A 57,448-nucleotide genomic window follows, 5' to 3' on the forward strand; every position below is an offset into this window, starting at 1 on the left:
GACGCGGCCTGGATCAACAAACCCGCCGCTCAGGAAGAAGCGCCGAAACTAGCCGCCTAAACTCACGCTGGCCTCATTCACCTTGACAAATTCCGTGCCGCCAGGACTGATCTCTGCGTCTCGTATCGCATGGGATAAAAGACACAGAGGTTTCGAGACACTCGATGGGCGCCCTCTCCGCCAAACGCATTGAAGGCAAGCGCACGGGGTGACGGGTGCGCTCCGCGCCGTGGCGTGATTTCTTCCGGGATGGGCGTGCGATGGAACCAAGATCGGCGTGCGGACATTATTAGGTATGACGGCAGCCCGGGGGATCAACGAGTACGAGGTCTGGGCTCGCGCCGTCGACGGGGATGCGGGGGCGTTCGGGGAGCTGTTTGATAAACACCGCGACCGAGTGTTCGGCCACGCCCTGCGCTCGCTCGCGTCACGCCACGATGCTGAGGATGCCACGGCAATCGTGTTCCTCGAGTTGTGGCGCCATCGACGTAGGGTACGCGTGGTGAATGGCTCGGTTATCGGCTGGTTGCTGGTGACCACAAACAACGTCTGCCGCAACCAGGCCCGTTCGGCGAGGCGCTACCGCCTGGCCCTGGCGAAACTCTCGCCAGAAGCGGCGAGCCCAGACCTGTCCGACGACCTGTCGCTCGAAATGGACCGCGCCCGAAATGCGCCGGGCGTGCGGGAGGTCTTCAATCAGCTGAGTGCGCGGGATCAGAACATCCTTACGCTCTGCGTGCTGGAGGACCTGACCACCGCAGAGGCAGCCCTGGCTCTGCGCATCCCTATCGGAACGGTGAAGTCTCGGTTGCACCGAGCAAAGAAGAGAATGGCCGAGTTGATGATGCAGTCCGCACCAGACGCGAGAGAACAGTGGAGTCTGTCATGAGCCAGGACCGAACAGGCCGACCTGATCGACCTTCAGAGTTTGACCCGCGCCGGAGCGATGAGATCCGACGCCTTCTCACCGGCCAGGTGGCGGCGACAGCCAGGCCTCGTAGGGCCCGACTTTCGCGCACAGCGTTCTCGCTCGCTGCTACGGCGGCGCTCCTCTTCGCCGGCGGCATCGGTGCCGGCACAGCGGTGGCCTACGACCAACTTTCCGTGAGCGTGGATGCACAGAACGCAGCCCAATCCGATAGCCCCGCATCCGCAGAGGCTTTGAGCGGCTTCAGCGCCTCTGCCATCGACCTTGTGCCGATTCTTATTGTGGATGGTGAGGTCGGCTACGCACATCGGGACGCCCTCGAATCGGCCAACACGCTTGCGGAGTCCCACCTGTCGGGATCCGCCAGCGCCGATTCCGAAGCATCCACCACTCTTGTGCCGATTTATCTCGCGGATGGTGTCACCTTGGTGGGCTCTTTCGACCCTGCCGCACTGATCTATCCGTAGCCTCTCTGCCGGCGGCGTCCATACTTCTGATCGGAAGCCCAGTTGGCCGTTCCGTTGCCCAAGACACGCGGTAATAACCCACGCGGGACACCCAGATTAAGTCGGATTGAAACCCATTGATGCGCTGCGGACATTTCTAGGTGAAAGCAGCAACCCACTGATCAGAGTGCGGCAGATCGAGGCGACGCCACTCGCCACGTCGGCGCGGAGCATGCCCACATCACCACAAAGGGGAGAAGAGTGAAAAAGATCGCGTCCTGTTTCATCGGTCTTGGACTGACGGCTCTGGCATTGTCCGGGTGCGCGGCAGCTTCCGCTGAGGGCGTTGAGCCCACCACAGCCTCGCCTGCCGACTCGCTCACGCCCGCCGAAGTCGGAATTACAGCCGTACCGAACGAAGAATTCTCGTCGGCTGTGGGTCCGGTCTTGGAGTCGTTTCCAAACGACTACGCCATCTTCTACTTCGACAGCGAACACAAACCCGTCATCGGTTTCACTAGTGATGCGGTACCCGCGGTTCTAGATGCGGTCAACTCGACAGGGCAGCCGGCGCGGATCATCGAGGACGCCGGGTTCACTGATACTGAATACAACGCGACAGCCGAACAGCTTGTCGCTGACCTGCAAGCGACGTGGCCCAAAGAAGTTCCATTCCCGATGGTCGGTGCGCGACCAGACTTTGGTGCCGGCGTGATTGGTGTCACCCGAATTGTCGATGAGGGCAGCTCGGATGCGACCCGGTTGATCGAAGAGTCGACCAGGTTGATCGAAGAGGCAGATGTCGGGTCACCGTTCTCGATTCAGATCGATAAGAACGTACTCGGGCCAGGCAAAGCCGGCCACGGCGGTTGACCGCTAGGGATCGTCCAGCAGACCTGGGACTCTTGCGCTCTGGCAGCGTTCTGTGACGCTTTTTGGCGCATCGAACTGATTGCGCGCGCCGGTCCAGAGCGGCGTCAGCGCCTTTCATACCATGGCTTACGAGGCACTTGGGATACGCGACGCTTGCACTGCGCGCCACACTCGGTCCCAAAAGGGCACATCACGCCAAAAGGCGAGTAGGTCTGTGGGAGGCTGGCTCCCATGGGGACCTTAAGCCAGCGACAGACAACCACTTGCAACCCCGGAGCGGTCCTCACGAACCGACAAATCCGCAACGCCAACCGACTCATCGAAGCCGGAGAACCAACGGCGCAGGTCGCACGCGACTTCGGTATGTCCCGCGCCACGTTCTAACGCCGTGCCCGCGCCCTGGGGTTGATGCAAGATCAATCCGGTGACGAGACCTCGGTAAGTGACGGTGCTCGGTAACGAGTACAGAGCGCGGAGGTGGAGTCGACGCAACGAGGAGCAATCCGCTCCTACCCGACGGGGAATGGAACGGAGTCGTCGCAACAGTTTCATGGACTGCCGCGGGATGAACTCCCGGAAGTGGCATGCCGTTTGTCCGAACTAGATGGCAGAAGTCCGAAGTAGCGTGTCACGTGACAAATGTGCCCCCAGGCAGATTCGAACTGCCGCCCCTGCCTCCGGAGGGCAGTGCTCTATCCCCTGAGCTATGGGGGCCCAGGAACCTCTAGGTTAGCATCCCTGGGCCGACGTCTTTGCGCCGATTGGTGCGCCGGCTGCTGGGCGGGTGACGAACAGGCGCAGCTGGACAGAGCGGTTAGAACGGGGGAGGCTCTTCGCCGCTGCGTCGAGACGCGGAGGCCGACCGCTTGGCTGGGGCCGGCAGCTGTGGTTCCGGTGGCGTCGGTGGCGTGGCCGCCGAGTTGCTGGGGCCGAGTGGCTGGCTGTCGTAGGTCGTGGGGTCGTAAGTGGTGGGGTCGTAGCTGGTGGGGTCGGTGTGGGTGGGCGCTGAGGTGTAGGTCTTGCCGGCGGGGGTGGTCCAGGTGAGGGCGCCGCCGGGGCCTTGGCGGGTGCTGAAGCTGGATTGGTGTTTGAGGCGGTGGCAGGCCTTGCAGAGGTGGACGAGGTTGTCGACGTCGGTGGGGCCGCCGGTTCACCAGGGTCGGGTGTGGTCGATTTCGCTGAGGGTGGCTCGCCGGTTGCAGCCGATGCCCTGGCAGGTGTGGTCGCGGGCGTCGAGGTAGCGGCGCATGTCGGCGGGTGGGTTGTAGGTGTTGCGGCCCATGCTCAGGCGACAGCCGGTTTCGGGGTGGGTGAGGATGCGGGACCAGCTGGTTGCCGTGCCCGCGATCCGGCGGGCCGTCTCGGGGTCGATGGGGCCGTAGCCGTCGAGGATGGCGGGTTCGTCGCTTCTCCCCAGCAGGGTCAGGGCCGGCACCGTGATGCTGACCGTGCCGCGGATGCCGTGGCCGAGGCCACTGGGCCCGACACCGTCCAGGAGCAGGTCGCGGTACGCGTCCGCGCGGCGCTGGTCCTTGCTGCGGCAGGGGACGGCCGCATCGATGACGGGGGAGTCGGAGCCGGGCGCCGGGGCGGCGTCAGCGTCGAGGTCGAGTTTGAGGTCGAGGTCGGTGGCGAAGTGGCTGAGCCGGTCATAGATCGCTTGGGCGTCTTCGGCTTTGAGGTAGGCGTTCAACCACGCCATCCCGTCGGCGTCCGGGCTGAGCACCACCCGGCGCTTGACGAAGCCGGTGTCGGCACGGTCCGGCAACGGCACCGGGTGCATCCGCTCCAGGATCCGGCCGGCGACGCGGACGAACTGGGTCGAGGTCAGTTTCTCCGCCGCGGGCAGGACTTTGGCTTCGAACGCACCCAGGATCTCTTCGGGGACGCCGTCGGTGAGGGTGAGCATCTTCACCGCGTGACCCCAGGTGATGGTGCCGCGGCTCAGGGCCTGGTGGAAGCCGGGCAGTTGGCCGGTGAGGCGGGCGGCGTCGAAGATCATCATGCCCGCCGTGGTGGCCGTCAGCCGCAACGCCCCGGCCGCCTCGGCGGCCATACTGCGGCGGGCGAACTCCTCGTCATCCCAAGCCGGACCGTGCGCGCCGGTATCGGGGTCGTTCCGGCCGGACTCGACAGGGTCCCCGCCCAGCCCCTTGATGATGCGCCGCTGGTGGCCGAGCCGGTCCAGCTCGGTCAGCAGCCGGCTGCGCTCGGCGTAACCGGCCGCGATGACTTTCTCGTTCTCGATCAGCGGGTCGATGACCGCGCTGATCGCCGCCGCGACAGGATCCACCGCGGGGTCCGCAGGGTCATCGGGGGTGTGATCGGGAGTGGCAGCTGAGGTGGCCATAGGGACAGTGAAGCACCCAGCACCAACACACCCCGGCCCAGAAACCAAGCTGTGGAGAGGTCGCAAAAGTCCGCCCTGTGGAGGAGGGGCGAACGACCGAACAGCCCTACAAGTTACCGAGAACCGTGCTCATGACGCGCTCGGCGTCGCCGGGCTCGATCATGGCGGGGGAGGAGACGGCCACCCAGTACCCACCGGTGAAGACCTGAGCGGTCCCGGTACCGGCACTGAAGTAGCCCTCCACGTCGGGAGCGCTGCCGTAGGTCGGCACGACCTCGCCGCCGGCCAGGGCCGCATCCTTCAAGGTATTGGCGAGCGCCTCGTTCGGCATCGCAACTGATACCTCGATGACCTCGCCGCTGGAATTGTTGATCCAGCCGCAGGCGATGCCGTTATAGGTGGTCGCGGTCACGGCCGTGTCACTCGACGCTGAATAGCCCGGGTCGACACTCACATTGGGGTTGAGCTCGTAGACGTCGTCCGCCGTGAGGACCTGGTCGCAGCTCTTGTCCACGGCGGTGCCTTCGGCTGCGGGCGCAGGGGTGGCCGTCGCCGTGGGTTCCGCCGTGGCGGTGGGCTCCGACGTGGCCGTGCTGGTCGGCTTTGCCGTGGCTGACGCGGTGGGCTCCGTGTCGCCCGCCGGTGCGCATCCGGCCAGGGCGATCAGAGCGAGCGAAGCGCCGGTGAGGGCGAGTGCGGCGCGCAGTCGGCGGCCGGTGGCGAAGGAGGACGAGCTGGAGTGGGTCACTCGTTGACCTTACCAACCGGGACGGCGGGTAAGCTTGTTCGCCGTGACCCCTGCCGAACTCTCCCAGTCCCTGCTCGACCTCGTCAACTCCCTGGTCGAGCGCCGACGAGGCGAAGGGGCGGAGATCGCAGATCTCGGTCTGGTCGCAGCCGACATGTCGCTGGAGCGCCCGCGCAACCGCGACCACGGCGACTGGGCCTCGAGCGTCTCGATGAAGATCGCCAAGCCGCTGGGCACCAACCCGCGCGCCGTGGCCGCCGAACTCGCCGCCGGCCTCGAAGCCATGCCAGAGGTCGCCTCCGTGGAGATCGCCGGGCCCGGCTTCATCAACATCCGCCTCGAGGCATCCGCCGCCGGCGCCCTCGCGCAGACCATCGTCAACGCCGGCCCGGTCTACGGCACCGGCCACCTGTACGACGGCATCAAGATCAACCTCGAGTTCGTCTCGGCCAACCCCACCGGCCCCATCCACATGGGTGGCGTGCGCTGGGCAGCCGTCGGCGACAGCCTCGCCCGCGTGCTGATCGCCGAGGGTGCGGATGTGACGCGCGAGTATTACTTCAACGACCACGGCTCGCAGATCGACAGGTTCGCCCGCAGCGTGTTGGCCGCATACCTGGGTGAGCCCACCCCCGAAGACGGCTACGGCGGAGCGTACATCGGTGACATCGCCGACAAGGTCGTCGAGATCTACGAGGGTGACATCGCCGTCCTGCCCCGCGATGAACAGCAGGAGATCTTCCGCTCCATCGGCGTGGACCTCATGTTCACCGAGATCAAGGAGAAGCTGCACGGCTTCGGGGTCGACTTCGACGTGTTCTTCCACGAAGACTCCCTGCACGAATCCGGCGCCGTCAACCGCGCCATCGAGCGCCTGCGCGAACTCGGCCACATCTTCGAGGAGGATGGCGCCATCTGGCTGCGCACCACCACCTTCGGCGACGACCGCGACCGTGTCATCATCCGCTCGAACGGTGAACCGGCCTACATCTCCGGCGACCTGGGCTACTACCTCGACAAGCGCGAGCGCGGCTTCGACCAGAACCTGATCATGCTCGGCGCCGACCACCACGGCTACATCGGCCGCATGATGGCCATGGTCGAGGCGTTCGGCGACGTGCCCGGCGTGAACCTGCAGATCCTCATCGGCCAGATGGTCAACCTGCTCAAGGGCGGCGAGCCCGTGCGGATGTCCAAGCGCAACGGCACCATCGTCACCCTCGACGACCTCGTCGACGCGGTGGGCGTGGACGCCGGCCGTTACTCGCTGGTGCGCTCCTCGAGCGACTCCCAGCTGGACATCGACCTGGACCTGCTCGGCAAGCGCACCAACGAGAACCCGGTCTTCTACGTGCAGTACGCGCACGCCCGCACCTGCTCCGTCGGCCGCAATGCCGCCGATTCCGGCGTGGACCGCAGTGCGTTCGCCCCCGAACTGCTCACCCACGACAGCGAGTCCGCGCTTCTCGGTGTGCTGCAGGAGTACCCGCGCGTGGTGGCCCAGGCCGCCGAACTGCGCGAGCCCCACCGCGTGGCCCGCTACATCGAAGAGGTCGCCGGCTACTACCACCGCTGGTACGACAACTGCCGGGTCATCCCGCTCGGCGACGAGCCGGTCACCGATCTGCACCGCACCCGGCTGTGGCTGAATGACGCCACCGGCCAGGTCATCCGCAACGGCCTGGGTCTGCTCGGCGTCTCGGCGCCGGAGCGCATGTAGGTCGGAGCGCTCCTTCGTGACGAGCTCGACACTGCCCAAACGCCGCCGGCCCGCTCGCCGGCTGCTGGTGACGTTGGTGGTGTTGCTTGCGCTGGTGGGCATCTTCTTCGCCGCCGACGCGGGCCTCCGCGGCTATGCGCAAGACCGCATCGCCAGCGAGATCGATGCCGGCCTGCCCGCCGGTGTCGCCGGCGATGTCGAGGCGGCGATCGGCGGCACCTCGGTGATCGTGCAGTACCTCACCGGCAGTTTCGAACGTGTGGTGCTCACCGCGCCGACCCTGACCGTCAACGACGTGCCGGCATCCGTCTCGATCGTCGCCACCGGCGTGCCCACCGACACGACCCAGCCCATCGACCATGTCAACGGCACCATCGACCTCGACCAGGCCGCCCTCAACACTTTGCTGCAGTCCGCACTGGCCGAAGCGGATGCCGCCCCTGCCGCGCGCAACGCGGAACTCGAGCTCGGTACCGACCAGGTCACCTACACCGGCGAGCTGAGCGTGTTCGGCCTGGCCGTCGGCTACCAGGCCACCGCGACCCCCAGCGTCACGGACGACTCACTCGTGCTCACCCCGACCGACGCGCGGGTGACCTCCGGTGCCGGTGGCCTGGACGTGAGCGGACTGCTGGACCTGGTGCTCGGCAACGAGCCGATCAGCGTGTGCCTGGCCGGTTACCTGCCGCAGGGCGTCACACTCAGCGATGTGCAGACCACAGCGGAGCGCGCACGCATTACGCTGGAGTCGAGCACATTGACGCTCACCGAACAGTCGCTCACCACCCTGGGCAGCTGTTCCACCGCTTGATTCGGCGCGCGCAACTCGCAGTCGCTAGAATTCCGGTAGATTCCCGCGCCTCTTTCGGCGCGTCTCTTCGCTGGCTTCAGGGACCAATCCGGGTTCGCTCGCCACTTCGTGAGACACCCACTTGACTCCTGTGAGGTTTTCACCCGTGGCCCATAATCCACTCGCCCCCGAGTGGCTCAGCTCTCCAGCTGATGCCAACACGCTCGCCGACGGCCTCTGGCCCTCCTCCGCGCACCGCTCCGACGCCGGCGCGATCACGATCGGCGGCGTCAGCGCCCCCGAGCTGGCGGCCGAATTCGGCACCCCGCTGTACGTGATCGACGAGACGGATGCCCGCACCCGCGCCGCGGAGCTGCGCGCCGCGTTCGACACCGAGTTCGCCCGCATCGGCACCACCGTCAAGGTGTACTACGCCGCCAAGGCGTTTCTCTCTACCGAGGTCGCCCGCTGGATGGTGGACGCCGGCCTGAACATCGACGTCTGCAGCGGCGGCGAACTCGCCGTTGCCCTGGCCGCCGGTGTTGAACCCGGCCGGATCGGCTTCCACGGCAACAACAAGTCGCACGCCGAGATCGACGACGCCACCCGCCTGGGTGTGGGCACCATCATCATCGACAGCCCGGTCGAGATAAACAGGGTCGCCGCGGCCGCCGCCCGGCACGGGGTCGTGCAGAACGTGCGCCTCCGCGTGAACAGCGGCGTGCACGCGCACACCCACGAATTCCTGGCCACCTCGCACGAAGACCAGAAGTTCGGTGTGGTCTTCGAGGACGCCCCGGCCCTGGTCGCGGCGATCCGCGCCGAACCGAGCCTGAACTTCCTCGGCCTGCACTGCCACATCGGCTCACAGATCTTCGGCGTCGACGGCTTCGCCGAGTCGGCGTCGCGCCTGCTCAGCCTGCACGCCGAGCTGCTGACCGACGGCCCGGTCCCCGAGCTCAACCTCGGCGGCGGCTTCGGCATCGCCTACACGAGCACCGACGATCCCAGCCCGATCGCCGACCTGGCCGCCGGTCTGGCCGACATCGTCGCCGCCGAATGCGCGCGCCGCGGCATCGCGGTGCCGGTGATCGCCATCGAACCGGGCCGGGTCGTCATCGGACCGGCCGGCGTGACCCTCTACGAGGTGGGTACCACCAAGCCCGTGCGCATCGGCGAGAACACCCGGCTCTACGTGAGCATCGACGGCGGCATGAGCGACAACGCCCGCCCCGCGCTCTACGGCGCCGAGTTCTCGGTGCGGCTCGCCGACCGGGTGTCGGATGCCGAGCCCGCGCTGGTACGCATCGCCGGCAAGCACTGCGAAAGCGGCGACATCGTCGTCGACGCCGACTACCTGCCCGGGGATGTGGCGCCGGGAGATCTGGTGATGGTGCCCGCGACCGGAGCGTACTGCTGGTCGTTGGCCAGCAACTACAACTATCTGGGGCGGCCGGCCGTTGTGGCCGTCGTAGACGGAAAGGCCAGGGTCATCGTGCGCGGGGAGACGATTGACGACTTACTGGCGCGGGACGCAGGTCTAGCGAGGTCGACTCACAAGGTCACGACACGCTCGACCAACGGAACTGGGGCGACAAGCTCGACCAATCAAATGAAGGAAACTACCCGATGATCGAATACCGCAATCTGCGTGTCGCCCTGCTCGGCGGTGGTTCGGTCGGTGCCCAGGTGGCCCGCCTGCTGCTCGAGCACCGCGACGAGCTCGCCAACCGGGTGGGCGCGAGCCTCGAACTCGTCGGCATCCTGGTGCGCGATCTCGACGCCCCACGCACCGTCGACCTGCCCCGTGAGCTGTTCACCACCGACGCGGACTCGCTGATCCTCGGCGCCGACATCGTCATCGAGCTGATGGGCGGCATCGAGCCCGCCCGCGGCTACATCCTCACGGCGATCAACTCCGGCGCCGACGTCGTCACCGCCAACAAGGCGTTGCTCGCCCAGCACGGTGCCGAGCTGTTCGAAGCCGCCGACCAGGTGGGTGCCCAGCTCAACTATGAAGCCGCCGTCGCCGGCGCCATCCCCATCGTGCGGCCGCTGCGAGACAGCCTCGCCGGTGACACCGTCAACCGGATTCTCGGCATCGTGAACGGCACCACCAACTTCATCCTCGACCGGATGGATGTGGCCGGCGACAGCCTCGAAGAAGCCCTGGCCACCGCGACCGAACTCGGCTACGCCGAAGCCGACCCCACCGCCGACATCGAAGGTTACGACGCCGCGCAGAAGGCTGCCCTGCTGGCCAGCCTGGCGTTCCACACCAACGTGCCCCTCGAGAAGGTCTACCGGGAGGGCATCACCCGGGTCACCCCGCAGCAGATGGAGTCGGCACGGAAGGCCGGCTACGTCGTGAAGCTGCTCGCGATCTGCGAACGCCTCACCGACCCGGAGACCGGCGAACAGGGTGTCTCTGCCCGCGTCTACCCGGCCATGGTGCACCGCGGCCACCCGCTCGCTTCCGTGCACGGCGCGAACAACGCCGTCTTCGTCGAGGCCGAGGCCGCCGGCCCGCTGATGTTCTACGGCGCCGGGGCCGGGGGAGTGCAGACCGCATCTGCCGTGCTCGGCGACCTCGTCTCCGTCGCCCGCCGCCACGTGATGGGCGGCCCGGGCTACGCGGCCTCCAGCCACGCCGACCTGCCGGTGCTCGACATCGGCAAGGTCACCACCCGATACGCCGTCACCCTCGAGGTGACGGATGAGCCCGGCGTGCTCGCCACGATCGCCGGAGTGTTCAGCAAAAACCACGTCTCGCTCGCGCAAGTCGAACAGTCGATGACGCTCGAGCAGCCCGGAACCGCCAGTCACGAGCCCGTGTCGGGCACAGCTACCCTAGTCATTGGAACGCACGAGGCCACGGAGGCTGCGCTTGCCGCGACCGTGAACGACCTTGCCGCGAACAGTGTCGTCACCAATGTCGCATCCGTTTTGAGAGTTGAAGGAGTCTGATGTCCAGCGAACGAGAGACCGGTCAGCACCAAATGGTCAAGACCCCGTCCCGTCAGTGGCGCGGTGTGCTGCGCGAGTACGCCGACAGGCTGAACGTCAGCGACGCCACCCCGATCATCACGCTCGGCGAAGGCGGCACCCCGCTGATCCCCGCCGCCGCGCTCTCCGCGCGCACCGGCGCCAAGGTCTGGGTCAAGTACGAGGGCATGAACCCCACCGGGTCGTTCAAGGACCGCGGCATGACGATGGCCATCTCCAAGGCCGTCGAAGACGGCGCCAAGGCCGTCATCTGCGCCTCCACCGGCAACACCTCGGCGTCGGCCGCCGCCTACGCCACCCACGCCGGCATCAAGGCTGTCGTGCTGGTGCCGGAGGGCAAGATCGCCATGGGCAAGCTCAGCCAGGCCATCGCGCACAACGCGCAGCTGCTGCAGGTGCAGGGCAACTTCGACGACTGCCTCGACATCGCCCGCGACCTCGCCAAGAACTACCCCGTGCACCTGGTCAACTCGGTCAACCCCGACCGCATCGAGGGCCAGAAGACTGCCGCGTTCGAGGTCGTCGAGGTCCTCGAAGACGCCCCGGACATCCACATCGTCCCGGTCGGCAACGCCGGCAACTACACCGCCTACTTCCGCGGCTACAGCGAAGAACTCGCTCGCGGCGCCACCACCAAACTGCCCCGGATGTTCGGATTCCAGGCCGCGGGCAGCGCCCCGATCGTGCTCGGTCACCGCGTGGAGCACCCGGAGACCATCGCCAGCGCCATCCGCATCGGCAACCCGGCCTCGTGGGACCTCGCCCTGAACGCCCGCGAGGTCAGCGACGGCTACTTCGGCGCGATCAGCGACGAGAAGATCCTCGAGGCGTACCGCATCCTCTCCGCCGAGGTGGGCATCTTCGTGGAGCCGGCCTCCGCGATCAGCGTCGCCGGCCTGCTCGAACGTGCCGACGCCGGCCAGATCCCCCAGGGCGCCACCGTGGTCCTCACCGTCACCGGCCACGGCCTGAAGGACCCGCAGTGGGCACTTCGCACCGCGGACGGCAGCGACGTGAAGCCCACGATCGTTCCCGTCGACACCGTCGCCATCGCCGAGCTGCTGGGTCTGGGCCAGAAATGACCACGGCGCTCCCCGTCGTGGGACGCAATGCGCTGGCGGGCCGTTCGGTCGTCGTGAAGGTTCCGGCCACCACCGCGAACCTCGGCCCTGGCTTCGACACCCTCGGCCTGGCCCTGGCGCACTACGACCACCTGCAGGTCGAGGTGACCGACGAGTCCGGCGTGTTCGTCGAGGTGCACGGCGTCGGCGCCGGGGAGGTGCCCACCGACGAGTCCAACCTCGTGGTGCGCGCCATCGCACACACCTTCGCCGCCTACGGGATCCCGTTGCCGGGGCTCAAGTTGGTCGCCGAGAACGTGATCCCGCACGGGCGTGGCATGGGGTCATCCGGTGCCGCCATCGTTTCGGGCATCATGGCCGCCAAGGGCCTGCTCGAGGGCATCGTGGAGATCGACTCAGACGCGCTGCTCGTGCTGGCCACCGAGATGGAGGGGCACCCGGACAACGTGGCGCCCGCCCTGTTCGGCGGCCTGACCATCGCCTGGATGACGCCGGAGGGCCCCAAGCACAAGAAGCTGATGGTGCATCGCGGCGTCTCGCCGATGGTCTTCGTGCCCGTGCACGCCATGTCCACCGCTCTGGCCCGCAGCCTGCAGCCGGAGTCGGTGCCGCACGAGGACGCCGTCTTCAACCTGTCGCGTTCGGCGCTGCTTATCGCCGCGCTCATTCAGAGCCCGGAGCTGCTGCTCGCCGCAACCGAGGACAAGCTGCACCAGAGCTATCGGGCCGCGGCGATGCCGGAGACCAACCGTCTGATCACCCTGTTGCGCGAGCACGGTTTCGCGGCCGTCGTCTCCGGCGCCGGCCCGTCGATCCTGGTCCTGGCCAGCGACCCCGGCCAGCGCCTGGTGGCCGCCGACCTGGTGGCCCGGACGAGCGAGACGCCCTGGGAGACGTTGATGCTGGCCGTCGACTTCAAGGGTGCCACGGTCATCCGCACCGACGCCTAGCCTTCGGCCGAGACCAGAGCCCCTTCCCGCCTGGCGGGAAGGGGCTCTTCTCGCGTGTCGGCGCACGCGCTCTGCCGACCGAACCTGCTAGAGTGGTTGCGCACCCGATAGAAACCGCCACCGCGGATCTGTTCTCTGGTGTATTCCCTGTAACTCACTGCTATCGCGTTTTTGTGCGTGGCTGTGTGTGTTCACTCCAATCCGCCACTGTGTGGGACTGGATCACCCGCAGCCCACCGGCGCTGCAACATCTTCTCTGGCCAATTCGTAAGAGCCAGGGGGAAGGATAAAACTTCGTGACCAACGTCAATCTCCACGCCAACGGTGTGGACATCTCACGCCTGACCACCCTTCGCGTCGCCGAGCTTCAGGCTCTGGCGGGCGAACTGGGTATCCAGGGCGCATCCAAACTTCGTAAAGGAGAGCTCGTGGACGCAATCACCGCGAACCAGTCCCACACGACCGAGTCGGCTGCAGCCACCGACGCCGTCATCGACACCGCCGTCACTGACGCACCCGCGCAGGCTGCCCCGGTAGAGGCCGCCGCTGTCGTCACCGACGCCCCCGCCGAAACCGCGCCCAAGAAGCGGGTCTCCCGCCGGGTGAGCACCGCCACGTCGGCTCCCGCCGTCGCCCACGTCAACGCCGACGGAGACCTGGGCCTCGGCCTGATCGTCCCGGAGACCGCGAAGACCCGCAAGACCACGGCCCCCACCACGTACGCCGGAGCCACCGACAACATCGTCGCCGACGCACCCGTCGTGGAGAAGCCGGTCCGCCAGGCCCGCAAGCGCGCCAGCACCGCCACCATCACCGAGGCCGCCATCGCCGAGGCCGTCGCAACCGCGAACGCCGCCGAGGCCGCTGCTCCGGTTGTAGAGACCGCCGCCGCCGCCCCGGCCGCAGAGCCCGCCACCGAGACGCAGGCCGGTTCCGGCCGCAACCGTCGCGGCAACGGTCGCAACGAGAACCGCAACGAATCGCGCAACGGCGGACGCAATGGCGGCAACAACCGCAACAACAACAGCGCCGCCACCGCCCGCAACGCCTTCGATGCACGCAGCATGATCGACGCCCAGAACGCCGAAGACGGCTACGAGGCTCCTGAAGAACTCGAAGCCGCACCGGCCGCGACCGACTCGGCCGACTCCGCCGAGAGCACCGAGTCGCGCATCCAGCGTCCGGAGGGCGTCGTGCGCGTTGAACGCTCCGAGCGTGGCGGACGCCAGCGCAACCAGCGCGGTGCACGCGCCGAGCAGACCGAGCAGGCCGAGCCGACCGAGCAGGTTGAACCGGCCGAGCAGGCCGAACCGACCGAGCAGTCCGACAGCAGCTCCACCGAGCAGTCCGACGAGCAGGCCGAGCAGCCCCGCCAGGGACGCAGCCGCAACCGCAGCCGCGGCGGCGACCGCAACCAGCAGGGCGACCGCAACCAGGGCGACCGTGGCCAGGCTGACCGTGCCCAGGCTGACCGTGCCCCGCAGGCGTCGGATGACCGTGGCGCCGAGCGTGGCGACGACCGCCAGCAGAACCAGCGCCAGGCCGGCAACCGCGGCCAGGACCGGCAGCAGCAGGATCGCCAGCAGCAGGACCGCCAGGGCGACCGTCAGCAGAGCGATCGCGCCCAGCAGGAACGTCAGGGCCAGGACCGTAGCCAGGGCCTGGACCGCAACTCCGGCCCGGAGGACGAGCTGAACGGTCGCAACAACCGCAGCCGTTTCCGTGACCGCAAGCGTCGCGGCGCCACCGCCAACGACGACTTCGAGCCCGAACTGACCGACGATGACGTGCTCATCCCGGTCGCCGGCATCCTCGACGTGCTCGACAACTACGCCTTCGTGCGCACCTCCGGCTACCTGCCGGGTGCCAGCGACGTCTACGTCTCGCTCGGCCAGGTCAAGAAGTACAACCTGCGCAAGGGTGACGCCGTCGTCGGCTCGATCCGTCAGCCGCACGAGGGTGACCAGAACGGTCGCCAGAAGTACAACGCGATCGTCAAGGTCGACTCCATCAACGGCCTGACCGTCGAGGAAGCCGCCAGCCGCGTCGAGTTCCAGAAGCTCACCCCGCTATACCCGCAGGAGCGTCTGCGCCTCGAGACCGAGCCGGGCAAGCTGACCCAGCGCATCATCGACCTCGTCGCCCCGATCGGTAAGGGCCAGCGCGGCCTGATCGTCGCGCCGCCCAAGGCCGGCAAGACCATCGTCATGCAGCAGATCGCCAACGCCATCGCCACGAACAACCCCGAGGTCCACCTCATGGTCGTCCTGGTCGACGAGCGCCCCGAAGAGGTCACCGACATGCAGCGCACGGTGAAGGGTGAGGTCATCGCCTCCACCTTCGACCGTCCCGCCGAGGACCACACCACGGTCGCCGAACTGGCCATCGAGCGCGCCAAGCGTCTCGTCGAGCTGGGCCACGACGTCGTCGTGCTGCTCGACTCGATCACCCGTCTGGGCCGTGCCTACAACCTGACCGCCCCGCCGAGCGGCCGGATCCTCTCCGGCGGTGTCGACGCATCCGCGCTGTACCCGCCCAAGCGTTTCTTCGGCGCTGCCCGCAACATCGAGAACGGTGGCTCGCTCACCATCCTCGCCTCCGCACTGGTGGAGACTGGGTCCAAGATGGACGAGGTCATCTTCGAGGAGTTCAAGGGCACCGGCAACATGGAGCTGCGCCTGTCGCGCCACCTGGCCGACAAGCGGATCTTCCCGGCCGTCGACGTCAACGCATCCGGCACCCGCCGCGAAGAAATGCTGATGAGCGCCGATGAGGTCAAGATCACCTGGAAGCTGCGCCGTGCGCTGGCCGGACTCGAGCAGCAGCAGGCTCTCGAGGTCATCCTGGGCCGGCTGAAGGAGACCTCGTCCAACGTCGAGTTCCTGATGCAGGTTCAGAAGTCGATGCCGACCCCGAACGGGTCAGACAAGGATCACTGATGTTCGAGTCTGTCCTGACTCTGCAGGCTGAGCACGACGAACTGCAGTCCCAGTTGGCGGACCCGGAATTGCACGCGAATCCGGCCCGTTCCAAAAAGGTCAACCGTCGTTACGCCGAACTCAGCCGCATCATCGCGGCGTGGAACGAGTGGAAAGAGATTGGCGACAATCTCGAGGCCGCTCGGGAACTCGCCGACGAGGATGAATCGTTCGCCGACGAGATCCCCGGTCTCACCGACCAGCTGGAGGAGGCAGCCGAAAAGCTGCGCCGCCTGCTGATCCCGCGTGACCCGCTGGATGCCCGCGACGTGATCATGGAGATCAAGATGGGGGAGGGCGGTGCGGAATCCGCACTGTTCGCCGCCGATCTCCTGCGCATGTACCTGCACTACGCGGAGTCCAAGCGTTGGAAAACCGAGATCATCGAGCAGACCACCAGCGACCTCGGCGGAATCAAGGACATCCAGTTGGCCATCAAGGGCAACTCGGCCGACCCCGCCGAGGGTGTTTGGGCGCACCTGAAGTACGAGGGTGGTGTGCACCGCGTTCAGCGGGTGCCGGCCACCGAGTCGCAGGGACGCATCCACACCTCGGCGGCGGGCGTTCTCGTCTTCCCCGAGGTCGATGAGCCCGAAGAGGTCGAGCTGCACCCCAACGACCTCAAGATCGACGTCTATCGTTCCAGCGGCCCCGGCGGCCAGTCGGTGAACACCACCGACTCCGCCGTGCGCATCACCCACCTTCCCACCGGGATCGTAGTGGCCATGCAGAACGAGAAGAGCCAGCTGCAGAACAAGGAAGCGGGTATGCGGGTCCTCCGCGCCCGCGTCCTCGCCCGGCAGCAGGAAGAGATCGACGAGGCCGCCTCTCTGGTGCGCAAGGGCCAGATCCGCACCATGGACCGGTCAGAGCGCATCCGCACGTACAACTTCCCGGAGAACCGCATCGCGGATCACCGCACCGGGTACAAGGCTTACAACCTGGACACCGTGATGAACGGCGCCCTGGATGCCGTCATCGACTCGTGCATCACCGCGGACGAGGCCACCCGCCTCGCCGAGATCGGCGACCACGACTAGCACCTGCTTCGCCAGAAAGGGCGCCCCGGCTTCGGCCGGGGCGCCCTTTTTTGTGGCCCGCCGCCCTCGGAAAGCGGTGCGGTCGGGGAGCGCTAGGATCTCAATCATGCCTGGGCCGACCTTTGTCACTACCGACCCGGGTTCAGCCGCTGCCGCCGCCATGTTGTGGGCCTACTACGACGACATCGTCGGCCGTTATTGGGGGCGGCTCGCGCTGCCCGCTGAGGTCGAGTCCGCGATGGCGGATGAGCCGAGCCACGACCTGCAGGGCGACACCGGTCTGCTCGTGCTCGGGATGCTGGACCGCGTTCCGGTCGCGTGCGGCGGTGTGCGGTTCGTCGGCGCCGGCATCGGCGAGCTGACTCGCGTCTACGTGACGGCACAGGCGCGGGGGACCGGCACCGGGGCCGCGCTCCTCGATCATCTGAGCGAGCTGGCGGTGGATGCCGGCCTCACCCAACTTCGGCTCACGGTGCGCACAGACCTCATCGAGGCCCGTCGCCTGTATGCCAGAGCCGGCTTCGCGGAGGTCGCCCCGTTCAACACCGAACCCTACGCCGAGCACTGGTTCGCGAAAGACCTGCGCTGACCGCTGCCTAGGTGAGCAGGTCGGCGTGGTGGATGGCCGCGACGTCCGGGTGCGCGCGCATCCGGCTCTTCAACGAGTTCTCGCCGTAGGTGGTGAAGATCGGGTTCTCCGGGTCCACGGTGATGCCGGGGGCGTGCAGTTCCTCCGGCAGGGTGAGCACCGGGATGGTGGCATCCAGAGCCGGGCTGTAGAAGAACGGGATCGAGATGCGGTCGTCGCCGATCAGCGGCGAGATCACCCTGTGCACCGTCGCTTTGAGGTAGCCGTCGGTTGCGACCTCGAGCAGTTCGCCGATGTTCACCACGAAGGCGCCGTCGAGCGGGGGAGCGTCGATCCACTCGCCGTCCTTCTCCACCTGCAGTCCGCCCTTGCCCGGCTCGACGAACAGCAGCGTCAGCACGCCGGAGTCCTTGTGGGCGCCGACGCCCTGCCGCGGGGTGGGGTCTGACTTGCCCGGGTAGCGCACGATCTTGATCAGCGTCGACGGCTTCACCGCGAACGCCTCGTCGAAGACGTGCTCGTCGGCTCCGAGGGAGAGGGCCCAGGCCTGCATCAGGCGCAGCGCCACGGCGTTGAGCTCCTCACGCCAGGAGGTCATGACCTCTTCCAGCGCGGGCAGGTTCACGGGCCACTGGTTGGGGCCCTCCAGGCGGAGGTAGTCGGCGCTGTCCGGGGTGAGCTCCAGGGCGGGGCGTTCCGGTCCGATGTCGATCTGCTCGCGCCAGTCCACCTTGCCCTGGGTGAGTTCGCCGCCCACCCGGGTGTAGCCGCGGAAGTGGGGGCTCTGCAGGTTCTCGATGGCCATCTTGTCGTCCTCGGGCAGGTTGAAGAATGCCCGTGAGGTGGTCATCACCCGCTCGATGAGATCGGCCGGCACACCATGCCCGGTGAGGTAGAAGAACCCGTACTCGTGGGTGACTTCGCGCAACTGGGCGCGGAACGCCTCGGCTTCCTGCGCTCCTGCGTCGAGGCGGGACAAGTCAAGGATCGGGAGCTTCGGTGCGGCGGCTGAGGTTGTCATGACAACTATTCTGCCAACAACCAAACGAATTCAGGCCGGTGTTACACCGGATTGCCGAGGTCGAAGATTCTGCGGGTGAACGTCCGCGGAGACGCCCGTGATCGCAGAAACCTGCGATGGGCCGGGTTCAGTTGCCGGATTTAAGCAGGCCGCGCGCTGCCTTGATTTCCTCGGCGGAGCCGTGCTGCGCGCGCGCGGGGATTCCGAGCAGTATCGACCGGGCCGGGGCGTCCTTGGTGACGACGGCGTTGGCACCCACGGTGCTCCATTCGCCCAGCGTGATGGGGCCGAGGATCTTGGCGCCTGCGCCCACGGTGACCCCGTCGTGCAGATGGGGGTGCCGCCGGGCGCCGACAATAACCCCGTGCCGGCTCTTCCCGCCCAGGGTGACCCCGTGGTACAGCATCACGTCGTCCCCGACCACGGCGGTCTCACCGATCACGACGCCCATGCCGTGGTCGATGAACAGGCGCCGGCCGATGGTCGCCCCGGGGTGGATTTCCACGCCCGTGAGGAACCTGGTGAACTGCGACAACAGCCGGGCCGGCAGGCGCAGGCCTGCCAGCCACAGCCGGTGTGTGATCCGGTAGGCCCACACGGCGTGCACGCCGCTGTACGCGAGCACGACCTCTGCCTTGCTGTGCGCGGCAGGGTCGTGCCTCTGCGCCATCGCGATATCCTCGCGAACGCGTGCGAACACTCCCATGCCGGGCACCTGTCTGTAGTCGATCGAGCAGCGGATGGTGCCTAGTCGACGAGGTCTTCGTACAGGACTGTGCTGATGTACCGCTCGCCGAAACCGGGCACGATCACGACGATGGTCTTGCCGGCGTTCTCGGGCAGCTTGGCCTGCTCGAGAGCGGCCCACACCGCGGCGCCTCCCGAGATTCCGGCGAGGATGCCCTCTTCGGTGGCCAGGGCGCGGGCCGTGGCGACGGAGTCGGCGAGGGTCACATCGGTGACCTCGTCGTAGACGTGGGTGTCGAGGACGCTCGGCACGAAGTTGGCGCCGATGCCCTGGATCTTGTGCGGGCCGGGGGCACCGCCGGTGAGGATGGGGGAGTCCTTGGGCTCGACACCGATCACGCGGACGGACGGCTTCCGCTCCTTGAGCAGCTGGCCGGCGCCGGTGATGGTGCCGCCGGTTCCGATGCCCGCCACGAGCAGGTCCACGGCGCCGTCGGTGTCGTCCCAGATCTCCACCCCGGTGGTGGCCTTGTGGATGGCCGGGTTCGCCGGGTTGTCGAACTGGCGGGCCCAAATGGCGCCAGGGGTGGCCGCGACGATTTCCTTGGCCTTCTCCACCGCGCCGCGCATGCCCTCTGAGCCGGGCGTGAGCACAAGCTCGGCGCCGTAGGCGCGCAGCAGGATCTTGCGCTCCTTGCTCATGGTCTCCGGCATGGCCAGGATGACCGAATAGCCGCGGGCGGCGCCGACCATGGCCAGGGCGATGCCGGTGTTGCCGCTGGTGCCCTCCACGATGGTGCCGCCGGGCTTGAGCTCACCGGAGGCTTCGGCGGCGTCGACGATGGCGATGCCGATGCGGTCCTTGACGCTGCTGGACGGGTTGTAGAACTCGAGCTTCGCGAGCACCGTCGCGGTGGAGGTGCCGGGCAGACGGTTGAGCTTCACCAGCGGGGTGCCGCCGACAGTTTCGGTAATGTCTGAGTAAATCCGTGCGGACATCGGTAGACCTTTCCTGGGGCTCTCCTGGAGCCGACTGGTGCGGATGCTCCGCAGGTGGGTGGTGCCGTAACGAAATCCGTGCTCTGGCGCGCCTCGTTCAGCCTAGAGCCCCGACGATACCCAGTGGGTGCCCCGGAGTTGCGTAAGATTCCAGTTTGTGACGCCTTCCCCTAGCAACTCCGGCTCCCTGTCCGATATTCCAACGACGATCGAGCGGATGCGGGCGTTCGCCACCGCTGCCTTGACCGGAGCGGGAATCGAAGGCGCCGAGATCGACGCCGACCTGTTGATCGGGCACGTCCTCGGCCAGAGCCGCGGGCAGGTTCAGGCCGGCGCCTTCATGGGCACCGCCCTCAGCGACACCGACGCCGCGGCCATCGTCGCTCTCGTCCAGCGCCGGGAGAAGCGCGAACCCCTGCAGCACATCACCGGCCGCGCGCCGTTCCGCGGCCTGGAACTCAATGTGGGACCCGGCGTTTTTGTGCCACGCCCTGAAACAGAGGGGGTCGCCCAACTGGCCATCGACGCCCTGCGTTCGATGGCAGACCCCGAGCCGATCGGGGTGGACTTGGGCACCGGCAGCGGCGCCATCGCCCTGGCCCTGGCCACCGAGGTGCCGCACGCCCGCGTCTACGCCTGCGAGAACTCGGCCGACGCGTTCCCGTGGACCAGCCGCAACTTCACCGAGGTGGCAGCCGAGAACGCCACCCTGGTCTTCGCCGACCTCGCCGGCGCCTTCACCGAGTTGAACGGCACCGTCGCTGTGGTGGTGTCCAACCCGCCCTACATCCCGGCCGACGCCATCCCCCGCGACCCGGAGGTGCGCCTGTTCGACCCGGCCCACGCCCTCTTCGGCGGGCCGGATGGCCTCGACATCGTGCGACTGGTGTCCCAGACGGGCCTGCGTCTGCTGCGGCCGGGCGGAGCGCTCATCATCGAGCACGGCGAGCTGCAGGGCGCCGAAATCCGCGCCCTCCTCGATGGCGACGGTTGGCGGGCCACCGCCACCCACCGCGACCTCACCACCCGAGACCGCAGCACCACGGCCCTGCGCCCGTGAGCGTGCACACGACGGGCGAACTCGCGCTCCTCGGTCAGGAGCAACTCGCGGGCTGGCTAGTCTCTAGCACCGCCGATTACGTCAACGACCTGGAGGCAGGCGGGCTCAGCCGGGCTGCGGCCGAGAACAAGGCCAACGAATCCACCCGGCGCGAATTCCCGGGTGGAGTGCCCGCAGCCGGTCAGCACGTCTACGCGATCACGGTGGTGGGCGAGCAGGTCGGCGTGATCTGGCTCTCTGCGGGGCCGGAGGATGACCCCACCAACTGGTGGATCCTGGACCTCGTGGTCTTCGAGGAGTTTCGGGGCCGTGGACACGGCCGCCCGGCGATGCAGCTGGCCGAGACCGAAGCCGCCAGGCACGGTGCGGCCAAGCTCACCCTGAACGTCTTCGCGCGCAATGCCACGGCCCGGTCCCTCTACGCATCCCTGGCCTACGCGCCCACGAAGATCGTGATGGAAAAACACCTCCCTGCCCCCGCGAACTGAGCGAAAAGCCCCCAAAACGCGCCAAAACCGGGGCTTAACTCATGGTTCGCTGGCCCCGAGCCCGGGCCCTCACAGGCTGGCTGCACTAGAATCGTGCCCGATGACACGTATTTATGACTGCTCGGTCGATGAGGAACGCTCGACGGGCATGAGACTGGCACGCTCGGCGATCGGCCGCGGTGCGCTCGTCGTCATCCCCACCGACACCGTCTACGGCCTCGCCGCGGACGCATTCAACCCCGAGGCCGTGCAGAAACTGCTCGACGCCAAGGGCCGGGGCCGCCAGTCGCCCCCGCCGGTGCTCATCCCGGGCATTCCCACCCTCGACGCCCTCGCCCAGGACGTGCCGGAGCCCGTGCGCGCCCTGGTCGCGGAGTTCTGGCCCGGCGGTCTCACCGTGGTGCTCACCGCGCAGTCCTCCCTGGTCTGGGACCTGGGTGAGACCCAGGGCACCGTCGCCCTGCGGATGCCCCGCAACCAGGTGGCCCTGGACCTGCTGGCCGAGACCGGCCCACTCGCCGTCTCGAGCGCCAACACCAGCGGCCTGCCCTCGGCCATCGACGTCATCGGCGCAGAAGAGATGCTCGGCATCAGTGTCGCCGTCTACCTCGACGGGGGAGTCGCGGGACTGGACTACGAGCCGATCGGCGACCGCGCCGGCGACACCTCCTCCACCATCGTGGATGCCACCGGCTTCGCCACCAACGGCGGCAAGTTGGTCATCGTGCGGAACGGTGTGATCTCCCGAGCCGCGATCGAGGCCGTCATCGGCGACGCTCTCGCCCCAGTGGACGTGTAATGACCCTTTTCTTCCTGTTGGCTGTGGTGTCGGCGGTCGTGACCTTCGTCATGTCGATCGTGGTGCTCAAACTCACCCACAAGTACCGGCTGTACCCCAAGATCCGTGAACGTGATGTGCACACCCGGCCCACCCCGCGGCTGGGCGGCATCGCCATGTTCCTGGGCATCCTGGTCGCCTTCGGGGTGTCCTACCTGGTGGCCTCCCAGTTCGCGCCGCTGCGGTTGATCTTCGCCGACCCGCACCAGATCATGGCCATCCTCGGCGCGGCCCTGCTCATCGTGCTGCTCGGTGTCGCCGACGACATCTGGGACCTCGACTGGATGACCAAGCTGCTGGGTCAGTTCATCGCCGCCGGCTTGGTGGCCTGGCAGGGCGTGCAGGTCTTCTCCCTGCCGATCGGCGGACTCACCGTCGGATCCTCCTGGATGTCGATCGTGATCACGGTCATGGCCATCGTCATCGTGATGAACATGATCAACTTCATCGACGGACTCGACGGGCTGGTCGCCGGGGTCGCGCTCATCGCCAACGGTGTGTTCTTCATCTACAGCTACCTGCTGGTGCGCGACACCTCGCCCACCAACTACTTCAACCTCGCCTCCCTGATCGCTGCGATCCTGGTCGGCGCCTGCGTGGGGTTCCTGCCGGTGAACTGGCGCCCCGCCAAGATGTTCATGGGCGACGCCGGCGCCCTCCTCGTCGGACTGCTGATGGCCACCTCGGCCATCGCGATCACCGGCCAGGTCGACCCAACGGCCGTCAACCGGTCCCAGCTGTTCCCGGCCTTCATCCCGCTGATCCTGCCGGTGGCGATCCTCATCATCCCGCTGCTCGACTTCGGCCTGGCGGTGTTCAGGCGGGTTCGCGCCGGGAAGTCGCCGTTCAGCGCCGACCGCAAGCACCTGCACCACCGGCTCCTGGACATGGGGCACTCGCACTTGCACGCCGTGCTGATCTTCTACGCCTGGACCGCCGCCGCATCGGTGGGCTGCCTGCTCTACTACCTGCTCCCGGTGTTCTTCGGTCTGCCCACCTGGTGGGCCACCGTCTTCCTGGTGAGCGCCCTGGTTATCTGCACGGTTGTCACCCTCGCCCCGCTGAGCCGCCGCAAGGCCATCGAGGCCGCCAGCCAGCTCGCCCCGGCGACCGGCGCCATCGGCGTCCCCACCATTGCCCGGCTTGATCCCCTCGACGAAGCGTCTGACGCCAAGGAGCCCGTATGACCCCCGCACTCGATTCCCCCGACTCCGCAGGCGCGCCAGCCACACCGACCAGGACGACGCCGGTGGATGCCAAGAAAATCCTCACCGAGGTCCTCAAGTACACCGGCCTACTGGCCATCGCGATCGCCGTGATCGGCGGCAGCCTCGGCTACCTGTTCGCCGGAACTGAGGGCCTCATCAGCGCCCTCATCGGCACCGCGTTGGCTGTTCTGTTCGCGTCCATCACCGCCGCCAGCATCATCGGGGCGATGAGATTCGACATCGCGGCGTTCTTCGGAATCGTCATGGGTGCCTGGCTGCTGAAGATCGTCGTCTTCATCGTCATCCTGGCCCTGCTGCGCGATGCCCCCTTCGTGCAGACGATGGTGCTCTTCCTCACGGTGATCGCCGGGGCCGTCGGCACCATGCTCATCGACGTGATCGTGGTCTTCAAATCACGTCTGGGCTACGCGAGCAATGTCACGCTTCCGAGCGCACCGGATGAGACCGCGCACTGACCGCGCACCGGTCACGTCGATTAGTCCCCAAGAGCGATTGTTGGTAAAGTGAAAACACTCTCAGGTGGCAGTGTGCGCCCCCGAGCCGTAGACCGAATTCCCCCACTGTCGCCTATGTGCGTCCGCACAGAAACAGGAGATAGCGCTGTTGTCTAACGCTGCGTACTTGCTGATTCCCATGGCATCCGAGGAGGGCGAATTCCACGCTCCGGGGATTGGCGAATTCCTGGGCCTCCCCGCGCTGTTCTTCGCAGACACGCCCTTCGAGATCAACCGGATCATCCTGGTTCGACTGCTGGCCATCGCGCTCATGCTGTTCCTGTTCTGGTTCGCACTGCGCAAGCCCACCCGGGTTCCGGGTCGCAACCAGAGCATCGCGGAACTCGCCCTCGGCTTCGTCCAGGTGCAGATCGCAGACCAGATCCTGGGCAAGGACATGGGCCGGCGTTACCTGCCCCTCCTGGCCGGGCTGTTCTTCGGCATCCTGGCGATGAACATCACCGGTGTGGTGCCGTTCATGAACATCTCGGGAACATCGATCATCGCGATGCCGTTGCTGCTCGGCCTGGTCGCCTACGTCGTGTTCATCTACGCCGGCATCAAGGCGTTGGGCCCGGGCAAGTTCTTCAAGAACTCGCTCTTCCCCGCCGGTGTGCCGTGGCCGATCTACATCCTGCTCGCGCCGATCGAGTTCATCAACATCTTCATCGTCCGGCCGCTCTCGCTGGCCCTGCGACTCCTACTCAATATGATGGTCGGGCACCTGCTGCTCGTGCTGTGCTTCAGTGCCACGAACTTCTTCTTCTTCACCGCCGGTGGATGGGTCGGACTCTTCGGCGTTGGAACACTCGCGTTCGGGTTCATCTTCACCTTTGTTGAATTCGCCGTCTACATCCTCCAGGCGTACATCTTCACCCTTCTGACCGCCGTGTACGTGCAACAAGCCGTGGCTGAAGAGCACTGACACAACTGAACTGGCTACGTCGACCGACGTCGTTTTTCGATTGAAAGGAAACACCTAGTGGAACCCACCATCCTCGCCGAGATCACCGGCAACATCGCGACCGTCGGTTACGGCCTTGCCGCGATCGGCCCGGGCATCGGCATCGGTATCGTCGCCGGAAAGACCGTTGAAGCCATGGCTCGCCAGCCCGAGCTCGCCGGCCGTCTCCAGGTCACCATGTTCCTCGGCATCGCGTTCACCGAGCTCCTCGCGTTCATCGGTGTTGCCGTATTCTTCATCTTCGTCTAGGGATTACCACAATGCCTGAGCTTGTTCTCGCAGCAGAAGCGGAAACCAACCCGTTTCTTCCTGCCATCTACGACATCACCTGGTCGCTTGTCGTCCTCCTGGTTGTCATGGTCTTCTTTGTACGCTTCGCGATCCCGCGTTTCCGTCAGATCCTTGACGACCGTGCGGAGGCCATCGAAGGGAACATCGCCAAGGCAGACGACGCCCAGCGCAAGGCCGAAGCTGCTCTCGAGCAGTACACCGCCCAGCTGGCCGTTGCCCGCGTCGAAGCCGGCCAGATCCGCGAGCAGGCACGCGCCGACGGTCAGCGCATTCTCGCCGAGCTGCGGGAACAGGCCACGTCAGAGGCCAACCGCATCACGGCAACCGCGAAGGCACAGATTGAGGCCGAGCGTCAGTCCGCTGTCCAGTCGCTGCGCAGTGAAGTCGGATCCCTCGCCATCGACCTCGCCTCCGGCGTGATCGGGGAGAGCCTGAACGACGATGCGCGTGCAAGCGCCATGGTCGAGCGGTTCCTCGTTGACATCGAAGCCACCGAGAACACGGCCCCTTCGGCCGGAAAGAACTAAGACACATGGGAAGCGCCACCAGAGAAGCCTTGGCCACGTCGCGGGCGGCACTCGCCGCCCACGCCGAGTGGGCTGATCTGGCGACGGGTGAGAACCTGTTCGACGCCGGCCGGGTCATCGGTGAGTCGTCTCAGCTTCTCGCCGCTCTCGGCGATTCGTCTGCGGAGGAGTCGCACAAGATCGCGCTCGTTCGTGCGGTCTTCGGTGCCACCGTCACGCCCGCCGCTCTCGAATTGCTGCTGAGCGTGGCTGTCGGCCGCTGGTCGAGCCACCAGGATCTGCTGGCCGCGCTCGAAGAGCTGGCGTTGCGGGTGACGGCGGATTCGGCCGAGCCGAACGTGTCGATCCGATCCGAACTGTTCCAGTTCGGTGCGGCGGTGTCCTCGGATGCCGAACTCGAGTTGGCCCTGACCAGCAAGCTGGGTAAGTCCTCAGCCAAGGTCGGACTCATCCAGGCGCTCCTCGCCGACAAGGTGTCGCCCCAGACCCTCGTCATCGTTCGCCACCTGGTGCAGCAGCCTCGCGGCCGCCGTATCGGCGAGCTTCTCACGGATGCGGCCACCATCGTCGCCGATCAGGCCGACAGCATCCTTGCGACGGTCACCGTGGCGGCAGCGCTGCAGCAGGGGCAGTTGGACCGCCTCGCCGCGACGCTCTCGGCCCGGTACGGACGCAACGTCGCCCTCAACCAGGTCATCGACGCATCCGTCATCGGTGGCCTCAAGGTACAGATCGGCGATGACGTCATTGACGGCAGCGTCTCCACCCGTCTCAAGGACTTGAGACTGCAGCTTGCTGGCTAACCTTCGGGTTGCCAGAACACACATATCTCGAGACGGTAACGTGTCGAAAAGACAAAGCCTGTACTGCTGTACAGAAAAGGGAAGATGATGGCAGAACTAACGATCAGCCCCGATGAGATCCGTGACGCTCTCCAGGACTTCGTCAAGTCCTATGAGCCGAACAAGGCCGCAACGACCGAGGTCGGCTACGTCACCACCGCGGGCGATGGCATCGCCCACGTGCAGGGTCTCCCCGGCGTGATGGCCAACGAGCTCATCAAGTTCGCGGACGGCACCCTCGGCCTCGCGCTGAACCTCGACGAAGACGAGATCGGTGTCGTCGTCCTCGGCGAGTTCGCCGGCATCGTCGAAGGCATGGAGGTGTACCGCACCGGCGAGGTCCTCTCCGTTCCCGTTGGCGACGGTTACCTCGGCCGTGTCGTCGACCCGCTCGGCGCCCCGATCGACGGTCTCGGTGAGATCGCCACGGACGGTCGCCGCGCCCTCGAGCTGCAGGCTCCCGGCGTCATGCACCGCAAGAGCGTGCACGAGCCGATGCAGACCGGCATCAAGGCGATCGACGCGATGATCCCGATCGGCCGTGGCCAGCGCCAGCTGATCATCGGTGACCGCCAGACCGGCAAGACCGCCATCGCGGTGGACACCATCATCAACCAGAAGGCCAACTGGGAGTCCGGCGACTCGAACAAGCAGGTTCGCTGCATCTACGTCGCCATCGGCCAGAAGGGCTCCACCATCGCTTCGGTGAAGGGTGCGCTCGAGGATGCCGGAGCGATGGAGTACACGACCATCGTCGCCGCTCCCGCGTCCGACCCGGCCGGCTTCAAGTACCTCGCGCCGTACACCGGCTCGGCCATCGGCCAGCACTGGATGTACGCCGGCAAGCACGTTCTCATCATCTTCGACGACCTGTCCAAGCAGGCCGAGGCCTACCGTGCGGTGTCGCTGCTGCTGCGTCGTCCGCCGGGACGCGAAGCGTACCCCGGCGACGTGTTCTACCTGCACTCCCGTCTGCTCGAGCGTTGCGCCAAGCTCTCCGACGAGCTCGGTGCCGGATCGATGACCGGCCTGCCGATCATCGAGACCAAGGCCAACGACGTTGCCGCCTACATCCCGACCAACGTGATCTCGATCACCGACGGCCAGATCTTCCTGCAGTCCGACCTCTTCAACGCCAACCAGCGCCCCGCGGTCGACGTGGGAATCTCGGTTTCGCGTGTTGGTGGTGACGCCCAGGTCAAGTCGATCAAGAAGGTCTCCGGTACCCTCAAGCTCGAACTGGCCCAGTACCGTTCTCTCGAGGCGTTCTCGATGTTCGCATCTGACCTCGACCCGGCCAGCCGTCGCCAGCTTGCTCGTGGCGCCCGTCTCACCGAGCTGCTCAAGCAGCCGCAGTACTCGCCGTACCCCGTCGAAGACCAGGTCGTTTCGATCTGGGCCGGTACGAACGGCAAGCTGGACGAGGTTCCCCTCGAGGACATCCTGCGTTTCGAACGCGAACTGCTCGACTTCCTCGGTCGCACCACCGGCATCCTCACGACGCTCCGCGACACCAACGTGCTCAGCGACGACACCGTCGCCGAACTGACCACCGCGGTTGACACCTTCAAGCGCGAATTCCAGACCGGTGAGGGCAAGCCCCTGGCTTCCGTCGGCCGCGAAGAGTTCGTTGCCACCAAGGCAGAAGACGTCAACCAGGAAAAGATCGTCAAGCACAAGCGCTGACCGCGCATCCGGTTCGAGCCGCCCCAGGCGGCTCGGACCGGGTACTTGACACTCATCGACACGATATCTAAGCAAGCACAGGAGACACATGGGAGCGCAACTTCGGGTCTACCGGCAGAAGATCAAGTCTGCCCAGACGACCAAGAAGATCACTCGGGCCATGGAGTTGATCTCCGCTTCGCGCATCCAGAAGGCGCAGGCGCGAGTCGCGGCTTCCACCCCGTATTCGCGTGCGATCACGCAGGCGGTGTCGGCCGTCGCCACCTACTCGAACGTCGAGCACGTGCTGACCACCGAACCCGAGGTCATCAACCGTGCCGCGGTCGTCATCTTCGCCTCGGACCGTGGACTCGCGGGCGCGTTCAGCTCGCAGGTACTGCGTGAGGCTGAACAGCTCAGCGAGCTGCTGCGCAACCAGGGCAAGGACGTCGTCTATTACCTCGTCGGCCGCAAGGCCCTGGCGTACTTCAGCTTCCGCCGTCGTGTGTCCGAGCAGTCGTGGACCGGCGGAACCGACCGTCCCGAGTTCGACACCGCCCAGGAGATCGGCGACGCACTTCTGTCGGCCTTCCTGCGCGAAGCCGATGACGGTGGCGTCGACGAGATCCACATCGTCTACAACCGCTTCGTGAGCATGGTCACCCAGGTTCCCCAGGTTGTGCGCCTTCTGCCCCTGGAGGTCGTCGAGGGTGAAGCCGGCGACGTGCCCGCCACGCTGCCGCTCTACGAATTCGAACCGGACCCCGAGACCGTGCTCGACGCCCTGCTGCCGGTCTACATCGAAAGCCGCATCTTCAACGCCATGTTGCAGTCCGCGGCCTCGGAGCACGCCAGCCGCCAGAAGGCGATGAAGTCGGCCAGCGACAATGCCGACAAGCTCATCAAGGACTTCACCCGGCTGTCGAACAATGCGCGCCAGACCGAGATCACGCAGCAGATTTCCGAGATCGTGGGTGGAGCCGACGCGCTCTCATCCGCCAAGAACTAATCCAGAGAAGAGAGAGCAATGACTGACACCGCAATCGCGCCAGTCCTCGAAGAGGGCACAGCCGGCGCTGTGGGCCGCATCGCACGCGTCACGGGCCCCGTCGTGGACATCGAGTTCCCGCACGACTCGATCCCTGGCATGTACAACGCGCTCAAGACGACCATCGTCATCGGCGACGAGTCGACCGAGATCACCCTCGAGGTCGCCCTGCACCTCGGTGACGACCTGGTTCGCGCCATCGCCCTGAACCCGACCGACGGCCTCGTCCGCGGCCAGGAGGTCCGGGACACCGGCTCGCCCATCATGGTTCCGGTCGGCAACGTCACCAAGGGCCGCGTCTTCAACGTCATCGGCGAGGTCCTCAACGCCAAGCCCGGTGAGAAGATCGAGATCACCGAGCGCTGGCCCATCCACCGCAAGCCGCCGCCCTTCGACCAGCTGGAGTCGAAGACCCAGCTGTTCGAGACCGGCATCAAGGTCATCGACCTGCTCACGCCGTACGTGCTCGGTGGAAAGATCGGCCTCTTCGGTGGTGCCGGTGTCGGCAAGACCGTCCTGATCCAGGAAATGATCCAGCGCGTCGCGCAGGACCACGGTGGTGTGTCGGTGTTCGCCGGTGTCGGCGAGCGTACCCGTGAGGGCAACGACCTCATCGGCGAAATGGAAGAGGCGGGCGTCTTCGACAAGACCGCCCTCGTGTTCGGCCAGATGGACGAGCCGCCGGGAACGCGTCTGCGTGTCGCGCTCTCCGCGCTGACCATGGCCGAGTACTTCCGTGACGTCGCCAAGCAGGACGTGTTGCTCTTCATCGACAACATCTTCCGCTTCACCCAGGCCGGATCCGAGGTGTCGACCCTGCTGGGCCGTATGCCGTCCGCCGTGGGTTACCAGCCGAACCTGGCCGACGAGATGGGCATCCTGCAGGAGCGCATCACGTCTACCCGTGGCCACTCGATCACCTCGCTGCAGGCCATTTACGTGCCTGCTGACGACTACACCGACCCGGCTCCGGCGACCACGTTCGCGCACCTCGACGCCACCACCGAGCTGTCGCGAGAGATCGCGTCGAAGGGCCTGTACCCGGCCGTCGACCCGCTCACCTCGTCCAGCCGTATCCTCGACCCCCGCTACTTGGGCGCCGACCACTACAACACGGCCGTTCGCGTCAAGGCGATCCTGCAGAAGAACAAGGAACTCCAGGAGATCATCGCGATCCTCGGTGTTGACGAGCTCTCTGAAGAGGACAAGGTGACCGTGGCCCGCGCCCGGCGCATCCAGCAGTTCCTGTCGCAGAACACCTACATGGCGAAGAAGTTCACGGGCGTCGAGGGTTCGACGGTGTCGCTCAAGGACACCATCGAGTCGTTCACGGCCATCGCCAACGGTGACTTCGACCACGTGTCGGAGCAGGCATTCTTCAACGTCGGTGGCATCAACGACGTCGAAGAGAAGTGGGCTCAGATCCAGAAGGAGAACGGCTAAGCATGGCTTCGGCTTCGCTCACCGTGACTCTCGTCTCGGCGGACCAGCAGGTCTGGTCCGGCGAGGCGTCCATGGTTGTCGCGCGCACGGTGGAAGGCGAGATCGGTATTCTTGTCGGCCACGAGCCGTTGCTGGCCATCCTGTCCAGCGGCGAGGTTCGCATCACGCTGCTGGACGGAACCAAGGTCGTCGCCGAGGCTGACGACGGGTTCCTGTCCGTGGATAACGACATCATCTCCGTTGTCGCCCGCCGGGCCGCACTCGTTTAGGCGCCGCCTGATTTAGGATCCTTGTGTTTGTATTGCTACCGCCGTCGGAGACGAAACGCTCCGGCGGCGTTTGCATGCCCCTGGCGATCGACTCCCTGGCCTTCCCGGCGCTGACCGGTCGCCGCCACATGCTCACCGCCGCCCTGGCGGCGCTGGCCGCCGACCAGGACGCGACCGTGCGCGCCCTCAAGCTCGGCCGTACCCAACTCGCCGAGATCGACCGCAACGCCGCCCTGCTGTCCTCCCCGACGACCCCGGTCATCGACAGGTACACCGGGGTGCTCTACGACGCGTTGGCCGCCGACACCCTGTCGCCGGCGGCCCGCGACTTCGCAGGCCGGCACCTGCTGGTGCACTCCGCGCTGCTCGGACCCATCGGCGGGCTCGACCTCGTGCCCGCCTACAGGCTCTCCCACGACTCTCGCCTGCCGGGCCTGCCCCTCAAAAAGCACTGGGCCACCGACGTGTCCGCGGCGCTCGAGGCCACCGCGTCCGATGGTTCGGGCGGGCTGCTGCTCGACCTGCGCTCGGAAGGGTACGTGTCGCTGGGACCGGCGGCGGGGCATCCGCGGCGGTTCTACCTGCGGGTGGTGACCGAGAGCGCCGATGGCCGCACCCGTGCCCTCAACCACTTCAACAAGAAGGCCAAGGGCGAATTCACCAGAGCGCTGCTGCAGAACGGCCAGGCCTTCGACACCGTCGACGCGCTGCTCGCCTGGGCGCCGACGGCCGGACTCGCCCTGCGGCCCGGCGCCGCCGGCGAACTCGAACTCGTCGTCGCCGGTCACCTCTAGTATGAATTCGTGCAGAGACAACGAGTAAACGTCACCGTCACCGGCGCCGGGGGCAACATCGGCTATGCGCTGATGTTCCGCATCGCCTCGGGCCAATTGCTCGGCCCTGACGTTCCCGTCGCGCTCCGCCTGCTGGAGATCCCCAGCGGTCTCCGCGCCGCGGAGGGCAGCGCCTTCGAACTGCAGGACAGCGCCTTCCCCCTGCTGCGCGACGTGCTCGTGACGGATGACCCGGTGCAGGCCTTCGACGGCGCCAACGTGGCCATCCTGGTGGGCTCGCGGCCCCGCGGCCCCGGCCAGCAGCGTGCGGACCTGCTCGAGGGCAACGCTCGCATCTTCGGCCCGCAGGGCGCCGCGATCAACGCCGGCGCCGCCGACGACATCAGGGTGGTCGTGGTGGGCAACCCGGCCAACACCAATGCCCTGGTCACGGCCAGCCATGCGCCGGATGTGCCCGCCGACCGTTTCACCGCCCTGACCAGGCTCGACCACAACCGCGCGGTCGCCCAGCTCGCGGCGCACCTGTCGGTGCCGGTCACCTCGGTGAGCGGCGTGGCTATCTGGGGCAACCACTCGGCGCTGCAGTACCCCGACGTGTCCCACGCCACCATCGACGGACGCCCGGTGCGGGAGCTCGTCGACGAGGCCTGGCTGGTGAACGAGTTCATCCCGCGGGTGGCCAACCGCGGCGCCGAGATCATCGCCGTGCGCGGAGCGTCCTCGATGGGGTCTGCCGCCAGCGCCACGGTCGACCATGTCTACGACTGGGTGAACGGCACCGGTCACGACTGGACCAGCGCCGGAGTGTTCTCCGACGGGGCATACGGTGTGCCGGCCGGCCTGGTGTCGTCCTACCCCGTGCGCTCCCTGGGCGGCCGCTGGGCGATCGAGCCGGGGCTGGCTGTTGACGACTTCTCCCGCGCGCGGATCGACAGCTCGGTGGCCGAACTGCAGGCGGAGCGCGCCGCCGTCGGTGCCCTGGGGCTGCTCGGCCCGCGAGAATCCGCCTAGGCCGGCGCCGGCGCCAGGTGGCAGCCGAGCACGTGGTCGTTCACGAGCCCGCTCGACTGCATCAGCGCGTACATGGTGGTCGGGCCCACGAACCTGTAGCCGCGGGCTCTGAGCGCCGTGCTGAGCGCGGTGGACTCCGGCGTGATCGCCGGCACCTCGGCCAGATCAGTGAGCGGCGCGCTCCGCGGTGCCGGCGCGAAGCTCCAGATCAGCTCGGTCAGGCTCTCGCCCAGAGCCACGGTGGTTCGGGCGTTGTCGATGGTGGCGGTGATCTTGCCCCGGTGCCGGATGATGCGCTCATCGGTGAGCAGCCGCTCCACGTCCGCCTCGGTGAACGCGGCAACGGCATCGACGTCGAAACCGGCGAACGCGGCCCGGAACGCCGGCCGGCGCCGGAGGATCGTGATCCAGGACAGCCCGGCCTGGAATCCCTCCAGGCACAGCTTCTCGAACAGGCGCTGCTCATCGCGCAACGGCCGGCCCCACTCCTCGTCGTGGTAGCGCCGGTATTCGGCGTCGTTCGCGGCCCAGCCGCACCGGGACACTCCGTCGTCACCGACGACGACGGATGGCCGCGGAATCACGGTCTCCTCCGTTGTCATCCGACGAACTCGATGCCCTCGTGCCGCAGCAGCCACTGTTTAGTGGGGATGCCCTCGCCGGCGCTGAAACCGGTGATGCGTCCGTTGGAGGCGAGCACCCGATGGCAGCCCACCAGGATCGGTGCCGGGTTCGCGCCCACGGCGCCGCCGATCGCCCGGCCGGCGCCGCTCCTGCCGATCGAACGGCCCAGCTCACCGTAGGAAAGATGATCGCCGAACGGGATGGCGGCCAGACCCCGCCAGACGCTCTGCTGGAACTCGGTGCCGCGGTTCAATCGCACCGGCACGTCGAAGGTGACCCTCGCGCCGGCGAAGTACTCGCCGAGTTCAGCGGCGGCGCGTCGCAGCAGCGGGTTGGGAGCCTCCGGCAGGCCTTCCAGGGGGAGGTGGCCGTCCCTGATGATGGCCAGGGACCAGACCTCGGTGTCATCGCCCGTGAGCTCGAGATCGCCGAGGGGGCTCTGCACGCGGATCAGGTTCGGGGGAGTGGGGGCTGCGCTGGTCATAGTGTGACTGTAGTCGGCGGTCCCGAACGGTTCCGGCGGTTTTCGGACAGGGGAATATCCGGCCGGTCAGGGGCCTGTGGAGGAGGGGCCGCAGGTGGTCACATCATCGCCGCACAGGAATAGTCTGTAGCAATGGCTCAGATCGACTATCGCACTCTCGGCAACTCCGGCCTCGTCGTCTCGACGATCGGTCTGGGCTGCAACAACTTCGGCCGAAACGGAACCAGCACCGAGACCCAGGCGGGCACCTCCCTGGTGATCGACGCGGCCATCGACACCGGCGTGACCCTGTTCGACACCGCGGACATCTACGGCGCGGAACGCGGACTCAGCGAAACCCTGATGGGCAACGCCCTGCGCGGCAAGCGCGACCAGATCGTGCTCGCCACCAAGTTCGGCATGGACATGGCCGGCGCGAACGGCCCCGATTGGGACGCCCGCGGCTCCCGCCGCTACATCCGTCTGGCCGTCGAAGCGTCGCTCACCCGCCTGCAGACCGACTGGATCGACCTGTACCAACTGCACCGGCCCGACGCCAACACCCCCATCGAGGAGACCCTCGAGACCCTGGACGACCTCATCCGTGAGGGCAAGATCCGCTACATCGGCCACTCCAACCTGGCCGGCTGGCAGATCGCCGAAGCCGAATTCACCGCCAGGATCAACCATCACCCGGCCTTCATCTCGGCGCAGAACGAGTACAGCCTGCTCGTGCGCGACGCCGAAGACGAGGTCCTGCCCGCCGTGAACGCCTACGGCCTGGGCTTCCTGCCGTTCTTTCCGCTCTACAACGGGCTGTTCACCGGCAAGTTCAGTCGTGAGGGCGGCCCGGCGGACAGCCGCATCATGACCATCCGCCGGCACCTGCTCGACGACGCCCCCTGGGACACCATCGAGCGTTACCAGCAGTTCTGCGACGACCGCGGCGTGAGCATGCTGGCCGCGACCCTGGCCTGGCTCCTGGCCCAGCCCGGACTCACCAGCGTGATCGCCGGCGCCACCAAGCCGGAGCAGATCGTGCAGAACGCCGAGGCCGCCACCACCTGGCGGCCCACGGCCGACGACGTCGCCTACATCTCCGCCCTCTTCGCCTGATGCTCTGGACACTGCTCGTTCGCTACCTCCGGCCGCACTGGCGCCTGCTGGTGGCCGTCGTCGTCTTCCAGCTGGCGCAGTCGATCGCGTCGCTCTACCTGCCATCGTTGAACGCCGACATCATCGACGAGGGCGTGGCCACCGGCGACACCGGCTACATCCTCCGCGTCGGCGGGATCATGCTGCTGATCACCCTCGGCCAGATCATCTGCGCCATCATCGCCGTCTACTTCGGCGCCAAGGCGGCCATGGCCCTCGGCCGTGACCTGCGCGGGGCGGTCTTCACCAGGGTCGGAGAATTCTCCGAGCAGGAGGTCAGCCGATTCGGCGCCCCCTCGCTGATCACCCGCTCCACCAACGACGTGCAACAGGTGCAGATGCTCGTGCTGACCACCTGCACCCTGCTGGTCTCAGCGCCCATCCTCTGCATCGGCGGGGTGATCATGGCGATGCGCCAGGACCTCGAACTGTCCTGGCTGATCGCCGTCAGCGTGCCCGTGCTGCTCGTGGCCGTCGGGCTGATCATCGTGCGCATGGTGCCGCTGTTCAGGGTGATGCAGGTGCGCATCGACACCGTCAACCGGGTGCTGCGCGAACAGCTCACCGGTATCCGGGTCATTCGCGCGTTCGTGCGCGAAGACGTGGAGACCCGCCGCTTCGGCCAGGCCAACACCGACGTCACCCACACCGCCCTGCAGGCCGGCCGGCTGATGGCGCTGATGTTCCCCGTGGTGATGCTGGTGCTCAACGTCTCCAGCGTCGCCGTGATCTGGTTCGGTGCGTTCCGCATCGAAGACGGCTCGATGCAGGTGGGCACCCTGATCGCGTTCCTCAGCTACCTGATGCAGATCCTGATGGCCGTGATGATGGCCACCTTCATGGCCGTGATGATCCCCCGCGCCACCGTGTCGGCCGACCGGATCGGCGAGGTGCTCGACACCGCCTCCAGCGTGCGCCCTCCGGAGAACCCGGTGAACCAGACGCACGGGCACGGCGAGCTGGAGCTTCGGGGCGTGAGCTTCGCCTACCCCGGCGCCGAACAGCCCGTGCTCAGCGACATCAGCTTCGTGGCCAGACCCGGGTTCACCACCGCCATCATCGGCAGCACCGGTTCGGGCAAGACCACCCTGGTCAACCTGCTGCCGCGCCTGTTCGATGCCACCAGCGGCACCGTGCTGTTCGGCGGTGTCGACGTGCGCGAGTTGAACCCCGACCTGCTCTGGGGCCACATCGGCCTGGTTCCGCAGAAGCCCTACCTGTTCTCCGGCACCGTGCGCAGCAACCTGCTCTACGGCAAGCCGGATGCCACCGAGGCCGAGATCTGGCAGGCGCTGGAGACCGCGCAGGCCCGCGACTTCGTCGAACGCCTCGACGGCGGCCTCGACGCCGCCATCGCCCAGGGCGGCACCAACGTTTCCGGCGGCCAGCGGCAACGCCTCGCAATCGCCCGGGCGCTGGTGAAACGGCCGGAGCTGTATATCTTCGATGACTCGTTCTCGGCGCTCGACCTCGCCACGGATGCCCGGCTGCGGGCGGCCCTGGCTGCGGACGTCGCCGACGCGACCATGATCATCGTGGCCCAGCGGGTGTCCACGATCCTCGACGCCGACCAGATCCTCGTCGTCGAAGACGGCCGCATCGTCGCCAGCGGCACCCACGAACAGCTGCTGGCGACCTCGTCGACCTACCAGGAAATTGCGGCATCCCAGCTGGCAGCGGAGGCCACCTCATGAGCGACACCGAAACCGCCGACGACAAGGTACCGGCACGCCCACCGCGGGGCGGCGGCCCGTTCGGCGGCATGAACATGCCGGCCGAGAAGGCGATGAACTTCGGGCCGAGCGCCAAACGCCTGATCGGCACGCTCCGCCCCGAGCGGGTGTGGTTGGCGCTGGTGCTGGTGCTCGCCGTGATCAGCGTCACATTCTCGGTGATCGGCCCCCGGCTGCTCGGCGAGGGCACCAACCTGATCTTCTCCGGCGTCGTGAGCAAGGCGCTGCCGGCCGGGGCCACTCAGGCCGAGGTGATCGCCGGGCTGCGCGCATCCGGCGACACCGCGCAGGCCGACATGCTCAGCGCCATGACCCTCACCCCAGGCCTCGGCATCGACTTCGCGGCCCTCTCTGCAGTGTTGTTCTGGGTGCTGGCGCTCTACATCCTCGCGTCGGTGTTCAGCTGGCTGCAGGCGCTGGTACTCAACGCCGTCGTGCAGCGCACGGTGTTCAGGCTGCGCGAGGAAATCGAGGCCAAGATCAACCGGCTGCCGCTGGGCTACTTCGACACCGTCAAGCGCGGTGAGCTGCTCAGCCGGGTGACCAACGACGTCGACAACATCTCGCAGAGCCTGCAACAGTCGCTCAGCCAGGTGGTCACGTCGCTGCTCACCGTCATCGGCGTGATCGTGATGATGCTGCTGCTCTCGCCGCTGCTCGCCGTGATCGCGCTGGTCACCGTGCCGCTGACCCTGGTCACCACGGTGCTGATCGCCAAGCGGTCGCAGAGGCTCTTCGTGGCGCAGTGGGCGCACACCGGGGAGCTCAACGGCCAGATCGAGGAGACCTTCTCCGGGCACGCCCTGGTCAAGGTCTTCGGCCGGCAGAAGGAGGTGGAGCAGCGCTTCGCCGCGAAGAACGACGAACTCTACGAGGCCAGCTTCGGCGCCCAGTTCGTCAGCGGCATGATCATGCCCGCCATGACCTTCATCGGCAACCTGGTCTACGTGGCCATCGCCGTCGTCGGTGGCCTACAAGTGGCGTCGGGGGCCATGCAACTCGGTGACGTTCAGGCGTTCATCCAGTACTCCCGGCAGTTCACCCAGCCGCTGGCGCAGCTGGGCTCGATGGCCAATCTGCTGCAGTCCGGCGTTGCCAGCGCCGAGCGGGTCTTCGAGCTGCTGGATGCCGACGAGCAGACCCCGGACGCCGACCCGGCCGAGACGCCCGCGGAGACCCGCGGGCGACTGGTGTTCGAGGACGTGTCCTTCAGCTACAGCGCCGACAAGCCGCTCATCCAGGGCCTGAACCTGGTGGCCGAACCCGGCCAGACCGTGGCGATCGTGGGCCCGACCGGCGCCGGCAAGACCACCTTGGTGAACCTGATGATGCGCTTCTACGAGCTCGACGGGGGCCGGATCACCCTGGACGGTGTGGATATCGCCCGGATGACCCGCAACGACCTGCGCGGCCGGATGGGCATGGTGCTGCAGGACACCTGGCTGTTCGGCGGCAGCATCCGCGACAACATCGCCTACGGCCGGCCGGACGCCACCGAGGAGCAGATCCTCGAGGCCGCGACGGCCACCTACGTTGACAGGTTCGTGCACTCGCTGCCGGACGGCTACGACACCGTGCTCGACGACGAGGGCGGCAACGTCAGCGCGGGGGAGAAGCAGCTGCTCACCATCGCGCGGGCGTTCCTGGCCCGGCCCAGTGTGCTGATCCTCGACGAGGCCACCAGCTCCGTCGACACCCGCACCGAGGTGCTTGTGCAGCACGCCATGAAGGCACTCCGCGCCGACCGCACCAGCTTCGTGATCGCGCACCGGCTGTCGACCATCCGCGACGCCGACCTGATCCTGGTGATGGAGGCGGGCCGGATCGTGGAGCAGGGCAGCCACGCCGAGCTGCTCGAAGCCGACGGCGCATACAGGTCCCTCTACGACTCCCAATTCGCAGCAGCCATCGAGTAGCCCCGGCCCCGCGAACCATGAGAAAAGCCCCAGAAACGTCGAGTTTCTGGGGCTTTTCTCACAGTTTGCGAGTTATTTGGCGGGCCAGACGGGGAGGACGGCGCGGCCGGCGGTGGAGTTGTAGACCACGGCGAACGAGCCGTACCAGGCCAGCAGTGCGGTGAGGATGCCGAACCAGCCGCCGAGCTGGTGGATCGCGGTGATCCCGGTGTACGCGCCGATGGCCAGCAGCACGAAGGTGATCGAGAGGGCGACGAAGACGATGAAGATCGAGCCGTTGGTCTTCTTGGCGGCCACGGTCATGTAGAGCGTGAAGATCGCCCAGGCCAGCAGGAAGGTGCCCATGCCGGCGGCGCCGGCCTCGACATTGCCGCCGGTGCTCTCCAGATACCAGAACGCCAGCCAGAACGCACCGAACGAGGTGAACGCCGTGGCGCCGAAGGTGTTGCCGTTGCGCAGCTCCCAGATGCCGGCGATGACCTGGGCGATGCCGCCGTAGAACAGCGCGAGGCCGAGGACGGCGACGCTGGAGGGAACGATGCCGGTGTTGGACATGCTGAGCACGAAGGTGGTGAGCGCGAACGCGCCCAGGCCGAGGGCGCCGGGATCGGCGAGGGGGCCGTGGGACGGGGCTGCGGACACGGGTGCGGCGGGTGCTGTCGCGGAGACCGCGGGGGCCTCCGGATACGTCGTATTGATCTGATTCATTTGTTTTGAGATTATCAGCCGCACGCGGCCCCACCTCGCCGACCGAGTAGTGCACAGGCCACCGGCCCGGCAGGTTCTGCACAGGTCGGCCGGCGTCCGGTCGCCCTGGCCGGATCCGGCGCACCGTCGATGCATGCAGAAGACAATCGTGAAGACCCCGACTCCCCAGGATTTCCTCGCCCTCGTGCCCCAACTCGTGGGCTTCCACCCCGCCCAGAGCCTGGTGCTCGTCGCGTTCCGCGGCAACCGCACCTGCGGTGCGCTGCGGTTCAACCTCCCCAGACCCGACGCCGGTGCGCAGGAACTGCGGCGCATCGCCGGCGCCCTGCTCGGCACCCTGTGCAAGATTCCCGGCGTTGACGCCCTCGTGCCGGTGAGCTACACCGACGAGTCGATCGGCGACGACCCGGCGACCGACGTCGCCGACCTGCCGCAGGGCGCGTTCCTGCTGGCGATCCTCACCCGCGCCGGCCAGGCCGGCTTCCTGGTGCGCGACGCCCTGTGCGTGGCAGCGGATGGCTGGGCCTCCTACCTGGACGCCGCACCTGACCGCGGCCGGCCGCGCAAAAAGCCGCTGCGGCATCCGCTCCGCGAAATCGCGGACTCCAGCGTCAGCGAGGGAATCCCACGTGACGCCCGCCGTGAATTGGGCCGGCTGCACACCGGCGCCGAGTTGCCCAGGGTGGACCTCGCCACCCGGGAACGCTGCGCCAGGCGCCTGGCCCGCTACCAACGGCTCGGCCCCGATCTGGGACCGGTCCCTGAGCTGATCGAGATGGTCGGCGACATGCTCGACCCTGTCGGCACCGCGGAATCCGCGCTGGGCGTGAACCCCGCGGAGCTCAGCATCGACGAGGCCGCCGCGCTGCTCTTCCTGATCCAGGGTCCGGCCACGCGCGACCAGATGATGCTGCAGTTCGCCTTCGGCGAGGCCGAGGGCCACCGTAGCCTGGCGCTGAACCGGCACTACGCCAGACGGCAGCGGGAGACGGGCCTGAGTATGGACGACGTCGTCGAGGCCGACATCGCGGCCGGCCGGGCCCTGCAGGAGGACTCGCCGACGACCGGGGACCTGATGCTCGGCCTCAGCCGGGACCGGCCGGACCCGGAGCGGGTCAGCCGGGGCATCCGGCTGCTCAAGCTGCTCGTGGCGATGGCACCCCGGTCGGCCAGGCCGGCGCCGCTGTGCATGCTGGCCTGGCTGAGCTGGACGCTGGGCCAGGGGTCGGTCGCGGGAATCTACATCGACACGGCTCTGGACATCGACGGCGAGTACGGCATGGCGCGGCTGCTGTTGCAGCTGATCGGCAGCGGCCACCTGCCGGAGTGGGCGTTCGCCGTGCCAGACGAGACGGACCTTTGAGCCCGTTCAGGCAGCCGGGGCCTGCGCGATGCGCACGGTGTTTCCGGACGGATCCCGGAAGGCGCAGTCGCGTGGACCCCAGGGCTGGTCGGTGGGCTCCTGGAGAACCTCGGCACCGGACGCCCGCACGGTCTCGAACGTCGCGTCGACGTCGTCCGAGCGGAACACGAGCATCGGCAGGACCCCCTTGGTGAGCAGCTCCTGGAGCGCGTCGCCGTCGGCCGGCGACCGGCCGGCGTGCGGCTCCGACAGCACGATCTCGAGACCGGGCTGGGCATCGCTGCCGAGCGTGACCCAGCGGAATTTTCCGGACGGCACGTCGCTGCGCACCTCGAGCCCGAGCGCGTCCCGATAGAACGCGATCGCCTCGTCGACATCGTTGACGGTGATGTTGCAGTACTGGAGTGAGATTGTCGTTGTCATGCGACGAATCTAGGCCGCTACCGTCCCGTGCGCTTCTTGGATCCTGCTCGATTCGCGGGCAGTGCCCGGCGGGCGCCGAACCGGGCGGGTGTGAGTCTGGGCGACACAGGCCGGCATGGCCGTCACGGACGCGTGCGTGCGCGCCCGATAGGCGCTCGGAGCCTCGCCGACGATCTCGGCGAACCGGGTGCTGAACGAGCCCAGCGAGGTACAGCCGACCCTCATGCAGGCATCCGTGACGCTCGCGCCACCGCGGAGCAACGCCATCGCCCGCTCGATCCGGCGGGTCATCAGGTAGCTGTACGGCGTCTCGCCGTACGCCGCCCGGAACCGGCGGGAAAAGTGCGCGGGCGACATCAGCGCCCGGCGCGCCATGGTGGGGACGTCGAGCGGGTTCGCGTACTCCCGATCGATCAGGTCCCGGGCCCGGCGCAGGCAGGCGAGAATCTCGAGTTCCTGCGGAGTCACCATTTCACGCTAGCACCGGGCCGAGCGACCGGCTAGAGGTGCTTCGGCGCCTCCGACAGCACGCCGTGCAGGATGTCGCCGATCTCGCGGATCTCGGCCGGGCCGATGGTCAGCGGCGGTGCGAGCTGCACGACGGGGTCGCCCCGGTCATCCGCCCGGCAGTACAGCCCCGCCTCGAACAGCGCACCGGACAGGTATCCGCGCAGCAACCGCTCGGACTCCGCGTCGTTGAAGGTCTCCTTGGTGGCCTTGTCCTTGACCAGCTCGATGCCGAAGAAGTACCCCTCGCCGCGCACATCGCCCACGATCGGCAGCTCGAGCAGCTTCTCCAGTTCCGCCCTGAACACCGGCGAGTTCTCCCGCACGTTCTCGTTGAGCTTCTCCTCCTCGAAGATGTCGAGGTTGGCCAGCGCCACCGCTGCGGAGACCGGATGTCCGCCGAAGGTATAGCCGTGATAGAACGCCGTGTCGCCGTGTTTGAACGGTTCGTAGATGCGGTCGCTGATGATCGTTGCGCCGATCGGCGAGTACCCGCTGGTCATGCCCTTGGCGCAGGTGATCATGTCGGGTTCGATGCCGAAGGTCGTCGAGGCGAACATGTTGCCGATCCGGCCGAACGCCGTGATGACCTCATCGGCCACCAGCAGCACATCGTAGGTGTCGCAGATCTCGCGTACCCGCTTGAAGTAGCCCGGCGGCGGTGGGAAACAGCCGCCGGAGTTCTGCACGGGCTCCAGGAACACCGCGGCCACGGTCTCCGGCCCCTCGAACTGGATCATCTCTTCGATACGGTTCGCCGCCCACAGGCCGAACGCTTCCACGTCGTCGCCGTGCCCCGAACCCATCTCATCGGCCCGGTAGAAGTTGGTGTTCGGCACCCTGAACCCGCCGGGGGTGACCGGCTCGAACATCTCCTTGAGCGCGGGGATACCCGTGATCGCCAGGGCACCCTGGGTGGTGCCGTGATAGGCGACCGAGCGGGAGATCACCTTGTGTTTGGTGGGCCGGCCCTGCAACTTCCAGTAGTACTTGGCCAGCTTGAACGCGGTTTCGACGGCCTCGCCACCGCCGGTGGAGAAGAACACCCGGTTGAGGTCGCCCGGGGCATGCTCGGCCAGCCTGTCGGCGAGCTCGATAGCGCTCGGGTGGGCGTATGACCAGAGCGGGAAGAACGCGAGTTCCTCGGCCTGCGTCGCGGCCGCCTGGGCGAGGCGTTTGCGGCCGTGACCGGCGTTCACCACGAACAACCCGCTCAGGCCGTCGATGTAGCGCTTGCCGGTGGAGTCCCAGATGTGGTGGCCCAGCCCCTTGGTGATGACGGGAACACCGGTGCCGGATTCCAGCACCGACTGGCGGGCGAAGTGCATCCAGAGGTGGTCCTTCGCCTTCTGCTGCAGGTCGGCGTTCTCGGCGTCGGTGTAGACGCGCGGGCCGGTAGTGGGTTCTGTGATGGTCATCGCGGTTACCGTGTTCCCCAGTTGTACAACTGTTTGTGAAGCTTGAGGTAGACGAAGGTCTCGGTCGAGGCGACCCCCTCAAGCGCGCGGATCTGTGAATTGAGCAGGGCGATCAGTTCGTCGTCGTTCTCGCAGACGACCTCGGCCAGGATGTCGAAGGAACCTGCGGTGAGCACGACGTAGTCGACGGCGGCGATCGCGGCGAGCTGATCGGCCAGGACCCGGGTGTCTCCGGTGGCGCGGATGCCGATCATGGCCTGCCGGTAGAAGCCCAGCTGCATGGGGTCGGTCACCGCGACGACCTGCATGACCCCGGCCTCGGTGAGTTTCTGCACGCGTTGGCGCACCGCGGCTTCGCTCAGACCGACAGCCTTGCCGATCTCGGCGTAGGACCGCCGGCCGTCCACCTGCAGCTGCTCGATGATCTTCTTGGACACATCGTCCAGTTGCGCGGGCCGACCCGCACTGCCGCGTCCATTGCTGCTCATCACCCGATTGTGACAGTCAAGGGGCTATGCGGCAAGTGAATCAGTCGTCAAACACGAGTTTCACAACGGATTCCGGGCGGCTAGGCTGACGCGCATGAGCGCGCTACGTAACTTCATCAACGGCGACCACGTCGAGTCCACCTCAGCGACCACCATCGACCTCATCGACCCTGCCACCGAGCAGAGCTACGGCACCAGCCCGGTATCGACCGCCGCCGACGTGGATTCGGCCTACCGGGCCGCCGCGGCCGCGTTCGAGGGCTGGGGCGAATCCACCCCCGCCGAACGCCAGCTGGCCCTGTTCCGCATCGCCGACGCCGTCGAGGCGCGCGCAGAGGAATTCGCCGACGCGGAATCCCGGGACACCGGCAAACCGCGCAGCACCCTCGTCGACGACGAGATCCTGGTGTCGGTGGACCAGATCCGGTTCTTCGCCGGCGCCGCCAGGGTGCTCGAGGGCAGAAGCGGCGGCGAGTATCTGAAGGACCACACCTCCTTCATCCGCCGGGAACCGATCGGCGTCGTCGGTCAGGTGACACCGTGGAATTACCCGCTGAACATGGCGGTGTGGAAGTTCGCCCCGGCGCTCGCCGCCGGCAACACCACGGTGCTCAAACCCTCCGACACCACCCCGAGCGCCACCCTGCTGCTGGCGGAAGTTGCGGCGGAGTTCCTGCCGCCGGGGGTGTTCAACGTGGTGATGGGGGACCGCAACACCGGAGCGGCGATGATCGACCACAAGACCCCGCAACTGGTCTCGATCACCGGATCGGTGCGCGCCGGCATGGAGGTGGCCACGGCCGCCGCCACCGACCTCAAACGGGTGCACCTGGAGCTCGGCGGCAAGGCGCCGGTCATCGTCTTCGACGACGCCGACATCGCGCAGGCCGTTGAGGGCATCAGCGCGGCAGGCTTCTTCAACGCCGGCCAGGACTGCACGGCCGCCACCCGGGTGCTCGTGCAGGCCGGCATCCACGACGAGTTCGTGGCGGCGCTCGCCGCCCACGCCGCCCAGAACGCCCGCACCGGGCCGCCGAGCGAGGCGGGCATCCTGTTCGGACCGGTGAACAACCGCAACCAGCTGGCCCAGGTGACCGGCTTCATCGACCGGTTGCCCGACCACGCCGTGGTCGAGCTCGGCGGCCACCGGCAGGGCAGCACCGGCTATTTCCACGAGGCCACCGTGGTGAGCGGGCTGCGGCAGACCGACGAGGCGGTGCAGCGGGAGATCTTCGGCCCGGTGATCACCGTGCAGAGCTTCACCGATGAAGCCCAGGCCCTGGCCTGGGCCAACGACGTGCAGTACGGGCTGGCCTCGTCGGTGTGGACGTCCAATCATGGGCGGGCCATGCGGATGGCCAAGCGGCTGGACTTCGGCTGCGTGTGGATCAACACCCACATTCCGATCGTCGCCGAGATGCCGCACGGCGGGTTCAAGCACTCCGGCTACGGCAAAGACCTGTCCATGTACGGCTTCGAGGACTACACCCGGATCAAGCACGTGATGAGCTACATCGGCTGAGTCGGCCGCCGTCGGGTTTAGCATCGAAGGAACGAGGGAGCCTGATGCAACTGGGACGGGTCGGCTGCGAGACCGCGCCGTTGGAGAGCGCCGAATGGACGTTCGTGGTGGGCCGCGGGTTCCTGGCCGTTGTGCCCGCCGGCACCGCCAGCCCTGTCGTGGCCGCCCTGCACGCCCTCGCCGCTGACACCGCCGTCACCCTCGAGGCGCTCGTGTCGCTGATCCCGCTGGGCGGTGCCGGAGAACCGGACGCGTTCGCGGTGATCGTGCCGGGCGTCCGCCGCGCTGGCGACGGGGCAAACGGAGACGACCCGACGCAGGACGGCATCCCCGTGCACGCCGTCGTGCGTGGAGCCATCGCCGTGGACGTCTTCTCGATAGGCGGATCCCGCCGGTTCACCGACCGCAACATCAGGCCCTGGCTGCTGGCGGAGTTCCAGTCCGTGACCGGGCTGGTGATCGGCTCACCGCTGGCCGCCGTCGCTCGGGCCGACCGGCTGGGTGCCGGGCGGATGCTGGGCACGGGCATCGACGCCGGTGACACCCTGTTCTGGTCGGTCGCCGGGGAACCGGACGGCACCGCTGACACGGTGCTTCGCCCCAGGCGGATCGTGGACGACACCGTCGTGCTTGACCGGCGGATGCGTGACCGTGTTGTCGTCGTGGCCGCCGGTGCACCGGCCGTCGAGCCGTCGGGCGAACCGGCCGACCCCTCCGCCGGCGAATCCGCCGCCGAATCTGCCGCCGACGAACCCGCCGACCGGCCGGGGCCCCACGGGTTCAGGTTGGCCACCGGCGAGGAGGTGCGGCTGGGCGCGGTGTACCGGATCGGGCGGAGCCCCCGGCCCCGGCGCATCCAGCCCGGTGAGCGGCTGGAACTGATCGTGGTGGACTCAGCGACAGCGCTCGTCTCGGCGAATCACCTCGAAATCCGGCAGGACGGCGACGCGGTCGTCGTCACCGACCTCGGTTCGACGAACGGCACACTGGTTCATTTTCCCCTCGGTCGCACCCAGCGGTTGCGCTTCGGAGCCTCGCTCACGGTGTTGCCCGGTACAACGGTGGACATCGGGGACGGTAACCTGATCGAGATACTGCCAGCGGACTGACCGTCGTTCGCTGCGTTGCCGCACGTTTGTATTCGGAAGGCACCACCCGTGACCCAGATAGGTCAAGGCTCACCCAGCCACACGATCGCGCTCCCCGCGGTGAAGAAATCCGTCACCCTGGCCTGGTCCGCGCTCACCGACGTTGGTCATCGCCGCGAAGTCAATGAAGACAGCCTGGTAACCCGATCACCCATTTTTGCGGTGGCCGACGGCATGGGCGGCCATTCCGCCGGCGATGTCGCCAGCAAGGCTGTGGTGACCCGACTCGCCGAACTGGGCGGCGACGCTGACACGACGGCAGAGGCCATCAACCGGGCCCTCGCCCTCGCCGTCGACGACATGAAGGCCGGCGAAGGCGTCACCGACCTGGGCACCGGCACCACCGTCACCGGCGTCGCCGTGGCCATCGTCTCGGATGCCCCGCAGTTCATCGCGTACAACATCGGCGACTCGCGGGTCTACCAGCTCAGCTCCGGAGTCCTGGAGCAGGTGACGGTCGACCATTCGGTGGTGCAGGAGCTCGTCGATGCCGGCCGGATCACCCGTGAGGAAGCGGATGTGCATCCGCACGGAAACGTGATCACCCGGGCCGTCGGATTCCACGAACCACCGGTGCCCGACTATCGCATCCTGCCGCTGACGGCGGGCCAGCGCATCCTGGTCTGTTCGGACGGGCTCACCAAGGAGCTCACCGCATACGGCATCCGGCATTTTCTGCTGTCGAACCCGAAGGCCGAGGACGCCGTCGCGGCCCTGGTGACCGCGGCGCTGGAGAACGGCGGCCGCGACAACGTGACCGCGATAGTCCTGGACGTGCTCAGCGTCGACGATCTCGACGGTAGTCATGACGAGGGTGTTCATGACGAGGGTGTTCGTGACGACGCGGCCGACGCCGCTGCCGGGGCCTGACGACCCGCAGCCGTACAATTGTGCAGGGTCGTCGATACCCGTGACGATGACCACATCCTGCGATCAGGCAGGGCAAGCAGGCAGGCAATCCGGTCGGTTCCTTCGACCGTTCGAGACGATTCACGGGAGGCGCCATGGCGGTAAGACTGCCGTCGACGCCCCCGGCCCTGCCGGGGTTCTCCTACTTGAGGCCGTTGGGTGCCGGTGGCTTCGCCGATGTGTTCCTGTACGAACAGAACCTGCCGCGGCGCCAGGTGGCCGTCAAGGTGCTCCTCGCCGAGGTGGTCAGCGACCCGGTCCGGCGTCTGTTCCAGGCCGAGGCGAACCTGATGGCTCAACTGTCGGCCCACCCGTCGGTGCTCACGGTGTTCCAGGCCGGGGTGTCCGCCGACGGCCGCCCGTACCTGGTGATGGAGTACTGCTCCAACGCCCTCGACCAGCGCTACCGGTCGGGCCGCCTGCCGGTGTCCGAACTGCTCCGGATCGGGGTGACCATCGCCAGCGCCGTGGAGACCGCCCATCGGGCCGGCGTGCTGCACCGGGACATCAAGCCGTCGAACATTCTGATCACCGCTTACGGGCATCCGGTGCTGTCCGACTTCGGCATTGCGGCCACCCTCGGTGAGGTGGAGGAGAGCGACCAGGTCGGACTCTCGATCCCGTGGTCGGCGCCCGAGGTGCTGTTCGACGAGAGCCCGGGCTCGGTGGCCGCCGAGGTCTGGTCACTCGGCGCGACGCTCTACACGCTGCTGGCCGGCCGGTCGCCGTTCGAACTACCCGGCGATCGCAACGGGCCCGCCCAGCTGATGGCCCGCATCCAGAAGACGGCCCTGCCGCCCATCGGCCGGCCCGACGTGCCCGAGCGCCTGGAGCTGGTGCTGGCCCGGGCCCTCTCCAAACGCCCCGAGCGGCGCCAGGCCAGTGCGCTCGAGCTGATCCGGGAGCTGCAGGCTGTGGAGGCCGAGCTCGGGCTCGCTCAGACTCCGCTCGAGCTCGCGACGGCCGAGTGGGAAGCCCAGGCCGCTGGGGACGCCGACGATCAGACCCGCATCACCGGCCTGGTCTCCGTGGACGCCCAGCCGGCCCGCCGCCAACGTCGGGAGCCGGGCGCCGTCCGCACCGCTGCTGCGTCGACCCGCGCCGAAGCACCCCGCGCCGACCGGCCACGCCCCGCCCAACGGCGGCGCACTCTCGCGGCCGTCATCGCCGGCGGCCTGCTGGTGGTCGGGCTCGGCGTCGTCGCCGGCGCCCTGCTGCTCGGCCCGGTGCTCTCCGGCGCTCCCGCGAGCCCGGGGGACTCCGCGCTGCCGCGGGTCAGCGATGTCACCGGCCGCGCGGGGGATGGCACCATTGTGTTCAGCTGGGCCGACCCTGGCCTGCGCGACAGTGACAGCTACGTGGTCAGTCTGCGGAGCGGCGAGAGCAGCATCCAGCGCGGCACCCAGTTCACGGTTCAGACCGACACCGCCCCGAGCGCTGCCCGGACGCCGGTCTGCGTCACAGTGAGCGTGAACCGCGACGGACGCACCGGCGCCGCCAGCACCGAGAAGTGCGTCGACCCGGCAACGGGAGCGCAATGATCCGCCGTTGGCTGGCCACGCACCGTTCCCTCGCCGCCTCGATCACCGGCGGAACCCTGGTCACCGCCCTGGTGGTCACCGTCGCGGTGGTCTCCGGCGGCTACACCGCGCAGAAAGTCGACCTGGGTGACGCCGCCGTGTGGGTGGCCAGCGAAACCCGGCAGCTGGTGGGCAGAGTCAACACCGAGATTGCCGAACTGAACACCGTGGTTCCCGTCGAATCCGACCGCACCTCCGTGGTGCAGCACGGCGGCACAGTGCTCGTGGTCGACGCCGGCAACGGCACCCTGGACATCCTCGACCCGGCCACCGCGACGGTCACCGACAGCGTGGCGCTGCCGCCGGATGCCCCCGAGGTGCGTCTGGCTGGCGACCTCGCCGCGATCTCGGCCGACGGCGACCTCTGGCGGGCGAACAGCGCCGACCTGGCGACCTTCGACAGCACCGCGGACCCCGCCCTCGCGCTGGGCACCGGGACCCTGTTCAGCCTCGATGCCGCCGGTGTCCTGTTCGCGTTCACCCCGGCCACGCAGACCCTCGTGCGGATCGACCCCGACCGCCCGGATGCCGTCGCCGAGACGACGACCGTGTCGGCCGGGGACCCCTCAGACGGCTACCAGCTCAGCCAGGTGAACGGCAGCTGGGCGCTGCTGAACACGACCACCGGCATCCTGCACCTACCCCAACGCACCGTCGACCTCACCGGCAGCCTCACTGACCTGCCCCGACTGCAGGAGCCGGCGACGGCCGGCGACAGGGTTCTGATCGCGCACCGCACCGGTCTGCTCAGCGTGCCGCTCGACGGTGGGGCTGCCACCGAACTCCTGGCCGACCAGTCTGTCGCCGGCAGCCCGGCCGCGCCCGCCCAGGACGGTCGATGTGCCTACGCGGCGTGGGCGGACGGCACCGCCTGGCAGGCCTGCGGCATCGGCTCGCCCGCTGGAACCACCGCAACCCTGGCCGGCCTCGCCGGCGACGCGCGCCTGGAATACCGGCAGAACGGCACCCGGCTGCTGCTCAACGACGCCCGCAACGGCGCCACCTGGAACGTGCAGCGGGACAACGAACTCATCGACAACTGGGACGACCTCATCGACCCGGTCTCCGACCAGCAGGAGGTGACCAGCGCCACCGACGACACCCCACCGGACTACGAAGACACCCAGGTGCCGCCGGTCGCGATCGACGACGCGTTCGGCGCCCGCCCCGGCCGCACGGCCACCTTGCCGGTGCTCCTGAACGACTACGACCCTAACGACGACGTGCTGGTCATCGACGGTGTGGAACCGCCGCCGGCCGATCAGGGCCGCATAGACCTGGTCGCCGGCAATCAGCAGCTGCAGCTCACCCTCACCCCGGAGGCGTCCGGCAGCCTCAGCTTCGACTACACGGTCAGTGACGGACGCGGCGGCACCGCCGACGCCACCGTCACTGTCACGGTACGCAGCCCGGACGAAAACTCCGCCCCCGCACAGGCCCGCCAGACCCGGGCCACCGTCGCGGCCGGCGGCAGCGTGGAGACCCAGGTGCTCGGCGACTGGATCGACCCGGACGGTGACCCGTTCTACCTCACCGCGGCCACCGCCGCGGCCCCGGATACCGCGACCTCGACGCCGGCCGGCGCCGTGCTGTTCACGGATGCCGGCGACGGCGGCGACGCCGCCCAGGTCGGCCTCGCCGTGTCCGACGGCAGCCTCACCGGCGCGGGGACCCTGGACGTGGCGGTACGTGCGGCCGGGACCGTGCCCATCGTCGCGGACGCGTTCGCCGTTCGCACCACGGCGGGCAGCGAGGTCACCGTCGCTCCGCTGGAGCACGCCCGCGGCGGCAACGGTCCGCTCCGCCTGGGCGCCGTGCCAGACAAGCCCGACGTCAGCATCACGGCGGACTTCGCCGGCGGGACCTTCAGGTTCACCAGCGACACCGTCGGCGTGCACTACCTCGACTACGCGGTGACCGATGGCGCGACCACCGTGACCGGGTTGATCCGGGTCGACGTCGACCCCGCCCCCGACAGCCCCGGCCGGCCCATCACGGTGCCGCACACCGCCTTCCTGCGCCCGCAACAGCCCACCGTCATCGACGTGCTCGCAACCGACATCGATCCGGCCGGGGGAGTGCTGCTGGTCACCGGAAGCTCCAACGTGCCCGCCGGCAGCGGATTGACCGTCGAGGTCCTCGACCAGCACCTCCTGAGGGTCACCCTGACCCGCCCGCTCGAGTCGGGCACGACGAGCTTCGACTACACGGTGAGCAACGGCCTGGCCTCGGCCACCGGCACCGTCACGGTGATCGAGATCCCCGCGGCGACCACCCGGCAGCCGCCCGTCGCGGCGGCCGATTCGGTGTCGGTCCGGGTCGGTGACACCATCGACATCCCGGTGCTCGCCAACGACGAACACCCCGACGGCGACCCCCTCACTCTCGATCCCGTGCTCTCGACCCCGCTGCCCGCCGAAGCCGGGCTGCTCTTCGCCTCCGGCCAGGTGCTGCGCTACCTCGCCCCGGCCAGCACCGGCAACTTCACCGCCGTGTACAGAGTGAGCGCCCCAGACGGGCAGTTCGCCAACGCCGAGGTGCGCATCTCGGTACGGGAGACCGACGCCGCCACCAACAACCCGCCGCTGCCGCCCACCGTCACCGCCAGGGTGCTGGCGGGTGACACCGTGCGCATCCAGATCCCGCGCACCGGGATCGACCCCGACGGTGACTCCGTGCAACTGCTCGGCCAGGAGACCAACCCCGAGAAGGGCACCGTCACCGCCGTTGACGCCGACTCGCTCAGCTACCGGGCCGGCGACTACTCAGCGGGCACCGACACCTTCAGCTACGCCGTCATCGACGCCCTCGGCGCCCGCGCCACAGGCACCGTGCGGGTGGGCATCAGCCCGCGCCCGGACGGGGCCCGCAACCCCGTCGCCGTGCCGGATGAGGTGACCGTGCGGCCCGGATCCCGGGTGTCGGTGCGGGTGCTCGGCAACGACTCCGACCCCGACGGCGGCGCACTGAGCATCACCGCGGTCGAGGCGACGGACGGTGCCGCGAGCGGGGCCGCCGGCACCGCCGTCGTCGACGGTGACCTCGTCGTGGTGCGCGCCCCGAACGTCAGCGGCCGGTACGGCTTCGTCTATCAGATCCAGAACGAGCGCGGCGGCACCGGCTCAGCCTTCCTCACCGTCGTCGTGACCCCGGACGCCCCCCGGGCCCACCCCGAGGCCGCCGACACCCGGTTGAGGCTCTCCGATGTGCTGGGCCGGGACACCGTCGACGTCGACGTGCTCGCCAGGGTGTTCTTCGCCGAAGGGTCGGCCAGGGACCTGTTGCTGGCCGTCCTGCCCGGCTACGACGGCGCGGCGACGGTCACCGACACCGCCCAGATCCGCGTGTCCGTCGCCAAGACCAGCCAGATCATCCCGTTCAGCGTCAGCCACCCCCAAGACCCCGAGATCATCGCCTACGCGTTCGTCTGGGTACCGGGAACCGACGACGCCCTCCCTCAGCTGCGGGCCGGGGCCGCCAAGCTCGTCGTGGCCAGCGAGGCCACCATCAACATCGACATCAACGACTACGTCGTCGCCGTCGGCGACAAGCCCGTGCAACTCACCGACCGCAACACCGTGCGTGCCACGCACGCCAACGGCGCCGAACTCGCAACGGGTGCCCACACCCTTGCGTTCACCAGCTCGGACCAGTACTTCGGGCCCGCCTCCATCTCCTTCGAGGTGACCGACGGCGCCAGCGCGACCGACCCCGCCGGACGCACCGCCACGATAGTGCTGCCGATCACCGTGACACCGCGGGAGAACCAGCCGCCCGCCTTCGACGGGGCGGGAATCGACTTCGAACCCGGCCAGAAGAAAGTCATCGACCTGGCCAAGCTCACCTCCTACCCCTACCCTGAGGACCGCGACGAACTCGCCTTCACGGTGCTCGACCCGCTGCCGACCGGCTTCGAGCAGACGCTGAACGGCAGCCTGCTCACCGTGACAGCGCTGGACGGTACCCCGAAGGGCAGCACCAGCGCGGTGACGATCGGGGTGCGCGACGACCTCAGCACCGGAAAGGCCGGGCGCGTCGAACTGAAGGTCGTGGCCTCCACCAGACCACTCGCGCTGCCGGCGACGGATGCGGCCATCGCGCCCCGCGGGCGCAGCACCGTCATCGACGTGCTCGCGAACGACGGCGCCACCAACCCGTTCCCCGCGGTCCCACTGCGGGTGCTCGCGGTACGCGGGCTGGATGCGGCCGCACTGCCCGCCGGGGTGACGATCACACCCAGCGCCGACAACAGCAGGCTCACCGTGCGGGTGTCCGCCGACGCGCAGCCCACCGACAGCACCCTGCAGTACCAGGTCGCTGACGCCACCAACGACCCCGACCGGTACACCTGGGGCACCGTGCGGGTATCGGTGCAGGACGTTCCCGACGCCGTCACCGGGCTGCGGGCCACGGGCTTCGCCGACGGACGCGTCACCGTGGTCTTCAACCCGGGCGCCGCCAACAACTCGCCCATCACCGGCTACCGGGTGACCACCGTCGACGCCGCCTCCGGCCGCACCCTCGGCAGCACAGTGTGCGCGGCCACCTCCTGCACCCTCGCCACACCCGGTAACGGGCAGGCCAATGCCGTGCGCGTCAGCGTCGCCGCGCAGAACGGCGTCGGCACAGCGACGGCAGTCACCCTCGCCGCCGCGGTCTGGTCCGACGTGATCCCGGCCGCACCCACCGGGCTCACCGCCGCGCCCGAAGACGGTGCCCTGCTGCTCGGCTGGGACGTCGTGGCGGCGACGGGCGGTGGCACCGCCATCCGCGGCTACCAGGTCAGTGTCGCCGGGGTCGCCCAACCCGAGGTGAGCGCCACCGGAGCTCGCTGTGCGGCCGCCCGCTGCACCCTGCGCGTGGACGGCCTGGCCAACGGGACCAGCGTTGGCTACACCGTCAGTGCCCGCAACGACGCCTACCCCGCCCTGTCGAGCTGGAACACCGCCGCCGCCACCGGAACGCCATACGGCGCGGCGGTCGCCGGCGGGATCACCGCGACGGCGACCGATGTCAGCGGCGCCGTCACCGTGACCTGGGACGGTTTCGCCGACCGCGGCGACGCCGTCGCGGGCTACTTCGTGCAGCGGATCAGCGGCGGCGCGCAGCCCACCGGCGCGCAGGCCTGCTCGGTGTCGAGCCCCGCGCCCGGCACCGTCACGGCCCCCCGCGCCGGCGGGGTGGTGCTCGACCAGAAGAGCGTGCCGGCCGGCGGGCGCAGCGCCGTGTTCGACGGCCTGCTCGCCGACGACGGCAGTTATTCGTTCGTGGTCTGGGGGTACAACCGGGCCGGTTGCGCGGCGACCGCCGTGGACACGGTCCTGGTGCGGCCCGCCCCCGGCGCGATCAGCCTGGTGCAGGGTGCGATGGAGCAGCAGGGTGATGCCTGGGACTACCACCTCACCGGGGTGACCCCGTCAGCCGGTGTCGACCACTACAACATCCGGGCCGGGGATGGCTCCGGCTCGGTCCAGCGCTTCGGCGGCAGCACCTGGCCGCGCGACCTGCTCGGCCTGCCGTTCGGCTCTGCCGTGGCCTTCCAACTGCAGGCCTGCACGGTGTGGGGTTCGTGTGGGCCGTGGTCGGGCACCACCACCGCGCCGGAGGCATCCGTCACCTTCACCATGACCGGACTGGCCTACGACGGCCCGGCCGGCCGGTTCTCCTGGACCGGCGCTCCGCAGAACGGCACCCTCGCGGCGACCTTCGCGTGCGCGGTCTCCGGATCGGCGTCGACTCCGGCCGACAGCGCCACCACCTGCACCCTGCCCGGCCCGCTGCCCGAATCCGGCACCGTCCTGCTCACCGTGACAGTGGACGGCCACACCTTCGACTACTCCCGCCCGATCCCGAAGAAAGCGATCACTCCATGACCCTGACCCCCGATCGTGTGAGCCCAGGCCAGCCGGGCGCCCGCCGCGACGCCGACCTGATGAGCATCGAGGAAGCCGGTCAGTTCGCGACCCTGTTCGACAGGCTGGTGCGCGGCGTCGAGGAGGTCGTGCTGGGCAAGCAGCACGTCATCAGGCTGGCGTTCACCGCCCTGTTCAGTGAGGGCCACCTGCTCCTGGAGGACGTTCCCGGCACCGGGAAGACCTCCCTGGCCCGCGCCATCGCGCAGAGCGTGCGCGGCACCAGCAACCGGGTGCAGTTCACTCCCGACCTGCTGCCGGGCGACATCACCGGCGTGAGCATCTTCGACCAGCGCACGGCCACCTTCGAATTCCACCGCGGACCGGTGTTCGCCAACATCGTGCTGGCCGACGAGATCAACCGGGCCAGCCCCAAGACCCAGGCCGCATTGCTCGAGGTGATGGAGGAGGGCCAGGTCACCGTTGACGGTGTCACCCACAGGGTGGCGGGCCCGTTCATGGTGATCGCGACCCAGAACCCGATCGAGCAGGCCGGCACCTACAGGCTGCCGGAGGCCCAGCTGGACAGGTTCCTGATGAAGACCTCGATCGGCTACCCCGACCACGCCGCCACCGTGCGCATTCTGGAAGGCGCCGGCCGGCGCGCCCATGACGGTCGCCTGGCACCGGTGCTCTCGGCCGAGTCCGTCGTCGAAGTGGCGGCGCTGGCCCGCACGGTGTTCGTCGACGCGACCATCAACGACTACGTCGCCCGACTCGTCGACGCCACCCGTTCCAGCCCGGAGGTACGCCTGGGCGCCAGTGTGCGGGGCGCCCTCGCGCTCATCCGCACCGCCAAGACCTACGCGGCCTCCCAGGGCCGCCACTACGTGACCCCCGACGATGTGAAGGCGCTCGCCGAACCCGTGCTCGCGCACCGGCTGCTGCTGGACGCCGAGGCTGAATTCGACGGGGTCAGCGCCTCGAGTGTGATCGGCCGGATTTTGGTCGAAACGCCGCCGCCGCGCAGCGGGGAGGACCAGAGGCCGGATGTCCTCTAGACGAACCCGGCTGCTCCAAGCCGTCACTCCGCTCGGCTGGGGCGTCGCCGGATGCGCGGCGGCACTTCTCGGCGCCGGCTACGGCCTGGGCTGGGCCGAACTCACCGCGATCGGCTGGGCGGCAGCCGTCCTCGTGGTCGGCGCGCTCGCGCACCTGCTCGGCCAGAGCGGCCACCACATCGCGCTGACCCTGCCCGTCGACAGGGTCGTCGCGGGGGAGCGGGTGCCCGGAGCAGTCGACGTGCACAACCCGACCGGCCGGCGTCTGGCCGCCGTGACCGTGCAGGTGCCGGTGGGCGCCGGGGTGGCCGAATTCCCGATGCCGTCCCTGGCCGCCAGAGCCGGCATCAACGAGGTGTTCGTGGTTCCTGCCGAACGCCGGGGCATCATCCCGATCGGGCCCGTGCACACAGTGCGGGCCGATCCGGTGGGGCTGGTGCGGCTGGAGACGGTGCTCGCCCAGCGGATCGACCTCTACGTGCACCCGCGCACCATCGCCATCCCCAGCATGAGCCAGGGCTTCGTGCGCGACCTCGAGGGTCAGCCCACCCGCGACCTCACCGCCAGCGACGTGGCGTTCCACGCGCTGCGCGAGTATCAGAGCGGCGACGAGCGGCGCAGCATCCACTGGAAGAGCACCGCCAAGACCGGCCGGCTCATGGTGCGCCAATACGAGCAGACCCGCCGCAGCCACCTGCTCGTGGCCCTGAGCCTGGCAACGGGCGACTTCGCCGACGACGAGGAATTCGAGCTCGCCGTCAGCGCGGCCGGCTCACTGGGAATCCGGGCGATCCGTGATGCCCGCACGGTATCGGTGCTGGCCAGCTCGCGCCAACTCAGCACGCTCACCCCCACCCGGCTGCTCGATGACCTGAGCGGCGTCGACCTGACGCCAGACGCCGACGGCGTCCGCGCACTGTCCAGGCGGGCCGCCGCCGCGGTCGACGGGCTGTCGGTGGCGTTCCTGCTCTGCGGATCTGCGACACCGTTGGCCGCACTGCGCGCCTCCGCGGCGGGATTCCCGCTCGGAGTCGAAGTGGTCGCCGTCGTCTGCGAGCCGGGGGCCCGCCCGGGCCTCCGCCGGGCCGGCGGACTGAGCCTGCTCACCATCGGCTTCCTCGACGACCTGCAGCACAGCCTGGCCCGGGGGGCCGCCGCATGAGCGGGCGCTTCGTCATCGGCAACACCGTGGCCCTGTTGGCGGCCACCGGTGTGGCCGCCGCCGCCCTGTGGCCGATCTACCAGACCGGCGCCTTCGTGCTGCTCGTCGCCGTCGCCGCGGTGCTCGGCTGCGGCATCGCCATCATCGGCACCGTGTTCCGCTGGCCGGCCTGGCTGGTCGGCCTCACAACCATCGGCGGCTATCTCCTCGTCGGGGTTCCGCTGGCCGTGCCCGGCCGGGCCCTCT

Annotated in this window: 51 protein-coding genes, 1 tRNA gene and 2 pseudogenes (1 of these 54 cut by a window edge); 40 read left to right on the forward strand and 14 right to left on the reverse strand. The window is 68.0% G+C overall.

Annotated features, from left to right (window positions below):
• The first annotated feature begins 295 nt into the window (after positions 1–295).
• The 4 genes and pseudogenes from RCH12_RS11315 to RCH12_RS11330 all read left to right on the forward strand — a co-directional run.
• Entirely contained in the window at positions 296–889 is a 594-nt protein-coding gene (locus RCH12_RS11315; RefSeq protein WP_327016928.1) for an RNA polymerase sigma factor, read from the forward strand.
• The gene (locus RCH12_RS11320) at positions 886–1,395 is read left to right on the forward strand and encodes a hypothetical protein (RefSeq protein WP_327016929.1); all 510 of its coding nucleotides are present in this window, start codon (positions 886–888) and stop codon (positions 1,393–1,395) included. The genes RCH12_RS11315 and RCH12_RS11320 overlap by 4 nt, the downstream gene beginning before the upstream one ends.
• A gap of 240 nt (positions 1,396–1,635) precedes the next feature.
• A complete protein-coding gene (locus tag RCH12_RS11325) occupies positions 1,636–2,247 on the forward strand; it encodes a hypothetical protein (protein ID WP_327016930.1) in 612 nt (203 codons plus the stop codon).
• Positions 2,248–2,532: 285 nt separating this feature from the next.
• Positions 2,533–2,631 (forward strand): annotated as a pseudogene (locus tag RCH12_RS11330) (helix-turn-helix domain-containing protein); the annotation flags it as partial.
• Between the two features lie 258 nt (positions 2,632–2,889).
• On the opposite strand, the gene RCH12_RS11335 reads toward RCH12_RS11330, so the two are convergent.
• The 4 genes and pseudogenes from RCH12_RS11335 to RCH12_RS11345 all read right to left on the reverse strand — a co-directional run bounded on the left by RCH12_RS11335 (position 2,890) and on the right by RCH12_RS11345 (position 5,345).
• A tRNA-Arg gene (locus RCH12_RS11335) sits at positions 2,890–2,961 on the reverse strand.
• A gap of 100 nt (positions 2,962–3,061) precedes the next feature.
• A pseudogene (locus RCH12_RS18550) lies at positions 3,062–3,388 on the reverse strand (HNH endonuclease signature motif containing protein); the annotation flags it as partial.
• Positions 3,389–3,397: 9 nt separating this feature from the next.
• Positions 3,398–4,597, reverse strand: a complete 1,200-nt coding sequence (locus RCH12_RS11340) for a DUF222 domain-containing protein (RefSeq protein WP_327016931.1) — start codon at positions 4,595–4,597, stop codon at positions 3,398–3,400.
• Between the two features lie 106 nt (positions 4,598–4,703).
• Positions 4,704–5,345, reverse strand: a complete 642-nt coding sequence (locus tag RCH12_RS11345) for an iron ABC transporter ATP-binding protein (protein ID WP_327016932.1) — start codon at positions 5,343–5,345, stop codon at positions 4,704–4,706.
• 43 nt (positions 5,346–5,388) lie between these two features.
• On the opposite strand from RCH12_RS11345, the gene argS reads away from it, so the two are divergent.
• The 9 genes from argS to RCH12_RS11390 all read left to right on the forward strand — a co-directional run bounded on the left by argS (position 5,389) and on the right by RCH12_RS11390 (position 17,500).
• On the forward strand, positions 5,389–7,065 hold the full coding sequence (gene argS / locus RCH12_RS11350) for an arginine--tRNA ligase (RefSeq protein ID WP_103431210.1): 1,677 nt from the start codon (positions 5,389–5,391) through the stop codon (positions 7,063–7,065).
• 16 nt (positions 7,066–7,081) lie between these two features.
• Positions 7,082–7,876, forward strand: a complete 795-nt coding sequence (locus RCH12_RS11355; protein ID WP_165787870.1) for an LmeA family phospholipid-binding protein — start codon at positions 7,082–7,084, stop codon at positions 7,874–7,876.
• Positions 7,877–8,021: 145 nt separating this feature from the next.
• A complete protein-coding gene (gene lysA, locus RCH12_RS11360; RefSeq protein WP_103431184.1) occupies positions 8,022–9,488 on the forward strand; it encodes a diaminopimelate decarboxylase in 1,467 nt (488 codons plus the stop codon).
• Positions 9,485–10,822, forward strand: a complete 1,338-nt coding sequence (locus RCH12_RS11365; protein WP_103459638.1) for a homoserine dehydrogenase — start codon at positions 9,485–9,487, stop codon at positions 10,820–10,822. Before lysA ends, RCH12_RS11365 begins: the two co-directional genes overlap by 4 nt.
• Positions 10,822–11,943 carry a threonine synthase gene (gene thrC / locus RCH12_RS11370; RefSeq protein WP_370028224.1) on the forward strand — a complete coding sequence of 374 codons (1,122 nt, stop codon included), beginning with the start codon at positions 10,822–10,824 and terminating at the stop codon, positions 11,941–11,943. Before RCH12_RS11365 ends, thrC begins: the two co-directional genes overlap by 1 nt.
• Complete coding sequence (thrB, locus tag RCH12_RS11375) at positions 11,940–12,893, forward strand: homoserine kinase (RefSeq protein WP_103431186.1); 954 nt, start codon at positions 11,940–11,942, stop codon at positions 12,891–12,893. Before thrC ends, thrB begins: the two co-directional genes overlap by 4 nt.
• A gap of 296 nt (positions 12,894–13,189) precedes the next feature.
• On the forward strand, positions 13,190–15,832 hold the full coding sequence (gene rho / locus RCH12_RS11380) for a transcription termination factor Rho (RefSeq protein ID WP_327016933.1): 2,643 nt from the start codon (positions 13,190–13,192) through the stop codon (positions 15,830–15,832).
• Complete coding sequence (prfA, locus tag RCH12_RS11385; protein ID WP_088455438.1) at positions 15,832–16,911, forward strand: peptide chain release factor 1; 1,080 nt, start codon at positions 15,832–15,834, stop codon at positions 16,909–16,911. Before rho ends, prfA begins: the two co-directional genes overlap by 1 nt.
• Before the next feature lie 106 nt (positions 16,912–17,017).
• A complete protein-coding gene (locus RCH12_RS11390; protein WP_165789061.1) occupies positions 17,018–17,500 on the forward strand; it encodes a GNAT family N-acetyltransferase in 483 nt (160 codons plus the stop codon).
• 7 nt (positions 17,501–17,507) lie between these two features.
• Here the strand turns inward: RCH12_RS11390 and RCH12_RS11395 are convergent, their stop codons facing one another.
• From RCH12_RS11395 to cysK, 3 genes are all read right to left on the reverse strand, one after another.
• Entirely contained in the window at positions 17,508–18,521 is a 1,014-nt protein-coding gene (locus RCH12_RS11395) for an isopenicillin N synthase family dioxygenase (protein WP_103431189.1), read from the reverse strand.
• 127 nt (positions 18,522–18,648) lie between these two features.
• A complete protein-coding gene (epsC, locus tag RCH12_RS11400) occupies positions 18,649–19,227 on the reverse strand; it encodes a serine O-acetyltransferase EpsC (RefSeq protein ID WP_327016934.1) in 579 nt (192 codons plus the stop codon).
• A gap of 41 nt (positions 19,228–19,268) precedes the next feature.
• The gene (gene cysK / locus RCH12_RS11405) at positions 19,269–20,207 is read right to left on the reverse strand and encodes a cysteine synthase A (RefSeq protein WP_088455442.1); all 939 of its coding nucleotides are present in this window, start codon (positions 20,205–20,207) and stop codon (positions 19,269–19,271) included.
• Positions 20,208–20,424: 217 nt separating this feature from the next.
• Here cysK and prmC point away from each other — a divergent pair, with 217 nt between their 5' ends.
• The 15 genes from prmC to RCH12_RS11480 all read left to right on the forward strand — a co-directional run bounded on the left by prmC (position 20,425) and on the right by RCH12_RS11480 (position 33,170).
• A complete protein-coding gene (gene prmC / locus RCH12_RS11410) occupies positions 20,425–21,267 on the forward strand; it encodes a peptide chain release factor N(5)-glutamine methyltransferase (protein WP_327016963.1) in 843 nt (280 codons plus the stop codon).
• Entirely contained in the window at positions 21,264–21,755 is a 492-nt protein-coding gene (locus RCH12_RS11415; RefSeq protein WP_327016935.1) for a GNAT family N-acetyltransferase, read from the forward strand. The genes prmC and RCH12_RS11415 overlap by 4 nt, the downstream gene beginning before the upstream one ends.
• Before the next feature lie 100 nt (positions 21,756–21,855).
• The gene (locus tag RCH12_RS11420) at positions 21,856–22,554 is read left to right on the forward strand and encodes an L-threonylcarbamoyladenylate synthase (RefSeq protein WP_103431192.1); all 699 of its coding nucleotides are present in this window, start codon (positions 21,856–21,858) and stop codon (positions 22,552–22,554) included.
• A complete protein-coding gene (locus RCH12_RS11425) occupies positions 22,554–23,780 on the forward strand; it encodes an MraY family glycosyltransferase (protein ID WP_088455445.1) in 1,227 nt (408 codons plus the stop codon). Before RCH12_RS11420 ends, RCH12_RS11425 begins: the two co-directional genes overlap by 1 nt.
• Positions 23,777–24,277, forward strand: coding sequence for a hypothetical protein (locus RCH12_RS11430; protein ID WP_327016936.1), 501 nt, complete (start codon positions 23,777–23,779; stop codon positions 24,275–24,277). Before RCH12_RS11425 ends, RCH12_RS11430 begins: the two co-directional genes overlap by 4 nt.
• A 178-nt stretch (positions 24,278–24,455) precedes the next feature.
• Complete coding sequence (gene atpB / locus RCH12_RS11435; protein ID WP_088455447.1) at positions 24,456–25,241, forward strand: F0F1 ATP synthase subunit A; 786 nt, start codon at positions 24,456–24,458, stop codon at positions 25,239–25,241.
• A gap of 57 nt (positions 25,242–25,298) precedes the next feature.
• The gene (gene atpE, locus RCH12_RS11440) at positions 25,299–25,529 is read left to right on the forward strand and encodes an ATP synthase F0 subunit C (RefSeq protein ID WP_088455448.1); all 231 of its coding nucleotides are present in this window, start codon (positions 25,299–25,301) and stop codon (positions 25,527–25,529) included.
• Positions 25,530–25,540: 11 nt separating this feature from the next.
• On the forward strand, positions 25,541–26,098 hold the full coding sequence (locus RCH12_RS11445; RefSeq protein WP_327016937.1) for a F0F1 ATP synthase subunit B: 558 nt from the start codon (positions 25,541–25,543) through the stop codon (positions 26,096–26,098).
• Between the two features lie 5 nt (positions 26,099–26,103).
• A complete protein-coding gene (locus RCH12_RS11450; RefSeq protein ID WP_088455450.1) occupies positions 26,104–26,901 on the forward strand; it encodes a F0F1 ATP synthase subunit delta in 798 nt (265 codons plus the stop codon).
• Between the two features lie 87 nt (positions 26,902–26,988).
• Positions 26,989–28,626, forward strand: coding sequence for a F0F1 ATP synthase subunit alpha (gene atpA, locus RCH12_RS11455; RefSeq protein WP_088457895.1), 1,638 nt, complete (start codon positions 26,989–26,991; stop codon positions 28,624–28,626).
• Between the two features lie 88 nt (positions 28,627–28,714).
• Complete coding sequence (locus RCH12_RS11460) at positions 28,715–29,614, forward strand: F0F1 ATP synthase subunit gamma (RefSeq protein WP_088455451.1); 900 nt, start codon at positions 28,715–28,717, stop codon at positions 29,612–29,614.
• Between the two features lie 18 nt (positions 29,615–29,632).
• Positions 29,633–31,096, forward strand: a complete 1,464-nt coding sequence (atpD, locus tag RCH12_RS11465) for a F0F1 ATP synthase subunit beta (protein WP_088455452.1) — start codon at positions 29,633–29,635, stop codon at positions 31,094–31,096.
• Between the two features lie 2 nt (positions 31,097–31,098).
• Positions 31,099–31,365 (forward strand): F0F1 ATP synthase subunit epsilon, encoded by a 267-nt coding sequence (locus RCH12_RS11470; RefSeq protein ID WP_103431195.1) that lies wholly within the window; start codon positions 31,099–31,101, stop codon positions 31,363–31,365.
• Positions 31,366–31,388: 23 nt separating this feature from the next.
• Positions 31,389–32,159, forward strand: coding sequence for a YaaA family protein (locus tag RCH12_RS11475; RefSeq protein WP_103431196.1), 771 nt, complete (start codon positions 31,389–31,391; stop codon positions 32,157–32,159).
• 9 nt (positions 32,160–32,168) lie between these two features.
• Positions 32,169–33,170 carry a malate dehydrogenase gene (locus RCH12_RS11480; protein ID WP_327016938.1) on the forward strand — a complete coding sequence of 334 codons (1,002 nt, stop codon included), beginning with the start codon at positions 32,169–32,171 and terminating at the stop codon, positions 33,168–33,170.
• On the opposite strand, the gene RCH12_RS11485 is transcribed toward RCH12_RS11480, so the two are convergent.
• Positions 33,167–33,772 (reverse strand): DNA-3-methyladenine glycosylase I, encoded by a 606-nt coding sequence (locus RCH12_RS11485; RefSeq protein WP_327016939.1) that lies wholly within the window; start codon positions 33,770–33,772, stop codon positions 33,167–33,169. The genes RCH12_RS11480 and RCH12_RS11485 overlap by 4 nt on opposite strands.
• Positions 33,769–34,278, reverse strand: a complete 510-nt coding sequence (locus RCH12_RS11490; protein WP_103431199.1) for a methylated-DNA--[protein]-cysteine S-methyltransferase — start codon at positions 34,276–34,278, stop codon at positions 33,769–33,771. Before RCH12_RS11490 ends, RCH12_RS11485 begins: the two co-directional genes overlap by 4 nt.
• Positions 34,279–34,410: 132 nt before the next feature.
• Here RCH12_RS11490 and RCH12_RS11495 point away from each other — a divergent pair, with 132 nt between their 5' ends.
• Genes RCH12_RS11495 through RCH12_RS11505 form a run of 3 tightly spaced genes read left to right on the forward strand, consistent with a single transcriptional unit; the run spans position 34,411 to position 39,061 of the window.
• Complete coding sequence (locus RCH12_RS11495) at positions 34,411–35,373, forward strand: aldo/keto reductase (RefSeq protein WP_103431200.1); 963 nt, start codon at positions 34,411–34,413, stop codon at positions 35,371–35,373.
• Positions 35,373–37,106, forward strand: a complete 1,734-nt coding sequence (locus RCH12_RS11500; protein WP_327016940.1) for an ABC transporter ATP-binding protein — start codon at positions 35,373–35,375, stop codon at positions 37,104–37,106. The genes RCH12_RS11495 and RCH12_RS11500 overlap by 1 nt, the downstream gene beginning before the upstream one ends.
• The gene (locus tag RCH12_RS11505) at positions 37,103–39,061 is read left to right on the forward strand and encodes an ABC transporter ATP-binding protein (RefSeq protein ID WP_103431202.1); all 1,959 of its coding nucleotides are present in this window, start codon (positions 37,103–37,105) and stop codon (positions 39,059–39,061) included. The genes RCH12_RS11500 and RCH12_RS11505 overlap by 4 nt, the downstream gene beginning before the upstream one ends.
• 72 nt (positions 39,062–39,133) lie before the next feature.
• Here RCH12_RS11505 and RCH12_RS11510 read toward each other — a convergent pair whose 3' ends face one another.
• Entirely contained in the window at positions 39,134–39,769 is a 636-nt protein-coding gene (locus RCH12_RS11510) for an acetate uptake transporter (protein ID WP_103431203.1), read from the reverse strand.
• Between the two features lie 133 nt (positions 39,770–39,902).
• Here RCH12_RS11510 and RCH12_RS11515 point away from each other — a divergent pair, with 133 nt between their 5' ends.
• On the forward strand, positions 39,903–41,132 hold the full coding sequence (locus RCH12_RS11515; protein ID WP_327016941.1) for a DUF4192 domain-containing protein: 1,230 nt from the start codon (positions 39,903–39,905) through the stop codon (positions 41,130–41,132).
• Positions 41,133–41,138: 6 nt separating this feature from the next.
• On the opposite strand, the gene RCH12_RS11520 is transcribed toward RCH12_RS11515, so the two are convergent.
• From RCH12_RS11520 to RCH12_RS11535, 4 genes are read right to left on the reverse strand one after another with little or no spacing between them, the layout of a single operon-like run.
• Positions 41,139–41,555 (reverse strand): VOC family protein, encoded by a 417-nt coding sequence (locus tag RCH12_RS11520; protein ID WP_088455462.1) that lies wholly within the window; start codon positions 41,553–41,555, stop codon positions 41,139–41,141.
• 9 nt (positions 41,556–41,564) lie between these two features.
• Complete coding sequence (locus RCH12_RS11525) at positions 41,565–42,023, reverse strand: helix-turn-helix transcriptional regulator (protein WP_103459662.1); 459 nt, start codon at positions 42,021–42,023, stop codon at positions 41,565–41,567.
• A 32-nt stretch (positions 42,024–42,055) separates the two neighbouring features.
• The gene (locus tag RCH12_RS11530; protein WP_327016942.1) at positions 42,056–43,480 is read right to left on the reverse strand and encodes an aspartate aminotransferase family protein; all 1,425 of its coding nucleotides are present in this window, start codon (positions 43,478–43,480) and stop codon (positions 42,056–42,058) included.
• Between the two features lie 5 nt (positions 43,481–43,485).
• Positions 43,486–43,968 carry an Lrp/AsnC family transcriptional regulator gene (locus tag RCH12_RS11535; protein WP_088455464.1) on the reverse strand — a complete coding sequence of 161 codons (483 nt, stop codon included), beginning with the start codon at positions 43,966–43,968 and terminating at the stop codon, positions 43,486–43,488.
• Between the two features lie 94 nt (positions 43,969–44,062).
• On the opposite strand from RCH12_RS11535, the gene RCH12_RS11540 reads away from it, so the two are divergent.
• The 8 genes from RCH12_RS11540 to RCH12_RS11575 all read left to right on the forward strand — a co-directional run.
• Complete coding sequence (locus RCH12_RS11540) at positions 44,063–45,490, forward strand: gamma-aminobutyraldehyde dehydrogenase (RefSeq protein ID WP_327016943.1); 1,428 nt, start codon at positions 44,063–44,065, stop codon at positions 45,488–45,490.
• Positions 45,491–45,534: 44 nt separating this feature from the next.
• Positions 45,535–46,599 carry an FHA domain-containing protein gene (locus RCH12_RS11545; RefSeq protein WP_327016944.1) on the forward strand — a complete coding sequence of 355 codons (1,065 nt, stop codon included), beginning with the start codon at positions 45,535–45,537 and terminating at the stop codon, positions 46,597–46,599.
• A gap of 48 nt (positions 46,600–46,647) precedes the next feature.
• Complete coding sequence (locus RCH12_RS11550; protein WP_327016945.1) at positions 46,648–47,508, forward strand: PP2C family protein-serine/threonine phosphatase; 861 nt, start codon at positions 46,648–46,650, stop codon at positions 47,506–47,508.
• A 134-nt stretch (positions 47,509–47,642) separates the two neighbouring features.
• Positions 47,643–49,088: a serine/threonine-protein kinase gene (locus RCH12_RS11555; protein WP_327016946.1), complete on the forward strand. Its 1,446-nt coding sequence runs from the start codon at positions 47,643–47,645 to the stop codon at positions 49,086–49,088.
• A complete protein-coding gene (locus RCH12_RS11560) occupies positions 49,085–55,000 on the forward strand; it encodes an Ig-like domain-containing protein (protein ID WP_327016947.1) in 5,916 nt (1,971 codons plus the stop codon). Before RCH12_RS11555 ends, RCH12_RS11560 begins: the two co-directional genes overlap by 4 nt.
• A gap of 59 nt (positions 55,001–55,059) precedes the next feature.
• Entirely contained in the window at positions 55,060–56,040 is a 981-nt protein-coding gene (locus tag RCH12_RS11565; RefSeq protein WP_103431047.1) for an AAA family ATPase, read from the forward strand.
• Positions 56,030–57,202 carry a DUF58 domain-containing protein gene (locus RCH12_RS11570; protein ID WP_327016948.1) on the forward strand — a complete coding sequence of 391 codons (1,173 nt, stop codon included), beginning with the start codon at positions 56,030–56,032 and terminating at the stop codon, positions 57,200–57,202. Before RCH12_RS11565 ends, RCH12_RS11570 begins: the two co-directional genes overlap by 11 nt.
• Positions 57,199–57,448, forward strand: partial view of a DUF3488 and transglutaminase-like domain-containing protein gene (locus RCH12_RS11575; protein WP_327016949.1) — the 5' end (the start) only. Its footprint extends 2,081 nt past the window's final position; 250 of the gene's 2,331 nt are visible here — the first part of the coding sequence; its start codon is at positions 57,199–57,201; the stop codon falls past the right edge of the window. Before RCH12_RS11570 ends, RCH12_RS11575 begins: the two co-directional genes overlap by 4 nt.

The organism is Cryobacterium sp. MP_3.1 (assembly GCF_035984795.1).
Lineage (GTDB): Bacteria > Actinomycetota > Actinomycetes > Actinomycetales > Microbacteriaceae > Cryobacterium > Cryobacterium zongtaii.

What these genes read in the sequence shown, in the direction of transcription:
- RCH12_RS11315 (WP_327016928.1), top strand. Translation starts at nt 296, where the DNA reads ATGACGGCAGCCCGGGGGATCAACGAGTACGAGGTCTGGGCTCGCGCC.
- RCH12_RS11320 (WP_327016929.1), top strand. Translation starts at nt 886, where the DNA reads ATGAGCCAGGACCGAACAGGCCGACCTGATCGACCTTCAGAGTTTGAC.
- RCH12_RS11340 (WP_327016931.1), bottom strand. Translation starts at nt 4,597, where the DNA reads ATGGCCACCTCAGCTGCCACTCCCGATCACACCCCCGATGACCCTGCG.
- RCH12_RS11365 (WP_103459638.1), top strand. Translation starts at nt 9,485, where the DNA reads ATGATCGAATACCGCAATCTGCGTGTCGCCCTGCTCGGCGGTGGTTCG.
- thrC (WP_370028224.1), top strand. Translation starts at nt 10,822, where the DNA reads ATGTCCAGCGAACGAGAGACCGGTCAGCACCAAATGGTCAAGACCCCG.
- thrB (WP_103431186.1), top strand. Translation starts at nt 11,940, where the DNA reads ATGACCACGGCGCTCCCCGTCGTGGGACGCAATGCGCTGGCGGGCCGT.
- prfA (WP_088455438.1), top strand. Translation starts at nt 15,832, where the DNA reads ATGTTCGAGTCTGTCCTGACTCTGCAGGCTGAGCACGACGAACTGCAG.
- RCH12_RS11390 (WP_165789061.1), top strand. Translation starts at nt 17,018, where the DNA reads ATGCCTGGGCCGACCTTTGTCACTACCGACCCGGGTTCAGCCGCTGCC.
- RCH12_RS11395 (WP_103431189.1), bottom strand. Translation starts at nt 18,521, where the DNA reads ATGACAACCTCAGCCGCCGCACCGAAGCTCCCGATCCTTGACTTGTCC.
- epsC (WP_327016934.1), bottom strand. Translation starts at nt 19,227, where the DNA reads ATGGGAGTGTTCGCACGCGTTCGCGAGGATATCGCGATGGCGCAGAGG.
- cysK (WP_088455442.1), bottom strand. Translation starts at nt 20,207, where the DNA reads ATGTCCGCACGGATTTACTCAGACATTACCGAAACTGTCGGCGGCACC.
- prmC (WP_327016963.1), top strand. Translation starts at nt 20,425, where the DNA reads ATGCGGGCGTTCGCCACCGCTGCCTTGACCGGAGCGGGAATCGAAGGC.
- RCH12_RS11420 (WP_103431192.1), top strand. Translation starts at nt 21,856, where the DNA reads ATGACACGTATTTATGACTGCTCGGTCGATGAGGAACGCTCGACGGGC.
- RCH12_RS11425 (WP_088455445.1), top strand. Translation starts at nt 22,554, where the DNA reads ATGACCCTTTTCTTCCTGTTGGCTGTGGTGTCGGCGGTCGTGACCTTC.
- RCH12_RS11430 (WP_327016936.1), top strand. Translation starts at nt 23,777, where the DNA reads ATGACCCCCGCACTCGATTCCCCCGACTCCGCAGGCGCGCCAGCCACA.
- atpB (WP_088455447.1), top strand. Translation starts at nt 24,456, where the DNA reads ATGGCATCCGAGGAGGGCGAATTCCACGCTCCGGGGATTGGCGAATTC.
- RCH12_RS11445 (WP_327016937.1), top strand. Translation starts at nt 25,541, where the DNA reads ATGCCTGAGCTTGTTCTCGCAGCAGAAGCGGAAACCAACCCGTTTCTT.
- RCH12_RS11450 (WP_088455450.1), top strand. Translation starts at nt 26,104, where the DNA reads ATGGGAAGCGCCACCAGAGAAGCCTTGGCCACGTCGCGGGCGGCACTC.
- atpA (WP_088457895.1), top strand. Translation starts at nt 26,989, where the DNA reads ATGGCAGAACTAACGATCAGCCCCGATGAGATCCGTGACGCTCTCCAG.
- RCH12_RS11460 (WP_088455451.1), top strand. Translation starts at nt 28,715, where the DNA reads ATGGGAGCGCAACTTCGGGTCTACCGGCAGAAGATCAAGTCTGCCCAG.
- atpD (WP_088455452.1), top strand. Translation starts at nt 29,633, where the DNA reads ATGACTGACACCGCAATCGCGCCAGTCCTCGAAGAGGGCACAGCCGGC.
- RCH12_RS11470 (WP_103431195.1), top strand. Translation starts at nt 31,099, where the DNA reads ATGGCTTCGGCTTCGCTCACCGTGACTCTCGTCTCGGCGGACCAGCAG.
- RCH12_RS11485 (WP_327016939.1), bottom strand. Translation starts at nt 33,772, where the DNA reads ATGACAACGGAGGAGACCGTGATTCCGCGGCCATCCGTCGTCGTCGGT.
- RCH12_RS11490 (WP_103431199.1), bottom strand. Translation starts at nt 34,278, where the DNA reads ATGACCAGCGCAGCCCCCACTCCCCCGAACCTGATCCGCGTGCAGAGC.
- RCH12_RS11495 (WP_103431200.1), top strand. Translation starts at nt 34,411, where the DNA reads ATGGCTCAGATCGACTATCGCACTCTCGGCAACTCCGGCCTCGTCGTC.
- RCH12_RS11500 (WP_327016940.1), top strand. Translation starts at nt 35,373, where the DNA reads ATGCTCTGGACACTGCTCGTTCGCTACCTCCGGCCGCACTGGCGCCTG.
- RCH12_RS11505 (WP_103431202.1), top strand. Translation starts at nt 37,103, where the DNA reads ATGAGCGACACCGAAACCGCCGACGACAAGGTACCGGCACGCCCACCG.
- RCH12_RS11510 (WP_103431203.1), bottom strand. Translation starts at nt 39,769, where the DNA reads ATGAATCAGATCAATACGACGTATCCGGAGGCCCCCGCGGTCTCCGCG.
- RCH12_RS11515 (WP_327016941.1), top strand. Translation starts at nt 39,903, where the DNA reads ATGCAGAAGACAATCGTGAAGACCCCGACTCCCCAGGATTTCCTCGCC.
- RCH12_RS11520 (WP_088455462.1), bottom strand. Translation starts at nt 41,555, where the DNA reads ATGACAACGACAATCTCACTCCAGTACTGCAACATCACCGTCAACGAT.
- RCH12_RS11530 (WP_327016942.1), bottom strand. Translation starts at nt 43,480, where the DNA reads ATGACCATCACAGAACCCACTACCGGCCCGCGCGTCTACACCGACGCC.
- RCH12_RS11535 (WP_088455464.1), bottom strand. Translation starts at nt 43,968, where the DNA reads ATGAGCAGCAATGGACGCGGCAGTGCGGGTCGGCCCGCGCAACTGGAC.
- RCH12_RS11540 (WP_327016943.1), top strand. Translation starts at nt 44,063, where the DNA reads ATGAGCGCGCTACGTAACTTCATCAACGGCGACCACGTCGAGTCCACC.
- RCH12_RS11545 (WP_327016944.1), top strand. Translation starts at nt 45,535, where the DNA reads ATGCAACTGGGACGGGTCGGCTGCGAGACCGCGCCGTTGGAGAGCGCC.
- RCH12_RS11555 (WP_327016946.1), top strand. Translation starts at nt 47,643, where the DNA reads ATGGCGGTAAGACTGCCGTCGACGCCCCCGGCCCTGCCGGGGTTCTCC.
- RCH12_RS11560 (WP_327016947.1), top strand. Translation starts at nt 49,085, where the DNA reads ATGATCCGCCGTTGGCTGGCCACGCACCGTTCCCTCGCCGCCTCGATC.
- RCH12_RS11565 (WP_103431047.1), top strand. Translation starts at nt 55,060, where the DNA reads ATGAGCATCGAGGAAGCCGGTCAGTTCGCGACCCTGTTCGACAGGCTG.
- RCH12_RS11570 (WP_327016948.1), top strand. Translation starts at nt 56,030, where the DNA reads ATGTCCTCTAGACGAACCCGGCTGCTCCAAGCCGTCACTCCGCTCGGC.